The following is a 47,116-nucleotide window of genomic DNA, read 5'->3' as shown; positions in this document are numbered from 1 at the left end:
ACTTATTCGCTAGTGAGACCTCACGGGATAAGCCATCAATCTTTCCTTGTCTACCTGCCTAATCTACTTGCATGGTTTACGGTTGCCTTTTGGACTTCACGACTTTTGGTTCGCTTGTCCACCGTGCAAGCCTTAGTATTAGGTTTCTGTTCGTCAGGCTACAATTTTGCTATCCCTTCTTCTCGCCTGTACCTCACGGTACAAGCCTTGGGAATTGCTATGAGGTTCGCTGGCAACTACGCCCTTCGTGGACTTTCACCACAGATTGATGACATGCCCGTCATACCAAAATAAAAACAGTAGTTCACCTACTGTCTTTTTTGATTCTCATGGAGAATCGTATTCTACCTTTATCCTTGATAAATCAAGGGCTTTTTTGGCTCAAGAGGTGGCTTCTCTTAAGTTTATTATATTGCCAAAAATGCCATTTTCAACTAAGCTAGTTATTTACCTCTTGGAGAAATTCTTTTACTACAAAGCCCGTTTGGCCTTGGTATTCTAGCTTAATCCAAGTTTTGCCGTTTTGTTCGATTTCTTCAAGAGCTGTAATCTCTGTCCCTGGGTCTATCACAGCTACTATATTGTCAGCATCAGTATTGGCTTCTGATCTCATATTTACGCCATTTTCAACCCTATACTTCTTTGCATTGTTGTCAGGCTTGTTATTTGCTTGTTGATTATTATCTTCCGCCTTATTATTGTCTTCAGCTTTATCATCTGCTGGCTTTTCTTCTTTTTTCTCTTCTTTTGCCTTATCTTCATTTTTAGATTTATCTTTGTCATCGTCGGATCCCTTAGAATCATCAGCCTTGTCAAAGACTGAATCCACCTTCACATTTTTACTCTCATAATGTTCCTCTTCTTTGTTACAAGAAGTCAATGCGAATAATATAAGAGCAGAATAAATAAATTTTCTTATTATCATTTTTTTCTCCAAAAATTAAATATGCCTTTTTTCTTTGTCTTCTCTGGTCTGATGATTTTGTCAAAGTCGCTAGAAATATACTCATCATCAATCACTTTTTGTGGGTTGATAGTTGAAAGCTTGTCAAATTTCTCCTCTGGGATAATCTTTAGAATCTCATCCTTATAGGCCGAAATATCTGGGCTCCTCCACTCTGATTGGTAGGCATCTGTCCCTATGATATGAACCATATTTCTTTCTAAGAGTTCTCTAGTAGTGTCAGCATGCGATTTTATTGATGCATAGTTGATTTGAACCAAGGCTCCAGCCTTGATAAAGTCTTCAAGCCATTCTATGTGGCCTTCAACATAAGGATATCTCTCTGCGTGGGCTATGATTGGAATATAGCCTTCCAATTGTAGATTGTAAAAAAGGTCCTTCAAAAATGTTGGCTTATTCACAAAGGAAAGCTCACAAAGCACATACTTTGAACCATTCAAAGTTAACAGCTCGCCCGATTTTAATTTTTTGATCATATCAAGCTCAACTTGGATCTCATGGCCAGGATATATTTTGAAATCTAGTCCTCTATTAGTGCATTCTTCATTTAAAATCTCAACTTTTTCTTTGATTTCGTAAGCATCGACCTTGTACCTAGAGCTATCATAGTGACTTGTTGCTATAATTCGGTCAAAGCCTGCCTTTTGGTAGAGTTCTACCATCTTTAAGCTCTCATCAAGGTCCCTTGCTCCATCATCAACCCCATAAATTATATGATTGTGTATATCTATCATATTAATAGTAGTTTCCGTATTTGCTCTTCTTTAGCTGAGCGTGGGTCAATACCATTCCTAGAATATTTGCATCTACTCTCTTTAGGTTTTCCAAGGCTTGGGATATCTCTTCCTTTTTGGTATCAGATGACTTTACAACATAAATCATTCCATCAGAAAGGGTAGAAACTATTGAAGCATCTGTAAAAAGTCCTACTGGTGGAGTATCTATGAAGACATAGTCGTATGTTTCAGCAAGGTTTTTGATAAGATTTACAAAAACCTTTGAAGCAAGCATCTCTGATGGATTTGGTGGGATTGGACCTGTTAGGATCAAATCTAGATTGCTCTGTTCCCTATCCTTGATAATAACATCATTTATATCTGCCTTGCCAGTAAGGTAATTTGTAATGCCAAGGTTAAAATTCACACCAGCTATCTCGCCAATAGATGGACTCCTAAGGTCACAGTCAAGAAGAATGGCACTGTCACCATTTTCTGCAAAGGATTTGGCCAAATTATATATAACTGTAGACTTACCTTCAGCAGGTTTTGTCGAAGTAACAGATATTATTTTGTTTTCCTTATCAACACCAGAAAACTGAATATTAGTTCTCACAGATCTTATTGCCTCATCATACATTGAGGAATTATAATAATTTTTCTTTGCCATAATCTTATCCTTGCTTCTTATCTGGAATTATACCAATAACTGGTAGGTCGAAATACTTGTTAATATCGTCTTGGGACTTGATAGTAGTATCTGCAAGTTCTTTTATAATTGAAATCATAATACCAAGAATAAGTCCTAAAACTACTCCAATTGCAGTATTTTTCTTGATATTTGGAGATGAAGGTCTTTCAGGCAATGTAGCCCCATCAAGTATCTGAACATTATTAACCTTCATAATATCCCCAATAGAATCTTTGAAGATATTTGCAGTCTCATTGGCAATATTCTGGGCTCTCTCAGGAATAGTATCAACTACCTTCACAGATATAATCTGAGTATCCTTTACAGGCTCAATAGATACTTTCTCTGAAAATTCTCCATAATCCATATCTAGATTTAGGTTGCTAATAACCTTATCAGCTATACCCCTAGACTTAACTATCTCAGAATAAGTAGAAATCAAAGCCTTGTTAGCTTGGATTTGACCCAATTCAACATTAGAATCTTGTGGATTTTGACTATCAGTGCTGGTTGAATTGCCAACTATCATAGTAGCATTTGAATCGTATTTTGGTGTTAGCACATAGGAAGAAATTCCATAAGAAATCCCCCCTAACAAAAGACCCAAAATAATGATTAGTAATGTATGTTTTTTACTATTATATAAAGAAAAGACCAACAATATCCTGCTGGTCCTCTCTATATTTACTATTCCATTTGAGCCAAAATTTTTGTAGATACTATATCACCATAGTGGCTTTTTAGCTGGTCTGCCATTATTTCTGCTTCGCCCATTTGAATCTTTTCTGGATTGGTCACATGATAGGCTCCGTATATACCCATGATTCTTTTATCTTTTAGTTGGTCAAATTCGTAAATGAAGTTTTCGACTAACATTTGTTCCCTATAATCAGCTATCCTTGCTAGGCGGGTATCTTCTTGGTTTTCTTTGTACTCTTTGATATAGGCATCTCTTCTATCGCCTTGGTCCATTACCTCTTTGACCCTGTCGATTTCTGTCTTGTCCTTATTTTTATCTAAAAGTTTTAGATATCCCTGTCCCAAGCTGTCATTAAAATCACTAATGTCTGTCCCATAAAAGACAGTTTCTGGACATTCTTTTTTGATACTCCTTAGCAATGTGCCATAATGTTTGAGTTTGTTGCCCTGGGCATATTTGTACTGGTCTCTAAGGATTTCTAGGATTTGATCATCATCCTCATCCATCCATCGGTTTAGGTAGCCTGCTACAAAATTTGGTACTTCGAGGAATAGATTTCTCATTCCTTGATTGTCATAATAATCTTTCCAAAGGGAAAACTCCTTATCTGTATCAGCTTCCGTGCCGTGCTCTTCACCATAAAGATAAATCTTGGCTGGCTTCTCGGTCTCTGCACTATTGTTTTGGCAAGCACTTATTGCTATTAGTATGGCAAAGATAAGGCTTTGCTTTAAAATTCTTTGTAATATTTTCATTTTTCTCTCACTTTTATGTATTCTTAGCTTAACTATATCATCAATCCTAAGATAATAAATATTTATTTTGCAGAGGACCAAAGCCTAGATAATAGGGTTTCTGATTATTTATCAGCTTCAAAATGCTGGCCTACCAAGATCATCTATTATTTATGTACTAGAGCAAAGTATATAACATAGGCCCAGCTTAAAACTCCGTGGAAGATTGCCCAAGGGATAGAATGCCAAGTGGTGTAGGAAATAACTATGGCAAGGGCTGAGCCAAAGGTAATTCCCTCTCTTACAGTCTTATTGACAATTGTTTTGTTTTCTTTCATAATTCCCTCCTTTAGCTTTGCTCACTATATACCCCCTAACATCGCCTAAGAATTGAATTATCGCCTAAAATATGGTACATTTTAGGCGATAATGAAAGGATTAGGCTATTATTTTTAAACCTTGATTATTAAGCTCATAAACCTTGTCAAAAACCTGGTCTATGAAGTCCTTGTCGTGGGATACAGCTATTATGGCTCCCTTGTAAGCTTTGAGTGCATCTATAATCTCTGGTTTTGAAAGTGGAGAAAGATTCCTGGTTGGCTCGTCAAGGATTAGGACCTCTGCCTTGTCTAAGTTCATCTTAGCAAAGAAAAGTTTGGCTTTTTGTCCGCCTGATAGGTCTGATATATTTCTATACATTTCTTCTCTTTTGAAATTTAAAGATCCTAGAAAGTTTGATATTTTGATATTTTCTTCTTTGGAAAAAGATCGTGACAAGTAATCAATGGCGCTAATATTATCTATTTCATATGCAAAATATGATTGGGGCATATATCCTACTTTTAGATTGAGGTTCTCACATTCTTTTAGGATTTCTTTAAGGAGAGTGGTTTTGCCAGCTCCATTTTTGCCAACGATGCAGATTTTCTCTGGTCCTATGATTTGTAAGTCAATATTTCTAGCTAAGACCTTCCTTTCAATCCTTAGCTCATCTTTCTTAAAATCTAGGATTTGCTTGCCATTGGGAACTCTGATGTCACCATCAAAAAATATGTCTATGGCTTCTTCATAGTCTGGTTTTTTGGTCAGATTTTCCTCTTCTTTTTCTAATCTCTTGCCAATGGATTTTACAGTGTGCATCTTATCCTTTAGATTTCTACCGATTAAGTCATCCTTAGTCGCTCTAAGGTCATGCTGGACAGCATCGTGGACTCTTTTGTATTTGTATAATTTTTTGTCAAATTCTTCTCGCTCTTTATTAGCCCTGGTAGTTTCATTTATGATAAAGTTTTGTCTTTTTCTCACATACTCATCATAGGTATTGTTTGAAATAGAGTGCTTTGCCACACTTCTTCTCCTAATCTGTTCTAGGTGGACAATCCTATTAGCTATCTTTCTTAGCAAAGAAGTATCGTGGGATACAAAGATAAGGGGTATTTCTAAACTTTCCATAAAATCTCCCAGCCAAGCTACCGACTCATAATCCAAGTCATTGCTGGGTTCGTCAAAGAGAAATACACTAGGATTTTTTAGCAGGTCTACTAGCAAGAGAAACTTTATCTTCTCCCCACCAGAAAGGCTTGCCACAGGTCTATCTTCTGCCAGGATATCATCTGGCAAGTCGAACTCACTCATATACCTATACAAGAGCTTGTAATCTATGGTTTCATAAGAAAGCTTGTGGTAAAGATACGCCAAAGAAGTCATCTTTGCGTACTCATTGGGCAAGGACTGGGGCATGTAGCCAATTATCTCATTATTCTTATAGATTTCTCCACTAATACTAGCAAATTTTTCTGTATTTTCCCTATCTACTATCGCTTTTAAAAGGATTGATTTGCCATTGCCCTCTTCTCCAATAAGTCCAATCTTGTCTCCATCATTCAATGTCAAATCAAAATCCTTGATAATAATCCTGTCGTCTTCTATTAATCGTATTGTTAAATCTTTTATCTGTAACATATATCCTCCTTTGAACCTATGCCACATTATGAAAAATAAAAAAAGCCTATCCACAAAAAGTGAATAGACGTATCCTTAGATAAGCAGACTAATCTTATTCACAATATGGCATACCAAAATAAGCTCAACGAGCTAAATATCAGTATCAAAATTTCCATATTGCTTATAAAATCAATTAAACTTACCTCCATGTTTTATATTTTCCTTAGAATATACTACTATTTCTTGCTAAAGCCAAGTTGGTGAAATGAGACCTTTACAAGTGGAATCTCATAAATAGATATCCATCTTCGATATTTTCTGATTCCTCAAAACCTAAGTCTCTCCAAAATTTTATAGCCTTAATATTCCTACAATCAACAGGAACAGATATCCTATCTGCCTTGTAAACATCCTTTAAATAATCTATGCAGAGTCTCGCAGCTTGTCTGCCATAGCCCCTATCCCTGAACTCATCTACAATAAAAAAGTTTATAATCTGAAAGTTATCCTCACCAAGATATAGCAAGGCAAAACCAATAAGCTCTCCATCCATGGAGATGGCAAAGGGCCTCATATCAGGATAATAAAGCCAAGCTTCCGCCAAAGAGTAGGCCACGCTATCTGCAAAGTCTTCGTTTGTGACCCCAGGATCTAGATTTATGCACTGATTAAAATTTTCTTCAGATATTTCTTCTAAACGAATCAATTTTTTCCCCATGTGATCTTATAATTTAAATGCATTGCTGTATGATTTTTAGCTTTGCTTATCTTAAGCTGGCAACCGTGCCGAATTGCACACGGTTAAATCATGTATAAATATTATTTATCAGCCTAATAATCAATATCCTCAGATCTATAATCATCCAGACCTTCATAAATATATGATTGATCGAGCCCCTTCATAAACACCTCTCTGTCAGATATTTTTTCTGTTAGAGCTTCTTTTAAAAGCATCTTGATGTACTTGCTTCTAACAGGACTAATTTTCATAAATTCCAGGTAATCAACCTTATCTACCCTTTGCCAGTCTATGCACTTGTCCAAATTCTTTTTTAAAATCAAGTCAAGCCATATCCTCGTTGCTCTTCCGTTGCCTTCAATAAAAGGATGTGCCACATTCATTTCCACGTACTTTTCAATTATTTGATCAAAATTATTTTCGGGCATTCGTTCAATTGCGTCAAGAGCAGGCTCCAGATACATAGAATTAGCAAATCGGAAATTCCCCTTTGATATGTTGACATTTCGAATCTTGCCTGCATCAAATCCTTCAAGGTCATGAAATAGGGCATAATGTATGTCCATAAGCCCCTTGACTGTGCCAATTTCAAAATTATCTATATTGCCCGAATCCCAGAGTTCAATGGCTCTTTTTTTGCTGATGTATTCTTCACTACTTTTATCCATAGTAATCTCGCTTTCATTCTAAGAAACTATCCTATAGATATTATACCAGCACAATGGGATAACTGGTCAAAGGAAGAATTTGGGAAACTGTCTTTGATTTCATCATATACAAAGTAAAATTCATCATAGTCCCAATCGCTTCCTGCTTGATTTTTACAAGCTTCCAATTCATGGCGAGTATTAAAAGCCACATCTCCTATCAAAATTTTTCCTCCGTCATTTAATAGAGGCGATAGTGACTTGATAAAGTTAACCTTATCCCCATCTTCTAAATGGTGGAGGGAGTATGTTGCGATGATTGCATCGTATTTGTTTGTAAGAAGCGCCTCGTCCAGTCCTTTGGAGAAATCTTTGGAGTATAGCTTTGCATGGGGCATTTTCTCTCTTGCTATATCAAACATTTCATTAGAAAAATCTTGGCCATAAATTTCGATTCCCTTTTCATAAAGTTGGCTGGTAAGAGTTCCTGTTCCAAAGCCTATGTCCAAAACTCTTTTAGCATCAATGGAAAGAACCTCATTATAAATCTTATTCAGAATCTCCTTGTATCCTGCAAATGGATAAGTATTGTCATCATCTGATAGGCCAACGCTTTTGTCGTAATCATCTGCCCATAGGTCAAAACCCTTGTTATCAAGCATATTTATCTCCCTTAATCAATCTATTTTCATCTAATATTTTAATCATTTGCTCTTTATCTTTCATTTCATAAACTTGCTTATATGTATCACCAAAGGCATTTATCCTAAGTTTAATGTCATTGTAATTTTCTGCAACATTTATATCTTTTATCTGATCAAAGTTAATAAATTTTAGGATAGGACTATAGCCCATAAAAACACTAATACCATCTTTGCCAAGACCCGCTAAAAATCCTATGGTATATACAAGCAAGATTGCAGATAGCAGAATAAGAAAACCCATAAGAGTCCTATCTAACCTATACCAGAAAAGGCTAGTAATAGACGCAAAAATCGCTAAGATAAATCCTAGGTCAGAATTCTTTTTTACCCTAATTTTATTATTTCTTTGGACCATGAAGTTATAAATAGTCGGGACAATTAACATTAGTAATACAATAACTTTTACCATATTTCCTCTTTTCTAATAACATTTCTAAGAATTTAAAATTATTCTTTCTATGAATACTACGTTTTATTCTATTATAACAGATAAGTTAAATGATTTAATGTATCAGTACTCTCACAAGATATAAAACTTTCACAAAAAAAGAGCCATCAGCATCATCTGACAGCCCCCAAAGATTATTTTACAAATTCTACAAATTTCTCAACAAACATTTGTAAAAATTCTTTTGTAAATTCAATCATATTTCCATTTTCATCAAAGCATTTGTTTATCTCTGATAGCATCACTTCTGGTTGAGCCAAAACTGTTGCCCCTAAAAATGCCAAAGATGTTCTAACTTCATAATTTGCCCTCACACCGGCAGTCATAGACACAGACGCACTTATAACAGCAACCTTCTTGCCAGCCCATTTCATATCTTCATATGGTCTTGATCCAACATCGATAGCATTTTTGATGCTAGCTGGCATAGCCCTGTTGTACTCAGGAGAAACAAATATAAAAGCATCCGTATTTGCTAATTCACTTCTAAATCTAGTATAAGACTCCGGAGTTTCTAATGTTCCATCATCATATTCTTCATTGTATAAAGGCAAATCGCCAATTTCAATAAAGCTTGCCTCAAAGCCTTCTGGCAAAAGCTCCGCTATATTCTCTGCAACTTTTCTATTGTAAGAATCTTTCCTCAAACTCCCCACAATAAAACCAATTTTTTTACTCATAATACATCTCCCTTTATTATAATAAACTATTTGTTACATATACACTAAAATAAATATACCCAAGTAGAGCGGTTTGAAACAATTGGGGAGTGTCAACATTACATGCAGGTGAGTAAGAAAAAATCATCTATTAAACAGCTACTAATACTTCTTATATTGCATATTCATATCTACGTTACACGCACAAAATTTAATTTCATGCTTGCTATGTAAACATGTAACGCTGGTCTTATCTTTTCATAGACTTCTTATTTTATCTTCTTTGATTGAATATAATTTATATAATCCAAAACTGGATAAAACAAATAATATAGCAGCTAAAATTATTGTTTTATAATCAATTACTTTAAATAATGCTAGTAGAATTATAAGTATAGAGAAAAATAAAAGATAGTAATATGGAGCTTTTCTCCTATTAATATCTACATTTTTACTTTCCTTATCAGAAAAAATTGGTATTTTCTTACTTCCGTCTGTTTCAATTATCAAGATTTCTTTGTTGATCATTCCTGGAGAAGTCGCTATCATACTTTTGGGGGAGTTGTAAGGTCTTAATTTTACATTGCCAAAACTAAGTTTCCCAACATTAAGTGGAGCAGTAAAAACTTTTAAGTTCATACTATTTAAAAATTCTGTGTATTTTTTTCTTTCCTTGTTATTCATATATCCTATATACTCGACAGCGTACCTATGGTCCGAATTAGTTTTTTCAAATTCATGTATAGTTGATCCGCTTTTTACAAGTCGATATCCCTCATTGGCTATATGATTTAAATATTTTTCTCTGCCTTCTATAGGATTTAGAAAAATTTTTATTTTATTCATAGTCTTCCTCCTTTTTAAATTTCTTTTCTCCTTTTAAAACCAAATTTTTCATTCTATTAATTTCTAATGAAACTAATTCTCTTCCAATATCTGTGGCTATATAAACTTTTTTGCCACTATCATCTTTATCAACTAATTTAATCCATCCTTTCTTATTAAGGTTATTTATAGCTCCATATAAGGTTCCTGGACCTAAAATAATCCTTCCATTAGTTATTTCTTCAACTTCTTGTGAAACTCTGTAACCATAATTCTCTTCCAGCATTGTTAATAAAACAAGAAACATTGTTTCGGTTAAAGGAATGTGTTTCTGTAAATTATTTTCCATTGATAACACCTCCGTATTTGATTATCTAAATTAGATCACCAAACATACTACGTGTAAAGTAGTATTAGACACGTAATGATTATATATAAAAAACCGTAACCAAAATACTCTAATCGAATCCCATTTAAGGGCAAGTGCGTTGATTATGGTTATAATTTTTTTCTTTATAACCGTTGAATTTTAAACATTTTTTAGTTTTGAGCAATATCCTCTCAAAAACTCTTGGAGTTTTCTCGCTTAGTTCTCTGGATTCGCTTGTGAACCTCTCGGTTCAAAAGCTTATCTCAGAGATGAAAAATGCCTCACATTGTCCACCCTAATATTTAAGGAAGTGCGCTCGGCTTGCGCCCTCGCTTAGTTCTGCGGACTCACTTGAAGCTTCGCTTCTGCATTCATCTCGCAGATGACCGATGCTGAGCATCTGTCACCCAAGATGGTGGGACTATTCCCACTCTTCTTTTCCAAACGTCTGATATATCCCAAACTATTCAAAATACTATATTCTATTTTTCTAATATAACTAAATACACTTAATTATAAGATGTTTTCAATTTTTTAGTCCCGTTCCTTACCCAAAGCCTCAATCTATGTCTAGTTTCTAACCGCATTTAATGCAATTAAAGTATTTCTATCAACCCTGTAACTCTTTACATTTGGGCATAGAAAAACACCTACTAAATACAAGTAAGTGCTTACCTATAATTATTGATATTTATAATTTAGATACTGATCATTTGCCTTTATCAGCTTTTTATAGTAATTATCATAGCTCTTGCTAAATTTTCTAATAAGTGGAATTGCTATTTCATAATATTGATTTTCCTCCATAAAGTTTCTAAGCTTATCCTGAATCTGTTTCATCATGCTATTTTGATAGTCTTCACTATTTTTATAGCTTTCATATTGATTAATTGCATCCTCATTATCCTTCATCCACTTTTCCGGATTCTCAATAGCATCGATCTTAGCCTGATTTACATCATTCAATGTTTTCATATCAAAAGGTGAACTAATCTTATCAATATATTTTTTCTCTTCTTCAGTTAATTTAAACGAAGGAAGCCTATCAAGATAATCTATATATTTGTAAAATGAATTCTTCCCATCATTTTCTAATGGTTCATTCAAAAATGGTTGATAGGCAGCAAATAACATTTGTCCTAAATATCCTGGAAAAGCAATTTCTAGTTTTTCATAGATCGTTTCTTCCACCTCAAGTAGTGAAACTTTCTCATTGATTAGGTCATTGCTTTCACCTTTAACAATCATTTCTAGTATTACTTTCCTTTTTTCATCAAGGTCCAGTTGATGTTGTTTTTTCCTTAAAACAGAAGACAGGGTATCACCAGCTGACGATATACACTGATAAATATCTGAGATACTCATTCCCAATTTTCTAAATATAGCTACCTTTTTCAGAATTTCTAAATCCTTTATACTATAATCTCTATAACCATTCTCAGATTTTTGAGGATGGATAAGTCCTTTATCCTCATAATACTCTATTGCCTTTCTAGTTAGACCCGTTTCTTTTTGAATTTCACTTCTTAACATGGTTTCTACCTCCTTTGATTAAAGGATAACACAGTCCCCAACGGACAGGTCAAGTCCTATACACTATATAAAATTCCCACGTATTTGTAAACGAAAACAGTGCTTCAACATTTTTGAGAAGTACTTATTGTCTTTTTGATAAATCTTATTCAAACCGACAATCAAACCGACATTTTATTGTCGCATAATTTACTTGTTTGCTATATGATCTAAATGTTTCCTCAAATATCCTGTAATGGTCTTTATTTTTTTACTATTTTATACAACTTAATTAATGATATAATTAATAACCTACATAATTATATATAAAATCAAGATTTTTAAAATGAAAATATGTACACAAAAAGGGGCTGTTGCAAAATAGATAAACCATTCCTATATCATTCGAGCACTCTCCCAGAAAGGTCTCTGTCAGCCAGCGGACTAAACCTCAAACTTTCTGGGAATACACTCTAATGATGGAACGTTAGATATCTATCAATTTGCAACAGCCCCTATCTTAGCTAAATATATTCTTAAATTCTTACTTTTATAACCATCAAATCGCTATCCTCAAGAGCCTTAAGAGCATGGATTTCATTAGGATCCATTGTGATTATATCACCTGGGATTATTATCTGGTTTCCGTTCTCTTCCTTAAAATCTACCTTGCCCTTATAAATTACAACTACTACACTTTTATCTGACTTGTGACTTGGTATTTCTTCGCCTTTTTTGATTTGTAGGTGGGTTATTTGTAAATTATCCTCATCCACCAAATGCTCAAATTTGCCGTCTAAAATATTCGCACTTATTTTTTTCATATTTTCTCTCCTTGTTGATGACCATTACCATAAAAAAATGGTATACAATAAATTTTTACAAACACAATTTATCTCAGATTTTTTACAATTTTCTTTAACTCAGGCAAGACCTCTTCTCTAAAAAAAGGATTTTTTGCTATCCACCTGTTGTTTAGAGGACTTGGGTGGACTATTGGAAAATATTCCGGCAAAAATTCTTTGTAAGATTTTACTGTTTCAGTTAAATTTTTCTTAAATTTATCCTTCAAATAAAACTTTTGAGCATAGGCTCCTATCAAAATGGTTAACTTTATATCCTTCAATTCATTTAATAATAGTGGATGGTATTCTTTTGCAATAAAAGATCTAGGAGCCTTGTCGCCTGATTTTCCCTTTCCAGGATAATAAAAGTCCATTGGAATTATAGAAAAATCTTCACTATGGAGGACGTCTTCCGATATACCCAACCATTTGACAAGATTTTCCCCACTCTTATCATTAAATAAAATACCAGTTTCTTCAACCCTTTCCCCAGGAGCTTGCCCAATTATCAAAATTTTTGATTTTGGATTTAGCTGGAATATTGGGTTAATTCCTCTATTTGTGTAGGTTTCATTTCTGCGATCTTCTCTTAATTTTTTAATAATAAGTTTTTCTTTCATAATTTTGTCATCACTTTCATTAGAATTAGAACCTTACCAAGCTTTAGGACAAGTAACAATTTTCGTAAAAAATCTATTCTTAGCCTAGTAAAGCTTTCAACCTGCATAAGATTATTACCCATTTTTGTCTTGATTCTCATCATGGGTTGCATAATCTACTATAATTCCTTGTGATGTTATATTTTCTTTTATAAATCTTTCAATTAGGTTTTTATTTTCACTTAAAGATAATTTTTTTGCTACTAACGAAAATCGCAATTTCACTGCTCTCCGCGCTCTGCGCTATTCCCGGGTAAAAATTCCACACAAGGGTACTATCCTCTCGAAAACTCTCATGAGTTTCTCCACTTGGTTTTTTGCTAGCCTGTCTGGCTTTGAGAATACCCGCCACGGAGTGGTCTCGAAAATGACCGAGTCCAGGATGACGGCCACCCCTGCATTTTTCACCCTAATATTTAAGGAAGTGCGCTCGGCTCACGCCCTCGCTTAGTTCTCTGGATTCGCTTGTGAACCTTTCGGTTCAAAAGCTTATCTCAGAGATGAAAAATGCTTCGCATTTTCCACCCAAGATGATGGGACTACTCCCATTCTTCTTTTCCAAACGTCCGATATATCCCAAATCATTCAAAATACTAGATTCTATTTTTTAGAGTATCACTAAATCCACCTAATTATAGGACGTTTTCGAATTTTTAGTCCCATCCCAGTCCCAGATAATATGTTTACTTTTAAGATAAAAACAAGCTATTAAATTTTTAAATAATCTTATCTTCCTTAAGGAATCCTTAAATTTGTATTTTATACTAAGTTTATAAAATGAATAGGAGGTTCATTTATGGACAAATTTATATTAGAAACAAAAAATCTTACTAAAACATTTGGAAAACAAAAAGCAGTAGATGATGTTTCTTTAAAAATAAAAGAGAATTCTATCTATGGCTTGCTAGGACCTAACGGAGCTGGTAAATCGACAACATTGAAGATGATTACTGGAATGATTCATAAAACATCTGGTCAAATCTTTTTTGAAGGTCATGAGTGGAGTCGTGAGGATTTATCGGATATTGGTGCCTTGATAGAGATGCCTGCCTTGTATGAGAACTTATCAGCTAGGGAAAATTTAAAGGTAAGGACACTCCTACTAGGGTTACCAGATTCTAGGATTGATGAAGTTTTGGAAATAGTTAGTTTAAAAGATACTGGCAAAAAGAAAAGTGGTCAATTTTCTTTAGGGATGAAACAAAGGCTAGGTATCGCCATTGCCTTATTAAATAATCCTAAGCTTTTGATTTTAGATGAGCCAACAAACGGACTTGATCCTCTAGGAATTCAGGAATTGCGTGATTTAATAAGAAGTTTCCCAGAAAAAGGAATAACCGTTATTTTGTCTAGCCATATTTTAGCAGAAGTTGAACAAACTGCTGATCATATTGGGATTATTAATAATGGAAAATTACAATATCAAAACATTATTAATCATGATGACAACTTAGAAGAACTTTTTATGAATGTTATAAAAAATGGAATGGGGATGTAAAAAATGATAAATTATATTCTTGCAGAAAATTTAAAACATAAGCATAGTTTCTTGAAGAAATTATTAGTAATTATGCCAATAACTTTAATCTTATTGTCATTATTTCTTATGCCAAGTTATTTCACTACTAATTCCTATAACTGGTGGTACGTCATAATAATGCCTGCAACTTTTGCCTTAATCCCAGCAATGATGGATAGAAAAGAAAGTAGAAAATTAAACTACAGAGCAGTTTTCCCTCTAAATATTAATCTCAAAAAGTTATGGGTTTCAAAAATAATTACAGCATTTATTTATATGAGTATTGCTGCTATAATTCATATGCTAGGAGTGTATATTTTTCAATTTTTAATTGGAGGGCAATTAACACCAAACTATGGATTTTCCACATTGGTATTTGCAAGTCTCTTACTAATAATTACCAACATTTGGCAAGTCCCTCTATGCTTTTTCTTAGCAAAAAAATTTGGCTTTATAGCAAGTATTACAATAAATGCAGTATTAGGTTTAGCCTTTGGAATTTTGATATCTGATAGTGCTTTTTGGATTTATTGTCCATATTCTTGGGGAATTAGATTAATGATTCCTGTTATGCATATTCTACCAAGTGGTGTTTTAATAGAATCATCAAATCCAATGATATCAAACACATCGTTACTTATTCCTTGTATTTTATCTATATGTCTATTTATATTACTGACAATTATAAGTGCAAAATGGTTTTCAAATCAAGAGGTAAAATAATGATAAAGATAATAAAATCCGAAATATATAAAATCAAGGGCACATGGCTTCCTTGGATTCACACAGTTTTACCTATAGCCTATTCTTTATTATTTTATCTGGCATCAAAAACCACTGGACTAGAAAATTTTGAAGAAAGTGATATAGTACAAACTTATTTTGTACTTTTAGGAGCGGTAATCCCAATAATATTAAGTTTTATAAGTTCAAAAGTTGTTGATATAGAAATAGGTGCTGGGAAATTTCAAGTGCTCTTATCTACTACAAAATCTAGAACTAAGGCTTATCTAGGAAAACTCCTTGTATTAGAATTGGGATTTGTTGTTTCGATATCTTTAGCTATTATAATTTTTGCAATATTAACAGGATATCAAAATATCTTAGATTGGCTTATTGAATTTTTCTTAATTCTTATTAGCAGCCTTTCTCTATACATGATTCATCTTTGGGTATCAATTGAATTAAGTAGTGGTGCATCTATAGGATTGGGTTTTCTAGAAACAATGATTGCTTTACTTTCAATGACTGTCATTGGTGATAGTATTTGGTATTTTATTCCTTGTACGTGGTCATCTAGACTTCCAGCTATGTATATTACTATGAGCAAAGTTTCGGATCCTTCCTATTTTTATAAAGAGTTGAGAATTTGGAGTTTTGTATCCTTGTTTATTATCTTAATCTTATTTATTTCCTCAATTATTTGGTTTAATAAGTGGGATGGGAAATCTATTAGTGAATAAAATGGAGGTGTTTTAATGAAAAATAAACATAAATTATTAGTCATTGCGATAATCTTTGTTTCCTGTATTTGTTTTTCCTCTTGTGGAAAGCTTAGAGGTAAGATGGCTCAATATTCTAATGATAAAGAACAATGTATTTTGAACGATGAAGACGTAAGGCAATTTAATTATAAGGCAAAATCCTACACCATTCTTGATGAAGTTTCTTCAAATGAAGATAAAGATAAATGGATTGGAGTCATTAGAAAACTAGTTGCAGTTGACGATGAAGGCAAAATAGTCAAACAAGTTGATGCCACCGATTTAGGCATAAATAATCTAGACAACTTTGCAAAAGATCTAAGTAATGACATTCATGTATTCCAATTCTTTGATGTATATACAAATAAAAAAGCAGAAGACACATTAACTGTAGAAGTAAATGGTAATAATTACAAAGCAGTTCCTACAAATGAAATAAATAATGACTCAAAGATTTTTAATTTTAAGGAACATACGAAAGAACAAAATTCAGAATTTCAAATAAACCCAAATAACGCTACTCAGTTAATTTATGATGGAGTAACCTATCAAGTGACTGATCAAGTAGTTTCAGAAGATAAGTTGGAGAATTTTTTAGGTATTATTGCCAAAGATGTTATATTTGATAAAGATAGTAGAAACATCTTTACAAAAGAAGACTTAGATAAAATTGACTGGCTAGGTGAAAATAAGTCTAAACGCCAAACATGGTTTTATTTAGACGTTTACAAAATTTCCGGAATAAATATTGATGATGGATTTGCAGTAAAGGTAAATGACCAATATCTAAAAGCAAAATCTGAGTAATACCTGAATAATAAAGTCGGTATTTTCTTAAAAAATTATGAGGTGATAAAATGTCTTTAATTCTTGCAGTTGATGATGAGCTAGATATGCTTGATCTAATAAAAAACATTTTGAAAAAGAACAACCATCAAGTCGATGTATATCAAAATCCTTTAGACGTTGATAATAGTAAGCTTAGTAAATATGATTTGATTCTACTTGATGTTATGATGCCAGGTATTGACGGAATTAGTTTCTGTAAGGATATTCGAGCTAAAGTAGACTGCCCTATTCTTTTTTTAACGGCAAAAACTATGGAAGAAGATATAGTTGAAGGCTTATTAATTGGAGGAGATGATTACATCACAAAACCATTCGGTGCAGCAGAACTCCTAGCTCGTATAGAGGCACATTTAAGACGAGAAAAAAGAGAACGACACACTAGTCTAAATCTCGGCGAGATTCGTTTTGATTTATCTTCCAATGAAGTCTTTGTAGGAGATGAAAAAGTTCATTTAACAAAATCTGAGTATCAAATTTCAGAATTACTAGCAAAAAGAAAAGGACAAGTATTTTCAAGAGAGCAAATATATGAGCTTATCTTTGGATTTGATGGTATAGGAGATGCATCTGCAATATCAGAACATATAAAAAATATTAGGGCAAAATTTCAAAAATATGATAAAAATCCAATTGAAACAGTATGGGGGATCGGATATAAATGGAATTAAAATCAAAAGATCAATCTCTTAAACATATACTTTTTAAATACTTGTTAAGTATTGGGCTAGGACTAGCAATCTCCGTTTTATTAATCCTAGCTTTTATATCCGCTTCTTATCAATTTAAGTGGATATTTCCAGCAAACCATACTGAGAGTTTAATTCTTGAAAAAAGGATAGATATTGCCACTTCAAAAAATTTCGATAAATCATTGCTACCAAATAATACATCTTATCTATTTTTAGCAAAAGACGAAAAAGTTGTAGAAACAAATATGAATAAGAATATCCAAGATATAGCCTTTAGCTATCATAAGGGTTCTGGTTACTCTAATGCCAATTTATCTTTTATGGAAATACAAAGATCAGATGGATATGTACTTGTAGCTTATAACCTAAAACCTTATTATAAAAGTCCTTGGATGCAAAAAAATCTACCACAAATAAATATTTTATTGCTAATTTTACTGATAATATTTTGCCTTATTAGTATTGTAACCACCACATTAATTTGGGCAAAGAAAATATCAAAAGAATTAAATCCTTTGCTAGAAGCTTCGGAAGAAATCGGTAAACAAAACTTAGACTTCCAAGTTAAAAAGTCAAATATCCAGGAATTTAATGCCATATTAGATAGTTTAGAAAAAATGAAAATAGGATTAAGTGAATCTTTAAGGACAAACTGGAGAGATGAAGAGAAAAAAAGAAATCAGATTTCAGCATTAAGCCATGATATAAAGACTCCTCTTTCAATTATTAAGGGAAATTCAGAGTTATTGGGAGAAACAAATCTAACAGAAGATCAGGAAAGCTATCTTAATTATATTAAAAAAAACACAAACCGTATTGGTAAATATATTGAAACCTTAACGCTTGTTAATAAATCTAACCAAGCAAATGAATTAAACTTTACTCAAATTAGAGTAAAAGAATTTGTAGAAAACATTGAAAAACTAGCTAAAGAATTCACATCGACTTATAAGTTAAATCTTTTAGAAGATATTAACTATGATGATGATTTTTTAATAGTAGATTTAAAAAATTTTGAACGAGCCTTTCTTAATATTCTTAGCAATGCTGAGGAACACAGTCCTAAAAACTCAACCATTGAGTTACTTATATGTTCCAAAGCTGATGAGCTTCAAATATCAATAGTAGACCAAGGACACGGATTTTCAAGTGAAGACCTATTATATGCAACAGATCAATTCTACCAAGGAGACAAAAGTAGGCATTCAAAAGAAAACTATGGTATTGGTTTATTTGTTTCTGAACAAATTATTAATATGCATGGAGGAAGTCTTATTTTAGAAAATAGGACTGATACAATAGGCGCAAAGGTCAGCATATTATTACCTGTCAAGAATACTCTCATATAGGGTATTCTTTTTTTGTATTCATAAATTATATATGAGAATACTAAGTTTTTTTATCAGTTTTTTCACTCTTAGTAATGTAACCTATTTCCAAATTTAGAGTTAATTTTATTGGATGAATTTTTGTAATTGCCACACTAATCACCAGAACTTTCATTTGATTTATTAAGAAGTAGGGAATGGATCTGCCATATTTCTTTTGCCAATTTTTCTATTTCTTTATTCATTGAATCAATTTCATTTTTGTATATAACACCAGTTGTATTAGTAGCCTTTGCAATCTAGTTTATATTATTTGTTGCATTTGAAATTAACCATTGTAGATCTCTAAATAAATTAATCGTCATAATATATACGCAAAAAAGACCGCAACTTGAAACTACGGTCTAATTTTTTGTCCAAGTGCAAACCACTTGGAACTATTATTCAATTTATTCTTTTTAACAAATGTACCCATTTTAATCTAAGATCTTTTGTCCTCTCGAAAACTCTCTTGGAGTTTTCTCGCTTAGTTCTCTGGATTCGCTTGTGAACCTTTCGGTTCAAAAGCTTATCTCAGAGATGGAAAATGCTTCGCATTTTCCACCCTACTATTTAAGGAAGTGCGCTCGGCTTGCGACACGAAAACTCGCTTCTTCGAAGCTCTCCCGTGCTCCCGCACTAGATTTTCGGCATTAAAGACCAAAATCAATGGTCTTTAATGCGCTTAGTTCTGCGGACTCACTTGAAGCTTCGCTTCTACATTCATCTCGCAGATGACCGATGCAAAGCATCGGTCACCCAAGATGATGGGACTAACGAAAATCCCGTTTGCTTTGCAAACTCTCTCACTGCTACCGCAGCTGATTTTCGGATAAATCGACCGAAATCAACGGTCGATTTATTCCCATTCAATCGTGCCATTATTATTATATCCCTTAAATTTCAACATTCCTACAATTAAATTTTGATCTTGGTAGGGTTTTGGTAGGGATCTGTGATTATTACATATTTATGGCTTGATTGCCTTTAAACTCTACCAATGATTTTTCAATTGTTTTATACTGAATTATATTAGTCATCTTATCAGCTAGATCTCTATCATTATTTGGCCATAAGTGACTATAATGCTTTAAAGTTATCTCTGGACTCGAATGTCCTAGCCTCTTACTAACCACTAATATATCTGCATTAAAATAATTAATAAGATAACTTACATGTGAGTGTCTTAAACCTTTAGCTTGTATTTGCTTGACATTTGCCAATTTGGAATGCCTATCTATAATTCTCTTGACTGTGTTTCTTCCTATTGGTCTATCGCAATAACTAATTACAAAGTTTTCTACACTATGATTTTTTTGATCTTTCTTCCAATTCTTTAAAATATTGATTGTAGAATCATCTAGTGATATAATTCTATTGCCAGAATCAGTTTTTGTGCGATTCTTAATTTCAAATTTTCGAGTGGATTTCAAATCTATGGTTGAATTTATTGTAAGGGTCTTGTCTTTAAAATTAACTTTATCCCATGTTAATGCTTGACCCTCACCCACTCGAATACCGGTGTTAAAATATATCCATAACATCACAAATCCCATATGTTCATAAAATGAATTTACGCAGAATGTAGATATAACTTTTTGAAACTCCTCTAGAGTCCAGTAAGGAACATTTATCTTTTCTTTTGGTATAGAGGATGTTTTTTTGCTTATATTCTCATATATAAATTCTAATGTTACAGCATAATCAAGTATTTGTCTGAATGAACAATAAATCATTGATGCATATGTCTTGCTATATCTTTCATTATTAATTAAATCAGCTTTAAATACTTCACAATTTCGTACCGTGATATCATCTATTTTTGTTAAATTGAAATAATCTTTAACTATTCCTATAACATGACTCTTAGTTTTGAATGTTGAAGCTTGTACTTTCGACTTATAATAAGGTAAGAAATATTTATCAATAAAATCATTTAATTGAATACCGCTTGCAAATACTCCTTGAGATTCATTAAATTTATTTTTCAATTTAACTACGTACTCATGGCATTCTCTAGCACTTTTAAATGACTTTCCATTATCATCTTTCCTACCTTTTTTCTGAATTCGCTTACCAGAAATATTGTTTACACCCAATTCTACTTGATAGTATATGACTCCTTTATTATCTTTATAAACACACGGATATTTAGTTTTGCTCATTTTCTTCTCCCTTATTACTTATAACAAGGGGAACGCCAATAATTTTTTCAACTGATGACATAGGAACTGTACCTAGTCTACGATTATTATAGAATGGATATCCTTCTTTTACAAGATTTTTCTTAGCTTGTTGTATTATGGTTACAGCTTGATGCTCTTTAAATCCAACTTTAATCAATTCATTTTTAGTTACAAAGCTCAATCATAATCCTCCTTTCGCCATGGTAAAGTCTGTTTCATATAGTTATCTTTATGTTTTTTAATCCAAATAAGTACATCACTATTTGGAACGTAAAAATCATTATATTCATCAATCAAATAAACTAAAAATTCATAAAGGTATTCTTTACCATAAAGATTTTCTATTTTATAAAATAAAGAGTATAATCCTGAATTTCGTTTAATATATTGAATGCTTTTTTCAAGATCACTATCTCTGGGAGATGGAAGTTTCAAAGTATAATCCATATTTTCTAATTCCTCAATCATTAACTTGCTGATTTTATGAGGTTTATTAGATTTAGTATAAAAAAACATATATCTGGATAGAATTGAACATAGTATTACTTCTTTTAGTTCCTCATCAGTTTTAGAATTTTTTATCTGTTCAGTTAATTGATGAGCGTAGCCTCCCGAATATTCAACTTCAATCCTTACCCAATCATCAACTTTTTCCGCAAGGTGTCTATAATATTTCAATCCATTTGCTCCTTTTTCTTATCATACATTCTAAATAGAGCCTGAGAATTTCTTTTTCGTGAACCTAAGTAAATAGTCTCGGCATCAAACTGAACTGATATATCACTTATTTTAGATGGATTTTTAGGATACTTTTTATTCTTATTATCTTTTACAATTTTCTGATATAAAGTTAATTTACTTATATCTTCCATATCTAACCTCCGTTCTTCCTTGCTCTATTGATTTTTTTAACTGTGCTATAGAAATATTTTCGTTTATAAAATCTACACATGTGTCAATTCTAGATAATCTATAATCAAATAAATCACTATTTATCATATTGAAAAATCTTCGTAAATTCATTGGTTTATTATATAAAGATTCAAAATTTTCAACATAGGTCGACCAAGCATTTCCGCTGAAATAAACAATTACAAACATATTAGGCATAAAATCATTATAGGCTAATGAGAAATAGTATAATGCATTATTCACATTAAAACCTACATTGTAACCTACTGGCAGAGATTGATCTGATATGTTTATATTTCCAAGAACTTCTACAATTTTGGTTCTTCTTACAAAATCACTTATAATTTCTGAAGCTATCTCTTCTCTCCATTCATCAAATTCAAATTTACGCTTAGGAATTAACATAAGGGTAAATTGATCTATATCTATATTTAACATTTTGTTTACTCCAATCTTTGATATTTGAACAATTTAACTATATATAATTTATTGTGGAGCGTAGCTATTAGATAACCTACGCTCCTATGTCACTTCGGCGCTTTGCGCCTTCGTGACATTACCTTTAAGGAATTTACAGTATGGTGAAACAAATAAACTAGGATTATCAATACTTGCAATGTTAGTATAAGAAAAATAGCCCATCCCTGGTTTTAAATTAAGCTTTAATATATTAACAGAAGGCGAAAAGAGCGTCCTATAAGTTAAGTCATCAGAATCACCTAAAACAATTCTTAATACTAATTGTTCAGTAATTTCTCTTGGAACGGTTTCAGAGGCAAATCTTTGAAGTACCAATACTACAAAAAATCCTAACTGTCTACCCATAAATACAATATCAGCTAACATTGACTCTATTCTATCTCTCTCTTTTTTCTCCAAAATTCTCCATGAAGTTCGTAACGCACCAAACTCATCTATTATTAATATCTTAGCAGGCATCTTATTGTCTTTATAATCCAAATTTCGATTAGTTTCAAAAAACTCCTGCATTTCATCCTGTCGTTTAATCATTTCGATATGAAATTTCTCTATCATCTGAATTGCTCCAGACTTATCTGAATAAAAACCCTCCCCAAGATCCCTCTTACCATAAGATAATAAGTCAGCTGATTTAGGATCTATTACATATACATCATGTGATATTTCCTTGTTTTTTAATTGTATTATTAAACTTTGAACCAAAAAACTTTTGCCCCCTCCAGTTTGAGCTGCTATTCCAGCATGATGAATAGGAATAATATCATATTCAGATAGCTTAATGCTATAATCATCTGTACCTTCCTTTGACCATTCTATATATTCTGATTCTGTATCAAACTCAATTTGATTAAACATATCCATTGATACTATGGAATAAATGTAGAAATCGCCATCGGGTGACATGAACTGCTGAGTTACTTTAAATCCGGGAATAGCTGCACTAATCCTTAACTCTTCTAGTTTTCTATCAAAACGGATCGAATTTTCAATTCTAATTATCGCATTATTAAGGCTTCTTAAATTCTCAAACTCAATCACAATCTTAGGTAAAATAATCAAATTTGACTTATCCCTTTTAAAATAAAATTTACCATCTATAAGTTGCTTTCTTAATTTAGATTCAAGCTTATAATGTGTTAAGGCAAATCGAATCCCATTGTTTATTTTATTTCTTTTACACCGACCTAAAATCATCCCAAATATCACTATCACGTTAATTAATAGAAATATATTATAATTAAATACAGGTAAATAGTCACTAATATTATCGATATAGTAAGTATTGCTGTAAAATGATTTTAAAGCAATATATAGAAAAATATTCATAAGGATAATTGAAAGGGACAAAAGTCCCTTTACATATCTTGTAGTTCTTAAACTTGAAATCATTCGAAAATTATATCTTCAGCTGTTACGCTTAATTGGTTTCTATAATCACCGTAGATTTTACAGGTAGGATTAACAAGTTTAACTTTAGCCAGTTTTTTATATTCTTTTTTCTGGCCAGGCACTTTCACAGTTAGTGCCTCTCCATCGTTACCACCAACTGTAACTTCATCATATTTTGTTACATCCTGTAATATGATGCATTTGTATTTAGTCCCTTTTGGGGGTTGAGGTACACCATTCTCATAATCAACCCATGTTTGATCACCAGTCACTCTGATATCTTTACCAGTGAAAAATTTTTCCGAATTAAATTCTAATAGTTTGTTAATATTTTTCATAATAATCTCCTTCTATTAATCTCTTAATTTCATTAAAATAGTTTTCTTTATTGTCTTCTTTTGATTCATAAGCTTGTATTATTAAACTAGCAACTTCTTCATATACTTCCCATAGTCTAAAGCTTTCTTTTTCTAAACTTATTAATTTTTTTGGATCAATTGACTTTAAATTTGAATTTTCATGTACAGAGGGTACAAGTAAATGGTTATAATATTGAAATATGCTAAATATTTCGTTTTTGTCTTCTAACTGTAAAACATCAAACATTTTAAATGACAATTTTATATTCTCAATATAAAAAAATGCGAGAGCGTATCTATTAATGATATCTATATATTTTTTATTCATTATCTTTACCTTTCTTTAGATCTAATAATTAAATCTAATATTTTGAATTACAATCGAGGCCTCTTTTGTATTCATCTATATTGTATTCGATATGTATCGATAAATAAAATTCTAGCTTCTTCTAAAAATAGCTAAATATCAACATCTTATAACACGAATTATTTATTGAATCGAGAATTTTAATATAATATAAGAATATAATATTAATGGATGAGGTATAATTATATTAATGTTATTATTATATTAATGTTATTAAGGAGATTAATTATGGGGTCAGCAAAGAAAAATTTTTACAGGGATATAGATGATATATACGATTATTACAAAAAAAACGAAAATGATAGAAACAATCTTTCAAAAATTGCTAAGTACCATTTAAAGGTAATGTATTCAAAAACACCTGATCAATGGGATGAGTTGAGCCGATATGACAAGGATAAATTTTTATATTATGATTTAAAAATTATATTTTTTGAAGATAATGATCAGTATTTTGATGCCGATGAAATTGAAAAAATAAATAAAAAAATCAGACCTGGAATGGAAAATTTATTCAACGCTAATAGTGCTATAAATCAATATAACAAAATGAATGATTTGATGTATAAGAAATATTTTGAAGAAGATAAAAACTATACTAAAAAACAAATCGATACCTATTATAGAGAGTTCTCTGATGTATTTAATTATTTTCTACCTAAGACAACCCCTCCATCCAAAGAAGAGTTTAAAAAACTAAACTTGAGAGTTTATGATTACTTTATGAGCTCATATAATGAATCCTATTATCCACTATCTAATATAGAAAAATATGGTATTACAAAAAATTATTCGGATATAAGTCATAATATTTATCTAATTATCGAATATATCCTAGAAAGTAGACTAAGAGTCAAGATTGATTATAAAGCTCTTGCCGAATCTCTTGCTATTACGCAAGGATACACTAGTTACTATGAAATTGAACCTTATCCAGATTCCTACCCTACCTCGCTTGAAGAAGTCAAATACCAAACTGAAGAAGAAAAGCAAGAAGCAATTAATTATATTAACGATACTAACGAATATATAATACATCGAAATAAGCTACAAAATAAAGAAGAGTTTATAATTGATCTTAATAAATCCTAAATTAAAGAATTATACTAATATTATTAATTGATAAATGAATCTATTAAATTAAAGGAAGGATGTAAAAATGGCTTTAAATGCAAGTTTTAATAGTGCTAAAAACTCTAAAGCTGATGAGTTTTATACACTATTAACCGATATAGAAAAAGAATTAAAACATTATAAACATCATTTTAAAGACAAAACGGTCTTTATGAATTGTGACGATCCTAAAGAATCTAACTTCTGGTTATACTTTAGTCTTAACTTTGGTCATCTAGGTTTAAAGAAGCTCATTTCTACACATTATGAAGATGATAAGCCTACTTACAAGTTGGAAATGTATTACGATATAAATGGTCAGCAGGTCATAGACCAAACTGACTTAGAGAAAAACGGTGACTTCAGAAGTCCAGAGTCAATTAAACTTCTAAAAGAAGCTGATATTGTAGTAACCAATCCACCATTTTCTTTATTTCGCGAATATGTAGACCAACTTATGAAGTATGATAAAAAGTTTCTTATTATAGGAAGTCAAAACAACATAACCTACAAAGAAATCTTTCCTTTGCTTATGTATAACAAGGTTTGGTTAGGTTTTAACTCTGGTGGCTTTGAGTTTGAAGTGCCAAACAAACCACCATACAATGAAAAATCAACATTTAGGATAGATCCAGAAACTGGTAAAAGCTATCAGAAGTTAGGTAACATCTGCTGGTTTACTAATTTAGAACACAGTAAAAGAAACGAAGAACTTATCCTTTGGAAACAATACACAAAAGAAGAATATCCATCTTATGATAACTACAATGCTATTGAAGTTTCTAAGGTTAAGGAAATTCCAGTAGACTATAAAGATATAATGGGTGTACCTATAACCTACTTAGATAGCTATAACCCTAATCAATTTGAGATATTGGGGATTACGACAGCTAGATATGACTTAGGGGAAGAGGGGAGCCCTTCTAAGCGCTACGAGAACGCAATACAGCATAATAGAAATGGTTCAACAACTTTAGGAAGTAAAATAAACACCAGAGCAGCTATCTTATATAAAGAACCTGTAGAAGGAATTTATTATACAGCAGATAATGCTGATGGATACTTAAAAGCTATCTATGTAAGGATACTTATTAGGAGAATACAAAATGAGAATTGAGCTTAAAGAAATCAAAGTAGGGGATATCTACAAAGGTTATATGGATCACTTAGAAGCTGGTGTAGTAGGTTATAATGGTAAACTGAATATTCGACCACCATTTCAGCGTGAGTTTGTTTACAAAGATAAACAAAGAGATGCTGTGATGGATACAGTATTCAAGGGTTTTCCTCTAAACGTAATGTATTGGGGTTATAATGAAAAAGCTAAAGAAGCTGGTCTTCCATCCTATGAACTCATTGATGGACAACAAAGAACACTATCCATAATGCAATACCTAGATGGCGATTATTCTGTTGATTATAGGTACTTTCACAACTTAACTGAAGAAGAAAAAGAACAAGTTCTAAACTACCCATTACAAATCTATATCTGCTATGGTGATGAAAAAGAAAAGCTAGATTGGTTTGAAACTATCAACATAGCAGGCGAAAAGTTATCTAAACAGGAGCTTCGTAACGCATCTTATACAGGTCCTTGGCTTGAAGATGCTAAGCGTTACTTCTCTAGACCAAACGCAGCTGCTGCTGATATGGCTGATGGCTATGTTTCAGGGAATCCAATAAGACAAGATATACTAGAACTTGCCTTATCTTGGATAGCTGATCGTGATAATATCACAATAGAAGAGTATATGGCACGCCACCAGCAAGACAGCAATGCTAGTGAACTTTGGATATACTTTATGAATGTTATCAACTGGGCAAAGACTTTATTCCCTAAAGTTCGTAAGCCTATGGCATCTGTAGACTGGGGTATTCTTTACAATGAGTATAAAGATAATAGCTACAATCCAGCAGAACTTGAAGAAGAAATAGCAAGGTTATTCTTAGATGATGAAGTTAAGAATAAAGCTGGAATCTATACTTATCTTTTTGATGGAAAAGAAAAACACCTAAACCTTAGAGCTTTCACACAAACTGAAAAACTTAAGATGTATGAATCTCAAGAAGGCATTTGTCCAGCTTGCGGTAAACACTTTGAAATAGGTCAGATGGAAGCTGATCATATAATCCCTTGGTCTGACAGTGGTAAAACGACCCTAGATAATGGTCAAATGCTATGCAGATCATGCAACAGAGAAAAAAGCAATAAGTCGATTGTATTTCATAGGAGTAATTATTGGATTCAAAGAAAAAAGAATTAATTTCTATCAGTAGAATTAAAACAGTATTAGCAAATTGTAAATATTTAGACCCGACTCACATTAATGAAAATGATAAAGAACCTATTTGGGATGGTAGCGTGTACGTATATAAACCAAGTGCAGATTTTGAGTCAAACTTATCTAGTTCTGATATATTGGGGCGTGTCCCAGTTCAAGTAAAAGGTACATCACAACCTATTCCCAAAAAAAAGATAACTTTTCAAGCAAATAAAGTTGATTTAGAAAATTATTTCAAAGAATTGGGTGCTATTTTTTTTGTTGTGTATATTAATGAAGCTGACATTGTTAATAGTGAAATTTATTACTCTGATCTTTTACCAGTAAAAATAAATAAAATTCTAAGCAATAGTAATGCTGAAAAAAAAATATCTATAGAATTGAAAAAGCTCCCTGATGAGCCTGATGAAATAGCAAAGATTTTTTTTAATTTTTTGGATAATAATAATAGACAAGCCAACATAAAAAATCTAACATTAAAGAATTATAATGATTTAGTGAAGAACGGTGATTTTAAGGGGGTTAGATTTTATCACACACCACTAGGAAGCGAGGACCCCCACGAATTTTTACTAAATGACGAGTTGTATGGTTATGCGGTTATGGGTGATGATAATACAATTGTACCATTAAAAGAAATAATTAAAGGAAATTCTTTATCATATAACTATGATGTCGATATAACTATAGATGATAAAATTTACTATAAACAAGTGAAAGCTATAGATACTAAGGATATAAAAACCATTACTATTGGGGATAGCGTACATATAAAAATCAATCAAGATGATACTATGTACACAAAAGTAACCCTTACTAATAATTTAAGATACCTTACTCACGACTTAGAGTTTATTCTCGATGCGCTTGATAATGGTGGATATTATTTCGATGGCTTATTTATGGACTTTGATATAAATAATAAGACTGAGGGTGATTTTAACTATTCATTTGAGCGCGAGAGACTAGATTTTTTTAAAAAATGTGTCCAACTTTTAGATGAGCTAGGATGCTATGATGATATTAATATAAGTGATTTAACAGAAAATCATTGGATAAATTTATCATCTTTAGTCTATTCAATGATTGATAATCAGAAATTAAATTTAAATGAAGAAAAGCCATTTATTGTTAGAGCTATATCAATAGGAAATTTAAAAATATTAGTAATTGCTATTAAAGATGGTGATGAATATTGGTTATACGATTATAATCGAGTAGAGTTCGATAACTTTTATTATGAGAGAAACAAGGATCTATCTATTAAAATCAATACTTCAAAGTTTATTATTCTAGACTCGGATCTACTAGCTGCAATTAGTAATTTAAATTTCTATCTTATCAAGGAATCTTTTAAAAATATCGATGATGAGGATATTAAATTTTCTGATGGTAGACATTTTCTACTCGAAACCTTAAAAGCTAGTGATATTAGTACGGATGAAAATCAAAAAGATAAACTTTTAATTTTTGCGGAAGATTTTTCAAAATGGATTTTGGATAATGATAAAAATAATAATAATTACTATATAAATAAGCTGAATCATTATCAATCCAAAAAAAGAAGAAATACTTTAACCGATATAGATATTAGTAATATAATTTTATTAGAAAAAGAATCAAATGATAATCTATATAAATTTGCAGCGAATTTATTGTTAGAAAGAAATGAAGATGCCTTCTATTACTTGAATAAACTTGATAAGAATACTAAAGATAATATATTAAAACAACCTATATCCGTATTTCTAAATGATTCTTACGGCAAAATTTAATTCATAAATTCCTTACATTGCTCTTCACTACGTTATGTTTAGAACATGTTAATAAACCATGGTGTTCAAATATACCTTCATTACGTTTGATTCCAGGAATATATTCGGTTAAAATTTGCCTATGATTAAGTTTTCGATTATCCTACTTTCGGCATTATTTGAAACTTGACAAATTTAGTGGTTGATTATACTCAATTAGTAAAGTTTCAAAAGATGCCAAGGATAAAATCTTCGATTTTTTCATTAAATATTCAAATTAGTTGAAAAATTTTTTCTACGATATTAATTTCATTTATCTGACTGATCCCTACGGATTATTTTAATTCAAATTTTTCCACTACACTACTTTACGCTATAATTAGAACACTTTAATAGACCTAATGGTGTTCAATTATATCTCCATTTCGTTTCATTACAAAGTTTTCGGTTAAAATAATCCTGGGTATTCGGATTTCATGGTGGAAAAGGGCTTATAAATCACCCTTCTCCAAATTCTTAATAAGTGTGGAAAAATCGACACCAAAGTTGTCTGTAATGTCGTGATCATTCACTTCATACCAATTGAAAGTATCGTATAACATAGCTTTATTGAAAGCACTTGAATTAAATCGTGGCTTACGCTTTTTATGGAGCTTCTCATTGAAAAGGATTTTGGCTCGTAAGGCATCAAACGAGTAACCTCTACCCATTCGCTCTACCTGCCTAATAATGCTGTTAATTGACTCCGTATAAGCGTTAGTGAGCCTTTTATCAAAGTAGTTGAATATTTCGACATGCCAGTTGTCTACGGCTCTCACGAGGTCTTTATATGCGTCTTTAGAGTTACTGGACATACAACGGTGTCTCCATTGACTATAACGAAGACGACCTTCATCTGGATCAGGAGTATCCCATATCCAGTAAAACTCTTCTTTGAGTTCATAGGCTTCTTTTAAAGCAGGAAGATTACCTAACCAAGTATCTAAGAGGAATGATTCACGTTCATTTAGATCGTGTTTACGCTTTAGAAGGATAAACCTTTCACGCATAAGGGTACGTCTTTCTTTTTGGCTAATATGGGCTTTCAAAGACTTTCTGACGTTATCTAAGGCTTGATTAGCCATTCTAACTACATGAAACTTATCTACGACAACTTTAGCGTGTGGAAGGATAGTGTTCACTGCGTCTTTGTAAGGCTTCCACATATCCATTGTGACGTACTCAATATAAGTCCTGTCACTGATTTCTGAAAGACGTTGGATGACTGTTTCCTTGTCACGGTTTGGCTTGATGTCATAAATAGTCCTGCGTTCAATATTAGTCAATACAAGCCGAGGTCTACGGATAATATGTATCTCGTCTATCCCAAGCCACTTAGGAGTTTCAAACTGGTATTCACGTTCTTTGAGTGCCACATAGTCCTTAAAAACGTTCCTAATAGTTTTCTCGTCAACACCAACGCTTTCTGCGACTTCTACAAAGGTCTTAGACATGGATTGCTCTTGAATGGACTTTAAAAGCCTTTTGGTCATACTACGCTTTTCATCTACAGATATTAGGCGTTCCCAGAAGGTAGATCCGCATTCACGACACTTGTATCGTCTACGGTTCAATTGTAAGCCCACTCGCTTTAAACGAATGGGCAAATCCATAATTAGTTGATTTCTTGAACTGTGTTTGTACAACTTGTCAAAACCACATTCAGGACAACGTTCAGGTGGTCCGACTGCTTCAACTTTAAACATCATATCGGTTTCATTTTCTTGTGGTGGTTCTATTGTTTTAATGTCTGGTAGGGATAATAAGTCTGACATATTGTTCATCCTTTATTACTCTGCGGTGTTAAGGTATCAATTATAGATTTGATGTCGAAATCATTAGTGTTAAATTATTTTTGTGACCACAAATGCACTTAGAAAATCCCTTAAAGCATTTATATAATGGGTGATCGCAAAATAGTGTATGAAATCTTTTGTAGACTTTGCTAAACTACTGCACACCTTTAGTACAGTATTAGCTGGTTCACTTGAATAGGGAGTTGTAAAAAAAGTTCCCTTAGCCTGCACAACAAGATAATTTCGAAACATCTTTATCGAACGTAAGTGCAGCTAATTTTAGCCCTTCAGCCATTGTTAAATATGGTGCTAGGGTTTCTGTTAAATCTTCTATCGTTAAGCCAAATTTAACAGCTAATGATGCTGCATAGATGACATCTCCTGCATTCTCAGATATAATATGAACCCCTAATACTTTTAGTGTTTCTGCATCTGCTACTAGTTTAAATACACCGGTTGTTTCACGGTTTACAATTGCTCTTGGAACAGCATCTAAAGGTAATACAGATGTCTTCACATCATACCCTTTCTCTTTTGCTTGTTCTTCTGTTAAACCAACCGTTGCAACCGTCGGATTCGTAAACGTAACAGCAGGAACTACCGATAAATCTATTTTTTTGTTTAATCCACCGATAGCATTATCAGTAATAATTCCACCTTCATAGGCTGCTACATATACAAATTGCGGTCCTAACGTCACATCTCCTGCTGCATAAATCTTTTCATTACTTGTTTGACCAAAATCATTGATCAGGATTTCATTATTTTTTCCAGTTTCAACACCTGCTGCACTTAAATTTAAAGAATCCGTATTTGGTTTTCTTCCAGTGGCAACAAGTAACTGATCTGATTCAATAACTTCTTTACTGCCATTTACTGTTACGTAAACCTTTTTTATCTCTCCACTTTGTACAACACGCTCAAAAGTTGCCCCTTTGACAAGGTTTATACCCTGTTCAATTAACGCTTTTTCAACTGACTCTGAAATCTCAGGATCATACTCCTTTAAAAGTCGCTCACTTCTTTGCATAAGCGTTATTTCTGAACCTAAATGATGAAATAGTTGTCCAAGCTCCATTCCAATGTATCCTGAACCAATTATAGTTAATCGTTTTGGTATTTTCTTTAATTCAAGAAGTGTTGTACTAGTTAAATAGTCCGTTTCTTCAAGTCCTGAAATTTGGGGCAATGAAGGAGATGCACCTGTTGCAATTAAAAAGCGTTTTGCAGATAACTTTGCCCCATTGACCTCAACCGTACTAGCATCAACGAATTTTGCTTCACCTTTAATTAAATCAAAATTATATTCATCAATTAAATCCACATATTTTTGATTACGAAGTTCGCTCACCAATTTATCCTTTTGCGTGATTAAACTAGCTAAATCCACTTCTCCAGCGGATGTTTGTAAACCTATAAACGGGTTGTCTTTTGATAAATGATTGATTTCCCCTGCCCTAAGAAGAGTTTTTGACGGAACACAGCCAATATTCACACAGGTTCCCCCAACCGTTCCACGCTCAATCATTCCAACTTTTGCACCGTATTCTATAGCTTTAATTGCCGATGAAAAGGCAGCAGCACCAGAACCAATAATAAGAAGGTCATAATTGTCTTCATTACTTAACGCCACGATTTCTAGTGATGATACTTCTTCAATTTCTCTGGCTTTGTAATTTGCTTCATCAATCGCCTTTATTGCACTTTCAACCTCAATATCATTAGGTAGTTCAAATACTGCTTCACCACGACGAAAACTAGACTCAATATTTTTAGCACCTATCTTTTCAAGTGCTGATTCAACGTGTTTTTCACAACCCGCACAGGTCATTCCTTGAATGTTTACCTTAAATTTATTCATAATAAATCCCCTTTCGTTAATCTCTCATGTTAATGTTTCTATTATTGGACACGAATGTAATTGCTTTTCATCTGGACATCGTTGTTTTAAGTCGTCTAACATAGTTTCAATTCGTTTTAAATCCTCTATTTGTTTTTGAACTTCCATTTGTTTTTTAGAAACAAATTCGAACATATCTTGACAACGAACTTCATCTTTATCTACAACACCAAGTAATTTATAAATCTCGTTTAAAGAAAATCCAAGTTCCTGTATTCGTTTAATAAACCCAACACGCTTAACGTCATCATATGAATATATCCTATAACCAGCTTCCGTTCGGTGAGGTTCTTGTAGTAAATTTTTTCGCTCGTAATATCTAATCGTTTCTTTATTAACGCCACATTTTTCTGCAAACTCACTAATACGGTAAATCATCTTATTTCACCCCCATGAATATTATAAACCGTGTACCATAGTACGCGGTCAAGTAAATTGGACTATTTTATTTTTCCCCAACGTATCACTCGTATGTGATTGATGCTTTTATATAATACTATTGATTGTCCTAACATCCCACCAGAAAATCCGATTTAAACACCAGTTGTTTTTAAACTATTAAGAAAGTAATTCCACTATATATTCCGAAGACCCATAATCCTACAATATAAATAACAACTCTCTAAACTTCTAATTCCAACGTGGATTATACGGCAAGAGTTAATTCAAAAATCTCCTTCATTACACTTCATTTCATACAAAATAAAGCACTATGAGATAAAATATAACACGCTTTATTTATTATTCCATTACGTTTCATTACAGATATTTTTTCGGTTAACACTTGCCTACGACCTACCGATTATCTATATAAAGATAAGGCGCCCTTTGATATTTGACAAAATGAGTAGGCGATTATACTCATATTTGTAAAATAACAAAAGGCGCCATAGTTAAAATCTTCGATTTTTTCATTTTTATTTTGTAACCTAATTATTTGGCAGGGTTTTGGAAGGGAACTATATTAATTTTAACTTAATTTCATTAATTTATACTTTTAAAACCGTTGAAAATTGGAGTTCCCCATTCAAATTAAGTTAGTATATTATTCCCATTCGATAGTTCCAGGTGGTTTGGATGTTATATCATACACTACTCTGCCGACTCCGGCTACTTCGTTTATCATTCTGCTTGAAAGGGTTTGGAGTAGGTCGAATGGTAGGTTAGATGCTTCTACTGTCATGGCGTCGGTGGATTCTACTGCTCTGATTGCTATGACGTTTTCGTAGGCTCTGGCGTCTCCTTTTACTCCTACTGTTTTGATTGGTGTCCATACTGTGAAGTATTGCCAGATGTCTTCGTTAAGGCCTGCGTTTTTGACTTCTTCTCTAAGTATTGCGTCTGTTTCTCTTACTATTTCTAGTTTTTCTTCTGTTATGTCGCCCATTACTCTAATTCCAAGGCCTGGTCCTGGGAATGGTTGGCGCCATACCATGTCGTGTGGGACTCCTATTGTTTCACCAAGGGCTCTTACTTCGTCTTTGAAGAGGTCTCTTAGTGGTTCTACTAGTCCTTCAAATAGCATATCTTCTGGTAAACCGCCTACGTTGTGGTGGCTTTTTATGACACTTGCTTTGTCTTTGCCAGATTCTATGACGTCTGGGTAGATTGTTCCTTGGACTAGGTATTTGGCATCACCAAATTCTTTGGCTTCTCTTTCAAATACTTCTATGAAGTGGTTGCCTATGATTTTTCTTTTTGTTTCTGGATCTTCTACTCCCTTTAGTAGGTCTAGGAATTCCTTGGCTGCGTCTACTTTTTTGACTTTTAGTCCTAAGTTTTTGTAGGTTTCCATGACTTCTTCTGCTTCGTTTTTGCGTAGGAGACCGTGGTCAACAAATATACATTGGAGATTATCGCCAATTGCTTTTGATACTATGGTTGCTGCTACTGAGGAGTCTACTCCTCCTGATAGGGCGCAAATCATCTTTTCGCCAGCGTATTTTTCTTTGATTTCTTCTATCATTTTTTGGGCGTAGTCGTCCATTTTCCATGTTTGTTCAGCCTTACAGATGTTTAGGACAAAGTTTGCTATCATGATCTTGCCGTATTCTGAGTGTACTACTTCTGGGTGGAATTGTACTGCGTAGATATTTTTGTCTTTGTTTTCCATGCCTGCTACTGGGCAGTTTAGGGTCCAAGCTGTTTTCTTAAAGCCATCTGCAAGCTTGCTGATTCTATCCCTATGGTTCATCCAAATGGTTGATTCTTGTGGAATATTCTGGAAAATACTAGAATTTTTATCTACAAATAGTGGTGTTTTGCCGTATTCGCCGTTTTTTGGTGTTTCGATTTCTCCACCAAAGTTGAAGTTGATGTATTGAAGTCCATAGCAAATGCCAAGTATTGGTACTCCTAGTTCAAATATTTTCTTATCTGCTCTAAGGCTCTGCGCATCGTTTACTGATTGTGGTCCACCTGTGAGTATTATGCCTGCAAGTCCCTCTAAGTCTAGGGAATCTATGTCTACATCACATGGGTGTAGCTCAGCGTATACTCCAAGTTCTCTGACTCTTCTTACGATTAGTTGGTCTGTTTGGCCCCCAAAGTTTAGGACAATAATTTTATTTAAGCTCATTTATACTTCCTATCTTTTTTTAATTTTCTTCGCCAAATTGTGACTTGTAATAGCTTTCGATTTCTGTTGCTGTTTGTTCTATGGTGTTGTTGGTTACATCTATGACCTTGCAATCTAAGTCTTTGAAAACTTCCTTGGCATAGGCTAGTTCAGCTTGGATTCTCTGGTCTTTGTAGTATACAGAGTTGCCTATAAGACCCAATTCCAAGGTCCTAGACTCTCTTATGTCAGCAAGTTTGTCTGGATCTATGATTAGTCCAATTATTCTTCTTGGATCAACTTCAAATATTTCTTGAGGCAGTCTGGATTCTGGAACCAAAGGCAAGTTTGAAACCTTATAGTTTTTGGTTGATAAGATCATTGTTGTTGGAGTTTTGCTAGTTCTGCTTACTCCAAGGAGAACTATATCAGATTTTAAGAATCCCCTAGGATCCTTGCCATCGTCATATTGGATGGCAAATTCTATAGCTTCTATCATTTTGAAATAATCTTGGGATAGGGCACGGGTAAGGCCTGGTACTCTGACGGCCTTTTTGCCAGTGATTTTTTCAAACTTTTCTATGCCAAAGTCCAAGATATCTAAGACTTCGATATTGTTTTTTACAGAAAGCTCTCTTAGGTATTGTGCTAGGTCATAATCTGCTATCGTTTGGACTATCAGAGAATATTCCGGAATTTCTTTGATGATTTCGTCGATTTCTTCCTCACTTCTGATATCAGGGCGCCTTATAATTCTTGTCTCAAGGTCTGGAAACTGAGTTGTTACTGATTTTAGGTAGGTGTTTGCAGTCTCACCTGTCGAGTCACTAATTATTATAATAGTTAGACAATCTTGCATACATATCTCCTATCTTACAATTTCGTTTACGTCAAATACCTTTTTTATTCTCTTGGCCAAGACGTTTAGCATAGCTAATCTTGTTGATTTCAAGGCCTCATCTTCTACATTTATCATTGTATTGTCTAGGTAGTTATTGCCAATTGCACCTGTTTTAGCAAGAAGCTCTAGTTCATTTTTGTAATCATCATTTGTTGCAAGACCATTTTCAGGAAGATTTACTATTTCTTCATAGAATTCTTTTTCCAAATCATTTTCGAGAATATTTGTGTCAATATTTGTGTCGTTAGAATTCTTAGTTAGATTAATTATTCTTGTGAAATACTCTAAATCTCTATCATTATCTTTGATAAAGTCACTTACTGCTTTGACTTTTTGGTCTATCTTTAGGATGTTGGAATCGCTTGTGTTAATCACAGCATTTACAACATCGTATCTATAGCCTTCATCAATAAGCATATTTTTTAGCCTGTCTTTGATAAAGTCTAGGGTCTTTTGCATGGTTTGGTCATAGTCAAATGCAAGACCATTTTTCTCTGTATAAACTATAAGAGCATCGTTTACTAATGCTTTTAAATCTACATTTATATTATTAGCCAGAATAATATTGATAAGTCCAAGGGCTGCTCTTCTTAGGGCAAATGGGTCTTGGCTACCTGTTACATATTTTTCTATGGCGTATAGGCCTACAATTGAGTCCATCTTGTCAGCAAGGGATAGGACTATGCCTACCATTGATTCTGGAAGATCGTCATTTGCTGATTTTGGCTTGTATTGTTCTTCTATGGCATTGGCTACTCTTTGGTCTTCTCCAGATGCTTTAGCGTAAATCTTGCCCATAGTCCCTTGTAGTTCTGTAAACTCGACTACCATTTTTGTAACTAGGTCTGCTTTTGCTAGGTAGGAGGCACGAGCTAGATCTTCTTTGATGTCATCTCCAAGATTTAGTTCTTGTTGGAATTTTTCTGTTAATTCCACTAGTCTTTGGGTCTTTTGGTACATGGAACCTAAGCCTTCAAAGAATGTTAGACTCTTCAATTCTTCTACGTATTCTTCTAAGTTTTTATTTGTATCTTGTTCGTAGAAGAACTTGGCATCTTCAAGCCTTGCCACCAATACTTTTTTGTTTCCTTCTACTACATTTTCACTGTGGTTGTCATCGCCATTTCTTACCAGCATAAAGTATGGCATAAGGTTTTTGTTTTCATCAAGCATTGGGAAATATCTTTGGTGATCTTTCATTGGTGTTACTATGACTTCCTTTGGAAGTGATAGATATTTTGGGTCGATATCTCCAATTAGGACTGTTGGATATTCTACTATGTTGATGACTTCATCAAGTAGGGCCTCATCTTTCATGTACTCCCCACCCTTTTCCATATCGTGTTTATTTAGGCCACGAAGGATGATGTCTCTTCTTTCCTTGTAAGGAAGGATTACATAGTTTTCTTTTAGTAGTTTTTCATAGTTTTCGATTTTGTCAATCACAATATGGTCAAATCCAAGGCTTCTGTGTCCTTTTGTGACATTGGATACTCTTATGCCTTCTGCATCAAAGTCTAGAATTTGATCATCTAGGATAGACACAAAGTATCTGATTGGTCTAGCCCATCTGATTGATTTGCCACCCCAGCGCATAGATCTATTAAATGATATTGATTTTACTAGGTCATAGACATTTTCTTTTAGGACATCTGCTACTGACTTGCTCTCTTCTTCTTTTTCTATGAATATATAGTCAGAACCCTTGAAATCTTTTACTATGACATCAGAAAGTTCAGCCTTTTGTCCCCTAAGAAAACCAAGTAATGGCTTAGTAGGTTCACCATTTTCATCGTAGGCAATCTTTGCACTAGGTCCTTTGACTGATATCTTCTCCTTAGACTCATTGGCATTTACATTTTCTATAAATATGGCAAATCTTCTAGGTGTTGATTCCACTCTTACTTGATCGTAAGTAAGTTTATTTTCGTCTAATAATTTTTCAAATTTTTCCTTTAGTTGACTTTTTGTCTTGTCAATATAATCTGAAGGTATCTCTTCTACACCGATTTCTAATAAGTAATTACTCATCATTATCCTTTCTTAGAAGAGGGTATCCTTGCTCTTCTCTGATTTCTAAATATCTTTGTGCAACCTTACTGCTCACATCACGCACTCTTTTGATATAGTGGCTTCTTTCAGATACTGAAATGGCTCCTTTTGCATCGAGTGTGTTAAAGGTATGGCTAGTTTTTAGGACATTGTCGTAGGCTGGATATATGAGGCCTAGGTCAATGAGTCTGTTTGCTTCCTTTTCGTAAATATCAAATAATTCCATCAAAAGATCACTATCAGCATCTTCAAATGAATACTTTGAATTCTCATACTCTGCTTGTTTGAAGACATCTCCATAGGTTAAATTCTCTGACCATTTGATGTCGTAAACACTTTCCACATTTTGTAGGTACATGCAAAGTCTTTCTAGGCCAATGGTAATCTCTCCACTTTCAATCTCGCAGTTGATACCTCCAACTTGTTGGAAATAGGTAAATTGGGTAATTTCCATACCATCTAGCCATACTTCCCAGCCAAGGCCCCAAGCTCCTAGAGTTGGTGATTCCCAGTTGTCCTCTACAAAACGGATGTCGTGTTCTTTTGGATCAATTCCTATGGTTTCTAGGCACTTAAGGTATAGGTCTTGGATATTTTCTGGTGTTGGTTTCAAGAGCACTTGGAGTTGGTGATGTTGATAGAGCCTATTTGGGTTTTCACCATAGCGGCCATCTGCTGGACGGCGGCTTGGCTCAACATAAACAACTGACCATGGTTCTGGGCCAAGAGCCCTTAGGAAGGTGTGAGGGTTCATAGTTCCTGCACCTTTTTCTGTATCGTAAGAAAACATAACCGAGCAGCCAGCTTCTATCCAATACTGTTCTAGTTTTAGTATTAAATCTTCAAAATAAAGCATATTAATTCCTTTCGAAAGCTTTCTTATACACCCAATCCATTGATGAAAATCTAGCTATTTCAAGCTTATCTAGGGTGTAGTCAATGATTAAGTTAGTCACTTTGTCCACTGATTTGACTAAGTTTACAGAAGAAAGTTCTTCTGAATTTGTATATAATAATTTTTTTAGGTAGACAAATTCTTCTTTTGTAAGAAAAATTTTATCATAAATCTGGTATTTGTCATCGGAACAAATCAAAGAGGCTTGACTATTGGAAAAATACAAGTCCTCGTTTCTAATCTGTCTCCCGCAAACACCGCAAGTTGATAGATTTGGCTTAAATCCTGAAAATGATATATATTTCAAAAGAAAGGCCAAGAAAATATTTAACTGGTTTTCTCTTGCATTTTCAAAGGCCAAAAAACTATTATCTAAGAGTCTGTAAACTACATCAATTTGAGTTTGGTCTATAGTCCTTAATAAAAGGTCTGCTATAGCCGACTTATACAATATAACATCAAAACTTTTGTTAGATTTATTGTAGGCATTGATAAGGCTAATTTCCTTAAGCCCATAAAAGTCTTTACCAGACTTATAGAGGTTAACGTTGACCTTGACAAAGCGCCTACTTGTAGCAGATGATTTGTTTTTCCCATTGATTCCCTTAGCTATTATGGAAATTTTGCCATATTCCCTGGTGAAAACTTCCAAGATTTTGCTTGTTTCCTTGTAGGGGAATTCTCTTAGGATAAAGCCTGTCACATCTGATAGGTCATTTGTAGCCAAATCTATCCACCATTTTTTCTTTTTTGCGCCAATCTTTTTCAACCTTGACCCATAGCTTTAGATTGACCTTTGAGTCTAGGAAAATCTCGATCTCTTTTCTAGCTTCCATGCCGATTTTTTTGACCATGGATCCCCCCTTGCCGATGACAATTTCCTTGTGAGAATTCCTTTCAACTATGATTGTAGCATCAATATCAATAAGTCTCTTGTTTTCTCTTTCTTTGAAATTGTCTATGCGAACGGCTATGCCATGAGGAACTTCTTCGCTTAGGTTGTTTAGAGCCTTTTCACGGATAATCTCTGATACAATAAAGCGTTCGCTCTTATCGGTTATCATATCCCTATCGTAGTAGGCTGGACCCTCATCTAGCATGGACTTGATAGTTTCTATGTAGGCCTTGATATTTTTATCCTCCAGAGCGGAAATTCCAATAATTTCATCAAACATATCCATAGCTTGGTATTTTTCTTTGATTTGGTCAAGTTCATCTTGGCTTAATAAGTCAACTTTGTTTATGACTAGGATTTTAGGCACGTGGATTCTTTCAAGCATATCGATAATCTCATTATCAAGCCTACCGATTTCTAGAGAATTGTCCACTACAAAGGTAACTATATCCGATTCTTTCAAGCTTTCTTCTGAAAATTCAAAGAGTTTTTCTTGAAGCTTGTTGGATGGGGTTTGGATACCTGGTGTGTCGATAAATATGATTTGGCTTTCCTCATCGTTATATATTATTTGTATTTTATCTCTGGTAGTTTGGGCCTTGTTGGAAATTATAGAAATCTTCTCACCCAAGATCTTGGCCATAAGGGTTGATTTGCCAACATTGGCTCTGCCTACTACTGATATAAATCCTGATTTCATATATCTTTTAAGTCCTCATTTGAAAAACTATATGGCAAAAGTTCTTCTATTGTGTATTCTTTGTAATCATCTATAGAATTTGCTATAACAATTTTGGTGTCAGAATCTGCAAATTCTCTGATAAATTGCCTGCAAACTCCACAAGGAAAAGTATCCTTGCTATCGCCATTTATAACAATATAGGAAAAGTCTCTTTGGCCATTGCTGATGGCCGCACTCATTGCTGACCTTTCGGCACAAAGACTTGGCGAATATGCAGCATTTTCAATATTTACTCCCTTATATATAGAGCCTGACTTAGTCTTTACTACTGATGAAACTCTAAAATGTGAATAGGGAGAGTAGGAGTTTTCCTTGTTGTCTAGAGCCATTTGTATTAATTTTTTAATCTCGTTCATGAAAATATCCCAAATATAGCCATAGCCATGGATGTACCAAGTATGGCTCCTCTTATTATTTCTGGTATGGAGTGAATGTCAGCCTCATACCTACTTTCTGCAACTATTACAGCAAGACCTGCAAACATTAGCCTTACTAGTGGTTCATCCACCAAAAGAATGCCTATGGTAGCAATACAAAATGCCAGCGAAGTATGTCCACTAACAAAGCCACCCTTAAAGGCTGTCCCATGTCCTTCATAGAAAACACCCTTTAAAAATATAGTAACTACTATAACCAAGGCTATGGTAATGACTGCTAAGTGTGATGGTCTTCTAGTAATTCTTACAAATACCGAATTGTAAAAGTCCAAAAACTTATCAAAAAATATCATATATGCAACAAAAAGTGCATTTAAGGCTGCTATAAATGTTGCCGCAGCTGATAGGTCCTTGCTAGCCTTGGCAAAGGACGAATACTTACCTCCGCTGGCTAGGTTTACTGCCTGCTCTATAGAAGTGTTCAAAAGTTCAAAGCCTAGGACAAAGCAAACTGCAAATACTAAGGTGATCATCTCTACCCTAGATAGGTTAAAAAATAATGATCCTACAAGAAGTATGGCTAGTATTAGCATGTGGAATTTCATATTTTTCTCATGGTTGATGGCCCAAACTAGGCCCTCGTAGGCGTAGTCAAAACCTTTTAGAAATTTTTGACCATGGGAAAGTTCTTCTTTTTCAAAATTCCTCTCATGTAATTCTTGCTGGGCAGCTTCTTTTCTATCTTCTTCTTTACGCCACTCCTCTAATATTTCATTTTTTAATTCTTCTTTTAGCAGGTCTCTGTCAGTCTTATCAGTCATTTTTGAAGACCCCCAAGATTTTCATAACTTCTTTTTCGCGGGCACGCATTTCTCTTTTCTCATCATCATTCATATGATCGTAGCCCAAAAGATGCAAGGTAGAATGGCAGGTTAGATACATAATCTCACGATCTAGGCTATGGCCAAGGTCTCTCGCTTGCTCCTTTGCCACATCCATGCAAATGACAATATCGCCAAGCATGGCATCCACACCCTCAACAATAAAGTCTGTATCCATAGGAAAAGATAGGACATCTGTTGGCCTATCTACATTCCTAAATTCCTTATTTAATTGGTGAATCTCATCTTTATCGACAAAAGTAATAGAAACTTCATAAGCCAAAGAAAGACCCTCAGTTTCAAGGACTGTTTTTATAACGCTCTCTAACTTCTCATCCATTTCTATTTTTTCATTAGTTTCATTTGTGATTAAAAGATTCATTAATTACCTACTTTATTCAGCTTCTTTGTTCTTTGCTTCAAGTTTTTTTGCTTCTCTTGCTTGGTCATCTCTGTCGTAAGCGTCGATTATCTTTTGTACAAGCGGGTGTCTTACAACATCTATTGACGAGAAGTTTTGAAAGCCTATGCCATTGATATTTTTTAATATGCGTTCGGCTGTTTTTAGTCCGCTCATCCTACCTCTTGGAAGGTCTACCTGAGTCTTATCACCTGTTATAATGGCCTTTGATCCATAGCCCAAGCGAGTCAAAAACATCTTCATTTGCTCACTTGTGGTGTTTTGGGCCTCATCTAGGATTACAAAGGCATTATCCAAAGTCCTACCTCTCATGTAAGCAAGGGGAGCTACTTCTATCATGCCTTTTTCTACAAAACCTTGGTAGGTTTCAAAGCCCAGGATTTCAAAAAGTCCGTCGTAAAGGGGTCTAAGATATGGATCAACCTTATCTTGCAAATCTCCCGGCAAGAAACCAAGGCTTTCCCCAGCTTCAACTGCAGGACGAGTCAAAATTATCCTATTGACTTCTCCCTGTTTGAAGCTTCTTACTGCCATGGCTACTGCAAGGTAGGTTTTTCCTGTACCAGCTGGACCGATGCCAAAGACAACGTCATTGTTTTTGATCTTTTCTATGTAGGCTTGTTGGCCCAAGGTCTTTGGTTTGATTGGCTTACCTGTTGCTGTTGTGATGATTGCATCATCCAAGGCTTGTTTTATCACATCCTTGTTTTCGCGTTCAAGCATATCTGCATGGTACTTTATCTTTTGAAAGTCGATAGAACCATTTTTCTTGATTTCATTTAATAGTTCTATGATTAGCTCTTTTGCAAATTCTGTGTTTATGCCTTCGCCACTTACTTCAATTCCATCGTCAGCAAGTTTTATTTTTGTATTGAAACGTTCTTCTATATATTTTCTATTGGAATCAAAATTTCCAAATAGGGTTCTTATATCATTTTGATTATCTATCTTAATATTTCTATTAATATCAATCCCTCCGATTGCTTTCTTGTCCTTCTATTATACCTTTTTTAATGATTATTTCTTTTAGAAAGTGAAGGGCCTAGAATTTCTGAGGCAAGTATTGCCTTTCTAAATGTTTCTTTGTTTTTCAAAGACTTTTTGAAGGAAGATATTTGTGCTTTCTTTTCAGCTTCTTTGACAGATTTTCTCTTGTAGCTTTCTATAGATAGCTTCTCTTCTTTTTTTCTTGCTGCATTTCTTTCAGCTCGTCTTTTTTCTTCAAGTCTCTTTCTAAGCTCTGGATTTACCGGATCTCCCTCGTTGCCCATGATAGGACTTCCTGTTATACTTCCTCTGGAATTAACCTTGCCCTCGTGGGATTTATTATCCATAAGAACTTGGTCAGACTTAGATTTTTGTGGTCTTGGGAAAATTTCTTTTAGGTCGGCATTGTCAGAAAACCTTCTATATACCGTCTTTTTGTCAGAGGACTCTAAAGATTTTTTCTTTTTCTCCTCTTCTTCAAGTTCTATTTCAACTTCTTCTTTAAATTCATTGATTGATTTCTTGGCAGAATTTAGCCAATCATCAAAGGATTTATATGTGTTTTTCTTATTGCTTTCCCTAGACATCAAAATCACCAGAATCTACATCTGATAGGCTTTCACGCATTTTGGTATCCGCATTAACATTTCTCATATTGTAATAATCCATGATACCAAGGTTGCCTTCTTCAAAGGCTTTTGCAATTGCTTCTGGTATTCTTGCTTCTGCTTCCACAACTTTAGCCTTGTTTTCTTGTTCAAGGGCAATAGCTTGGGCACGACGTTCTTCGGCTTTAGCTTGGGCAATGTTCTTGTCAGCTTCAGCTTGGTCACGTTGAAGTTCTGCACCAACGTTACGTCCCACATCCACATCTGCTATATCTATTGATAAGATTTCATAAGCAGTACCAGAATCAAGACCCTTTAGTAGAACTGTTTGGGAAATATTGTCTGGGTTTTCCAAAACTTGAGCGTGAGAATCTGCAGAACCAACTGTTGTTACAATACCTTCACCAACACGGGCTATGATTGTTTCCTCACCTGCACCACCGACAAGTCTGTCTATATTGGCACGAACTGTTACTTTGGCAATAACTTTTACTTCAATACCATTTTTTGCAACAGCTGCTATAACTGGTGTATTGATTACTTTTGGTGTTACAGAAACTTGTACAGCTTCAAAAACATTACGGCCAGCAAGATCTATTGCTGCTGCTTGCTCGAATGTTAAGTCAATATTGGCACGTTCTGCTGCTATAAGGGCATCGACAACTTGGTTGATATTACCTCCAGCAAGATAGTGACTTTCCAAATCTTCTGTTCTGATTGGTATACCTGCTTGATGGGATTTGATAAGGGCATTGACAATTAGATTAGGATTTAGCCTTCTAAAACGCATAGCAACAAGGCTTGCCATAGAAATATTAACTCCAGAAAATCTAGCTGTGATCCAAAGTCCCACTGGAACCATTGTGAAAAATACTATTAGTACGATTATTATAATTGCTGCTGGTATTATAAAGTCCATATTTTCTCCTTTACTATTATGTGGCCATCACGAATGCCAGTAACCTCAACATCTTTCTCTTTTGCGATAAAATCGGAATCGCTCTTTGCATCATAGGATATGCCATCAATCTCAACTCTACCTGTCGGTCTAAGAATAGTCTTAGATTTGCCAGTCTTGCCTATCAATTCACTATAATCTTTTTTGCTATTGAATCCTCTTTGTGCCGAGTTTTCATTCTTTAAAACAAAAGAGTCAAAAAGATTATTAGAAAAACCTAACTTGACATAAATTGTCACAGTAAGAATTATAGCAAGAGCAGATAAAACTAAAACAGCTATTCCAGTTTGGCTATTTTCATAGCTATCCATAACAGAATAGACAGTCAAAATCGCTCCAATGATACCAATAATGCCAAAACTAGGAATGAAAATCTCAAGGGCTAACAAAGAGATTCCCATAACAAAGGTAACGATAGTCATATTATCTGCTACATTGTGTATAGAATTTTGATAATAGAAAAATCCAAAAAGACCAATAGTAATTATGGCAAAAAGAATTTTCTTATCAGTAAACAAAACAGATATCAGTGAAATAACTGCCAAAATAAAACTTAAAGCAATAGTTACATCATTATTAAGCATCTTTACCACCTTCCTATATTTTATAGGTTAATTATCATATAAAACGTGAAAAATTGCAATAAAATTGATTAAATATAAGTAAATAAGGGCTGATAGATATTTTCCAAATATCTATGACTAAATTGTTTTTGATAAGGTAAATGTTTTTTATTTTATAGTATTAATGGTATTTTATCATGCTTGTCATCCTCGAGGGAATGAAATGACAGAAGGATCTTTATAAAAAATTCCAAAGAAGATATTCTTTTATTTTAAAAGTAATAAATGTCTTATATTTTATCTATAATTTAAGGCTGTACCGTTGTACCTCGGGGGATAGGAATTAGGGGTAGCGGAGACCCCTTTTTCCTTTCCCCCGATCCCCCTATACCTTCTACACCCCCACCGCCACTGCGTGGGGCAATGATTAGTAGAAGTTTGCTCCGCAAATTCTTTTGTTTAGATTGTTAATACAATATTCACTGCACCACTAAGCCTACAAATACTAAATCCATAGGCTTAGAGGTGGGAAAATTGCTTTGTTTTCAAATCGTAGAATTTCGTTAAGAAATCGCACTGTTTGAGCGTAGCGAGTTTGCGATTTTAGAAATTCAAGATTTAGAAAACACCAATTTTT

General features: G+C 33.6%; 51 protein-coding genes and 3 pseudogenes. 10 read left to right on the top strand and 44 right to left on the bottom strand.

The features are described from left to right. Window positions 1–439 precede the first annotated feature (439 nt). From BN38_RS07730 to BN38_RS11105, 18 genes and pseudogenes are all read right to left on the bottom strand, one after another. Window positions 440–925 (bottom strand): SH3 domain-containing protein, encoded by a 486-nt coding sequence (locus tag BN38_RS07730; protein WP_044566577.1) that lies wholly within the window; start codon window positions 923–925, stop codon window positions 440–442. Continuing rightward, the gene (locus BN38_RS07725; RefSeq protein ID WP_044566574.1) at window positions 922–1,698 is read right to left on the bottom strand and encodes a tyrosine-protein phosphatase; all 777 of its coding nucleotides are present in this window, start codon (window positions 1,696–1,698) and stop codon (window positions 922–924) included. The genes BN38_RS07730 and BN38_RS07725 overlap by 4 nt, the downstream gene beginning before the upstream one ends. Window position 1,699: 1 nt before the next feature. Continuing rightward, on the bottom strand, window positions 1,700–2,350 hold the full coding sequence (locus tag BN38_RS07720; protein WP_044566573.1) for a CpsD/CapB family tyrosine-protein kinase: 651 nt from the start codon (window positions 2,348–2,350) through the stop codon (window positions 1,700–1,702). 4 nt (window positions 2,351–2,354) lie between these two features. Beyond that, window positions 2,355–3,029: a YveK family protein gene (locus tag BN38_RS07715; RefSeq protein ID WP_230197753.1), complete on the bottom strand. Its 675-nt coding sequence runs from the start codon at window positions 3,027–3,029 to the stop codon at window positions 2,355–2,357. 29 nt (window positions 3,030–3,058) lie between these two features. Then, on the bottom strand, window positions 3,059–3,826 hold the full coding sequence (locus tag BN38_RS07710; RefSeq protein WP_044566568.1) for a hypothetical protein: 768 nt from the start codon (window positions 3,824–3,826) through the stop codon (window positions 3,059–3,061). Window positions 3,827–3,972: 146 nt separating this feature from the next. Continuing rightward, window positions 3,973–4,143, bottom strand: a complete 171-nt coding sequence (locus tag BN38_RS11180; RefSeq protein ID WP_195890891.1) for a hypothetical protein — start codon at window positions 4,141–4,143, stop codon at window positions 3,973–3,975. Between the two features lie 100 nt (window positions 4,144–4,243). Then, window positions 4,244–5,767, bottom strand: coding sequence for an ATP-binding cassette domain-containing protein (locus BN38_RS07705; RefSeq protein WP_044566565.1), 1,524 nt, complete (start codon window positions 5,765–5,767; stop codon window positions 4,244–4,246). 256 nt (window positions 5,768–6,023) lie between these two features. Then, window positions 6,024–6,455, bottom strand: coding sequence for a GNAT family N-acetyltransferase (locus tag BN38_RS07700; RefSeq protein WP_044566561.1), 432 nt, complete (start codon window positions 6,453–6,455; stop codon window positions 6,024–6,026). Between the two features lie 125 nt (window positions 6,456–6,580). After that, a complete protein-coding gene (gene fic, locus BN38_RS07695; protein ID WP_044566559.1) occupies window positions 6,581–7,156 on the bottom strand; it encodes a protein adenylyltransferase Fic in 576 nt (191 codons plus the stop codon). 26 nt (window positions 7,157–7,182) lie between these two features. Next, complete coding sequence (locus BN38_RS07690) at window positions 7,183–7,797, bottom strand: class I SAM-dependent DNA methyltransferase (RefSeq protein WP_044566557.1); 615 nt, start codon at window positions 7,795–7,797, stop codon at window positions 7,183–7,185. Next, window positions 7,790–8,248 (bottom strand): hypothetical protein, encoded by a 459-nt coding sequence (locus tag BN38_RS07685; RefSeq protein ID WP_044566555.1) that lies wholly within the window; start codon window positions 8,246–8,248, stop codon window positions 7,790–7,792. The genes BN38_RS07690 and BN38_RS07685 overlap by 8 nt, the downstream gene beginning before the upstream one ends. Before the next feature lie 173 nt (window positions 8,249–8,421). Further along, window positions 8,422–8,967, bottom strand: coding sequence for an NADPH-dependent FMN reductase (locus BN38_RS07680; protein ID WP_044566553.1), 546 nt, complete (start codon window positions 8,965–8,967; stop codon window positions 8,422–8,424). Between the two features lie 237 nt (window positions 8,968–9,204). Further along, window positions 9,205–9,792 (bottom strand): DUF2812 domain-containing protein, encoded by a 588-nt coding sequence (locus BN38_RS07675; protein WP_044566552.1) that lies wholly within the window; start codon window positions 9,790–9,792, stop codon window positions 9,205–9,207. Then, a complete protein-coding gene (locus BN38_RS07670; RefSeq protein WP_044566551.1) occupies window positions 9,785–10,120 on the bottom strand; it encodes a PadR family transcriptional regulator in 336 nt (111 codons plus the stop codon). The genes BN38_RS07675 and BN38_RS07670 overlap by 8 nt, the downstream gene beginning before the upstream one ends. Before the next feature lie 702 nt (window positions 10,121–10,822). Next, a complete protein-coding gene (locus BN38_RS07665; protein WP_044566549.1) occupies window positions 10,823–11,674 on the bottom strand; it encodes a MerR family transcriptional regulator in 852 nt (283 codons plus the stop codon). Between the two features lie 515 nt (window positions 11,675–12,189). Further along, a complete protein-coding gene (locus BN38_RS07660; protein ID WP_009431070.1) occupies window positions 12,190–12,477 on the bottom strand; it encodes a cupin domain-containing protein in 288 nt (95 codons plus the stop codon). Between the two features lie 68 nt (window positions 12,478–12,545). Beyond that, a complete protein-coding gene (locus tag BN38_RS07655; RefSeq protein WP_044566546.1) occupies window positions 12,546–13,118 on the bottom strand; it encodes a uracil-DNA glycosylase family protein in 573 nt (190 codons plus the stop codon). 117 nt (window positions 13,119–13,235) lie between these two features. Next, window positions 13,236–13,382: pseudogene (locus BN38_RS11105) on the bottom strand (MobA/MobL family protein); the annotation flags it as partial. Between the two features lie 571 nt (window positions 13,383–13,953). Here BN38_RS11105 and BN38_RS07650 point away from each other — a divergent pair. From BN38_RS07650 to BN38_RS07625, 6 genes are all read left to right on the top strand, one after another. After that, window positions 13,954–14,655, top strand: a complete 702-nt coding sequence (locus BN38_RS07650) for a lantibiotic protection ABC transporter ATP-binding protein (protein ID WP_044566544.1) — start codon at window positions 13,954–13,956, stop codon at window positions 14,653–14,655. Window positions 14,656–14,658: 3 nt separating this feature from the next. Further along, window positions 14,659–15,399, top strand: a complete 741-nt coding sequence (locus BN38_RS07645; protein WP_044566543.1) for a lantibiotic immunity ABC transporter MutE/EpiE family permease subunit — start codon at window positions 14,659–14,661, stop codon at window positions 15,397–15,399. After that, on the top strand, window positions 15,399–16,139 hold the full coding sequence (locus tag BN38_RS07640) for a lantibiotic immunity ABC transporter MutG family permease subunit (protein ID WP_044566542.1): 741 nt from the start codon (window positions 15,399–15,401) through the stop codon (window positions 16,137–16,139). The genes BN38_RS07645 and BN38_RS07640 overlap by 1 nt, the downstream gene beginning before the upstream one ends. A 102-nt stretch (window positions 16,140–16,241) precedes the next feature. Further along, window positions 16,242–16,967, top strand: a complete 726-nt coding sequence (locus tag BN38_RS07635; RefSeq protein ID WP_195890890.1) for a NisI/SpaI family lantibiotic immunity lipoprotein — start codon at window positions 16,242–16,244, stop codon at window positions 16,965–16,967. 50 nt (window positions 16,968–17,017) lie between these two features. Then, window positions 17,018–17,677: a response regulator transcription factor gene (locus tag BN38_RS07630; RefSeq protein ID WP_044566539.1), complete on the top strand. Its 660-nt coding sequence runs from the start codon at window positions 17,018–17,020 to the stop codon at window positions 17,675–17,677. Then, entirely contained in the window at window positions 17,668–19,047 is a 1,380-nt protein-coding gene (locus tag BN38_RS07625) for a sensor histidine kinase (protein ID WP_044566537.1), read from the top strand. The genes BN38_RS07630 and BN38_RS07625 overlap by 10 nt, the downstream gene beginning before the upstream one ends. A gap of 46 nt (window positions 19,048–19,093) precedes the next feature. Here BN38_RS07625 and BN38_RS11395 read toward each other — a convergent pair. The 10 genes and pseudogenes from BN38_RS11395 to BN38_RS07580 all read right to left on the bottom strand — a co-directional run. Beyond that, window positions 19,094–19,189: pseudogene (locus tag BN38_RS11395) on the bottom strand (mobilization protein); the annotation flags it as partial. Continuing rightward, window positions 19,182–19,376, bottom strand: a pseudogene (locus BN38_RS07620) (plasmid mobilization protein); the annotation flags it as partial. The pseudogenes BN38_RS11395 and BN38_RS07620, both read right to left, overlap by 8 nt. Window positions 19,377–20,027: 651 nt before the next feature. After that, the gene (locus BN38_RS07615) at window positions 20,028–21,230 is read right to left on the bottom strand and encodes a tyrosine-type recombinase/integrase (protein WP_044566535.1); all 1,203 of its coding nucleotides are present in this window, start codon (window positions 21,228–21,230) and stop codon (window positions 20,028–20,030) included. Continuing rightward, window positions 21,217–21,432: a DUF3173 domain-containing protein gene (locus BN38_RS07610; RefSeq protein WP_044566534.1), complete on the bottom strand. Its 216-nt coding sequence runs from the start codon at window positions 21,430–21,432 to the stop codon at window positions 21,217–21,219. The genes BN38_RS07615 and BN38_RS07610 overlap by 14 nt, the downstream gene beginning before the upstream one ends. Then, window positions 21,429–21,929 carry a replication initiation factor domain-containing protein gene (locus BN38_RS07605; RefSeq protein WP_044566532.1) on the bottom strand — a complete coding sequence of 167 codons (501 nt, stop codon included), beginning with the start codon at window positions 21,927–21,929 and terminating at the stop codon, window positions 21,429–21,431. Before BN38_RS07605 ends, BN38_RS07610 begins: the two co-directional genes overlap by 4 nt. Next, a complete protein-coding gene (locus BN38_RS07600) occupies window positions 21,926–22,123 on the bottom strand; it encodes a hypothetical protein (protein WP_044566530.1) in 198 nt (65 codons plus the stop codon). The genes BN38_RS07605 and BN38_RS07600 overlap by 4 nt, the downstream gene beginning before the upstream one ends. Further along, window positions 22,107–22,601, bottom strand: a complete 495-nt coding sequence (locus BN38_RS07595; RefSeq protein ID WP_044566528.1) for a hypothetical protein — start codon at window positions 22,599–22,601, stop codon at window positions 22,107–22,109. Before BN38_RS07595 ends, BN38_RS07600 begins: the two co-directional genes overlap by 17 nt. 84 nt (window positions 22,602–22,685) lie before the next feature. Further along, on the bottom strand, window positions 22,686–24,032 hold the full coding sequence (locus BN38_RS07590; protein WP_044566526.1) for a P-loop NTPase family protein: 1,347 nt from the start codon (window positions 24,030–24,032) through the stop codon (window positions 22,686–22,688). Next, window positions 24,029–24,370 (bottom strand): hypothetical protein, encoded by a 342-nt coding sequence (locus BN38_RS07585; protein WP_044566524.1) that lies wholly within the window; start codon window positions 24,368–24,370, stop codon window positions 24,029–24,031. Before BN38_RS07585 ends, BN38_RS07590 begins: the two co-directional genes overlap by 4 nt. Continuing rightward, window positions 24,357–24,719, bottom strand: coding sequence for a hypothetical protein (locus tag BN38_RS07580; RefSeq protein ID WP_044566522.1), 363 nt, complete (start codon window positions 24,717–24,719; stop codon window positions 24,357–24,359). Before BN38_RS07580 ends, BN38_RS07585 begins: the two co-directional genes overlap by 14 nt. Window positions 24,720–24,986: 267 nt before the next feature. On the opposite strand from BN38_RS07580, the gene BN38_RS07575 reads away from it, so the two are divergent. The 4 genes from BN38_RS07575 to BN38_RS07560 all read left to right on the top strand — a co-directional run bounded on the left by BN38_RS07575 (window position 24,987) and on the right by BN38_RS07560 (window position 29,928). After that, a complete protein-coding gene (locus BN38_RS07575) occupies window positions 24,987–25,850 on the top strand; it encodes a hypothetical protein (RefSeq protein WP_044566519.1) in 864 nt (287 codons plus the stop codon). A 67-nt stretch (window positions 25,851–25,917) separates the two neighbouring features. Beyond that, window positions 25,918–26,988: an adenine-specific methyltransferase EcoRI family protein gene (locus BN38_RS07570; RefSeq protein WP_044566516.1), complete on the top strand. Its 1,071-nt coding sequence runs from the start codon at window positions 25,918–25,920 to the stop codon at window positions 26,986–26,988. Then, window positions 26,978–28,135, top strand: a complete 1,158-nt coding sequence (locus tag BN38_RS07565; RefSeq protein WP_044566513.1) for a GmrSD restriction endonuclease domain-containing protein — start codon at window positions 26,978–26,980, stop codon at window positions 28,133–28,135. Before BN38_RS07570 ends, BN38_RS07565 begins: the two co-directional genes overlap by 11 nt. Continuing rightward, the gene (locus BN38_RS07560) at window positions 28,111–29,928 is read left to right on the top strand and encodes a hypothetical protein (RefSeq protein ID WP_044566511.1); all 1,818 of its coding nucleotides are present in this window, start codon (window positions 28,111–28,113) and stop codon (window positions 29,926–29,928) included. The genes BN38_RS07565 and BN38_RS07560 overlap by 25 nt, the downstream gene beginning before the upstream one ends. Window positions 29,929–30,398: 470 nt before the next feature. Here the strand turns inward: BN38_RS07560 and BN38_RS07555 are convergent, their stop codons facing one another. The 16 genes from BN38_RS07555 to BN38_RS07480 form a co-directional block, all read right to left on the bottom strand. Continuing rightward, window positions 30,399–31,721, bottom strand: a complete 1,323-nt coding sequence (locus tag BN38_RS07555; RefSeq protein ID WP_044566510.1) for an ISL3 family transposase — start codon at window positions 31,719–31,721, stop codon at window positions 30,399–30,401. A gap of 241 nt (window positions 31,722–31,962) precedes the next feature. Beyond that, a complete protein-coding gene (gene merA / locus BN38_RS07550; RefSeq protein WP_044566508.1) occupies window positions 31,963–33,603 on the bottom strand; it encodes a mercury(II) reductase in 1,641 nt (546 codons plus the stop codon). Between the two features lie 24 nt (window positions 33,604–33,627). Beyond that, entirely contained in the window at window positions 33,628–34,020 is a 393-nt protein-coding gene (gene merR, locus BN38_RS07545) for an Hg(II)-responsive transcriptional regulator (RefSeq protein ID WP_020220203.1), read from the bottom strand. Window positions 34,021–34,687: 667 nt separating this feature from the next. Further along, complete coding sequence (gene guaA / locus BN38_RS07540) at window positions 34,688–36,220, bottom strand: glutamine-hydrolyzing GMP synthase (RefSeq protein WP_044566503.1); 1,533 nt, start codon at window positions 36,218–36,220, stop codon at window positions 34,688–34,690. Window positions 36,221–36,239: 19 nt separating this feature from the next. Further along, entirely contained in the window at window positions 36,240–37,058 is an 819-nt protein-coding gene (locus tag BN38_RS07535) for a pyruvate, water dikinase regulatory protein (RefSeq protein ID WP_044566501.1), read from the bottom strand. A 9-nt stretch (window positions 37,059–37,067) separates the two neighbouring features. Then, window positions 37,068–39,131: a glycine--tRNA ligase subunit beta gene (gene glyS / locus BN38_RS07530; protein ID WP_044566861.1), complete on the bottom strand. Its 2,064-nt coding sequence runs from the start codon at window positions 39,129–39,131 to the stop codon at window positions 37,068–37,070. Next, window positions 39,124–40,008, bottom strand: a complete 885-nt coding sequence (gene glyQ, locus BN38_RS07525; protein ID WP_044566499.1) for a glycine--tRNA ligase subunit alpha — start codon at window positions 40,006–40,008, stop codon at window positions 39,124–39,126. The genes glyS and glyQ overlap by 8 nt, the downstream gene beginning before the upstream one ends. 1 nt (window position 40,009) lies before the next feature. Next, window positions 40,010–40,816 (bottom strand): DNA repair protein RecO, encoded by an 807-nt coding sequence (gene recO / locus BN38_RS07520; protein WP_326544533.1) that lies wholly within the window; start codon window positions 40,814–40,816, stop codon window positions 40,010–40,012. After that, window positions 40,761–41,642: a GTPase Era gene (era, locus tag BN38_RS07515; RefSeq protein WP_044566497.1), complete on the bottom strand. Its 882-nt coding sequence runs from the start codon at window positions 41,640–41,642 to the stop codon at window positions 40,761–40,763. Before era ends, recO begins: the two co-directional genes overlap by 56 nt. Continuing rightward, window positions 41,639–42,040: a cytidine deaminase gene (cdd, locus tag BN38_RS07510; protein ID WP_044566495.1), complete on the bottom strand. Its 402-nt coding sequence runs from the start codon at window positions 42,038–42,040 to the stop codon at window positions 41,639–41,641. The genes era and cdd overlap by 4 nt, the downstream gene beginning before the upstream one ends. Next, window positions 42,037–42,882: a diacylglycerol kinase gene (locus BN38_RS07505; RefSeq protein WP_044566493.1), complete on the bottom strand. Its 846-nt coding sequence runs from the start codon at window positions 42,880–42,882 to the stop codon at window positions 42,037–42,039. Before BN38_RS07505 ends, cdd begins: the two co-directional genes overlap by 4 nt. Beyond that, entirely contained in the window at window positions 42,875–43,324 is a 450-nt protein-coding gene (ybeY, locus tag BN38_RS07500) for an rRNA maturation RNase YbeY (protein ID WP_044566491.1), read from the bottom strand. The genes BN38_RS07505 and ybeY overlap by 8 nt, the downstream gene beginning before the upstream one ends. A 12-nt stretch (window positions 43,325–43,336) precedes the next feature. Beyond that, entirely contained in the window at window positions 43,337–44,293 is a 957-nt protein-coding gene (locus BN38_RS07495; protein WP_049944475.1) for a PhoH family protein, read from the bottom strand. An 80-nt stretch (window positions 44,294–44,373) separates the two neighbouring features. After that, entirely contained in the window at window positions 44,374–44,937 is a 564-nt protein-coding gene (locus BN38_RS07490; RefSeq protein WP_044566486.1) for a hypothetical protein, read from the bottom strand. Further along, window positions 44,930–45,877 carry a flotillin-like protein FloA gene (gene floA, locus BN38_RS07485; protein WP_044566485.1) on the bottom strand — a complete coding sequence of 316 codons (948 nt, stop codon included), beginning with the start codon at window positions 45,875–45,877 and terminating at the stop codon, window positions 44,930–44,932. Before floA ends, BN38_RS07490 begins: the two co-directional genes overlap by 8 nt. Continuing rightward, complete coding sequence (locus tag BN38_RS07480; protein WP_044566483.1) at window positions 45,865–46,500, bottom strand: NfeD family protein; 636 nt, start codon at window positions 46,498–46,500, stop codon at window positions 45,865–45,867. Before BN38_RS07480 ends, floA begins: the two co-directional genes overlap by 13 nt. Between the last annotated feature and the right edge of the window lie 616 nt (window positions 46,501–47,116).

This window comes from Anaerococcus provencensis, assembly GCF_000312365.2.
Lineage (GTDB): Bacteria > Bacillota > Clostridia > Tissierellales > Peptoniphilaceae > Anaerococcus > Anaerococcus provencensis.
Note: the sequence above shows the minus strand (reverse complement) of the source record. Positions and strands in the feature narration are given on the sequence as shown.

Excerpts from the sequence above, each read along its gene's own strand:
- BN38_RS07645 (WP_044566543.1), top strand. The coding sequence starts at position 14,659 with ATGATAAATTATATTCTTGCAGAAAATTTAAAACATAAGCATAGTTTC.
- BN38_RS07490 (WP_044566486.1), bottom strand. The coding sequence starts at position 44,937 with ATGTCTAGGGAAAGCAATAAGAAAAACACATATAAATCCTTTGATGAT.
- BN38_RS07555 (WP_044566510.1), bottom strand. The coding sequence starts at position 31,721 with ATGTCAGACTTATTATCCCTACCAGACATTAAAACAATAGAACCACCA.
- BN38_RS07535 (WP_044566501.1), bottom strand. The coding sequence starts at position 37,058 with ATGCAAGATTGTCTAACTATTATAATAATTAGTGACTCGACAGGTGAG.
- BN38_RS07595 (WP_044566528.1), bottom strand. The coding sequence starts at position 22,601 with ATGTTAAATATAGATATAGATCAATTTACCCTTATGTTAATTCCTAAG.
- glyS (WP_044566861.1), bottom strand. The coding sequence starts at position 39,131 with ATGAGTAATTACTTATTAGAAATCGGTGTAGAAGAGATACCTTCAGAT.
- guaA (WP_044566503.1), bottom strand. The coding sequence starts at position 36,220 with ATGAGCTTAAATAAAATTATTGTCCTAAACTTTGGGGGCCAAACAGAC.
- BN38_RS07635 (WP_195890890.1), top strand. The coding sequence starts at position 16,242 with ATGGCTCAATATTCTAATGATAAAGAACAATGTATTTTGAACGATGAA.
- BN38_RS07670 (WP_044566551.1), bottom strand. The coding sequence starts at position 10,120 with ATGGAAAATAATTTACAGAAACACATTCCTTTAACCGAAACAATGTTT.
- BN38_RS07720 (WP_044566573.1), bottom strand. The coding sequence starts at position 2,350 with ATGGCAAAGAAAAATTATTATAATTCCTCAATGTATGATGAGGCAATA.
- fic (WP_044566559.1), bottom strand. The coding sequence starts at position 7,156 with ATGGATAAAAGTAGTGAAGAATACATCAGCAAAAAAAGAGCCATTGAA.
- BN38_RS07570 (WP_044566516.1), top strand. The coding sequence starts at position 25,918 with ATGGCTTTAAATGCAAGTTTTAATAGTGCTAAAAACTCTAAAGCTGAT.
- BN38_RS07650 (WP_044566544.1), top strand. The coding sequence starts at position 13,954 with ATGGACAAATTTATATTAGAAACAAAAAATCTTACTAAAACATTTGGA.
- BN38_RS07685 (WP_044566555.1), bottom strand. The coding sequence starts at position 8,248 with ATGGTAAAAGTTATTGTATTACTAATGTTAATTGTCCCGACTATTTAT.
- cdd (WP_044566495.1), bottom strand. The coding sequence starts at position 42,040 with ATGAACGAGATTAAAAAATTAATACAAATGGCTCTAGACAACAAGGAA.
- BN38_RS07655 (WP_044566546.1), bottom strand. The coding sequence starts at position 13,118 with ATGAAAGAAAAACTTATTATTAAAAAATTAAGAGAAGATCGCAGAAAT.
- BN38_RS07600 (WP_044566530.1), bottom strand. The coding sequence starts at position 22,123 with ATGGAAGATATAAGTAAATTAACTTTATATCAGAAAATTGTAAAAGAT.
- glyQ (WP_044566499.1), bottom strand. The coding sequence starts at position 40,008 with ATGCTTTATTTTGAAGATTTAATACTAAAACTAGAACAGTATTGGATA.
- BN38_RS07585 (WP_044566524.1), bottom strand. The coding sequence starts at position 24,370 with ATGAAAAATATTAACAAACTATTAGAATTTAATTCGGAAAAATTTTTC.
- BN38_RS07630 (WP_044566539.1), top strand. The coding sequence starts at position 17,018 with ATGTCTTTAATTCTTGCAGTTGATGATGAGCTAGATATGCTTGATCTA.
- BN38_RS07640 (WP_044566542.1), top strand. The coding sequence starts at position 15,399 with ATGATAAAGATAATAAAATCCGAAATATATAAAATCAAGGGCACATGG.
- BN38_RS07565 (WP_044566513.1), top strand. The coding sequence starts at position 26,978 with ATGAGAATTGAGCTTAAAGAAATCAAAGTAGGGGATATCTACAAAGGT.
- BN38_RS07665 (WP_044566549.1), bottom strand. The coding sequence starts at position 11,674 with ATGTTAAGAAGTGAAATTCAAAAAGAAACGGGTCTAACTAGAAAGGCA.
- merR (WP_020220203.1), bottom strand. The coding sequence starts at position 34,020 with ATGATTTACCGTATTAGTGAGTTTGCAGAAAAATGTGGCGTTAATAAA.
- floA (WP_044566485.1), bottom strand. The coding sequence starts at position 45,877 with ATGGACTTTATAATACCAGCAGCAATTATAATAATCGTACTAATAGTA.
- BN38_RS07580 (WP_044566522.1), bottom strand. The coding sequence starts at position 24,719 with ATGAATAAAAAATATATAGATATCATTAATAGATACGCTCTCGCATTT.
- BN38_RS07505 (WP_044566493.1), bottom strand. The coding sequence starts at position 42,882 with ATGACTGATAAGACTGACAGAGACCTGCTAAAAGAAGAATTAAAAAAT.
- BN38_RS07590 (WP_044566526.1), bottom strand. The coding sequence starts at position 24,032 with ATGATTTCAAGTTTAAGAACTACAAGATATGTAAAGGGACTTTTGTCC.
- BN38_RS07710 (WP_044566568.1), bottom strand. The coding sequence starts at position 3,826 with ATGAAAATATTACAAAGAATTTTAAAGCAAAGCCTTATCTTTGCCATA.
- BN38_RS07575 (WP_044566519.1), top strand. The coding sequence starts at position 24,987 with ATGGGGTCAGCAAAGAAAAATTTTTACAGGGATATAGATGATATATAC.
- era (WP_044566497.1), bottom strand. The coding sequence starts at position 41,642 with ATGAAATCAGGATTTATATCAGTAGTAGGCAGAGCCAATGTTGGCAAA.
- ybeY (WP_044566491.1), bottom strand. The coding sequence starts at position 43,324 with ATGAATCTTTTAATCACAAATGAAACTAATGAAAAAATAGAAATGGAT.
- BN38_RS07680 (WP_044566553.1), bottom strand. The coding sequence starts at position 8,967 with ATGAGTAAAAAAATTGGTTTTATTGTGGGGAGTTTGAGGAAAGATTCT.
- BN38_RS07615 (WP_044566535.1), bottom strand. The coding sequence starts at position 21,230 with ATGAGCAAAACTAAATATCCGTGTGTTTATAAAGATAATAAAGGAGTC.
- BN38_RS07730 (WP_044566577.1), bottom strand. The coding sequence starts at position 925 with ATGATAATAAGAAAATTTATTTATTCTGCTCTTATATTATTCGCATTG.
- merA (WP_044566508.1), bottom strand. The coding sequence starts at position 33,603 with ATGAATAAATTTAAGGTAAACATTCAAGGAATGACCTGTGCGGGTTGT.
- BN38_RS07625 (WP_044566537.1), top strand. The coding sequence starts at position 17,668 with ATGGAATTAAAATCAAAAGATCAATCTCTTAAACATATACTTTTTAAA.
- BN38_RS07675 (WP_044566552.1), bottom strand. The coding sequence starts at position 9,792 with ATGAATAAAATAAAAATTTTTCTAAATCCTATAGAAGGCAGAGAAAAA.
- BN38_RS11180 (WP_195890891.1), bottom strand. The coding sequence starts at position 4,143 with ATGAAAGAAAACAAAACAATTGTCAATAAGACTGTAAGAGAGGGAATT.
- BN38_RS07690 (WP_044566557.1), bottom strand. The coding sequence starts at position 7,797 with ATGCTTGATAACAAGGGTTTTGACCTATGGGCAGATGATTACGACAAA.
- BN38_RS07725 (WP_044566574.1), bottom strand. The coding sequence starts at position 1,698 with ATGATAGATATACACAATCATATAATTTATGGGGTTGATGATGGAGCA.
- BN38_RS07705 (WP_044566565.1), bottom strand. The coding sequence starts at position 5,767 with ATGTTACAGATAAAAGATTTAACAATACGATTAATAGAAGACGACAGG.
- BN38_RS07480 (WP_044566483.1), bottom strand. The coding sequence starts at position 46,500 with ATGCTTAATAATGATGTAACTATTGCTTTAAGTTTTATTTTGGCAGTT.
- BN38_RS07660 (WP_009431070.1), bottom strand. The coding sequence starts at position 12,477 with ATGAAAAAAATAAGTGCGAATATTTTAGACGGCAAATTTGAGCATTTG.